Here is a 57,671-nt window from a genome sequence, read left to right as displayed (position 1 = left end):
ATGCTGTCGCGCGGCGTGGAAGCCGTGTCGCTGGTCGGCGAAGCGTATCCGCCGGAGGTGTTCGAACTGCTCGACCTGCACCGGGTGCCGTATGTCGTTACCTACGCGTATCGAGACGACAGCCCGCACTGCTGCATCGGCTTCGACAATTGCGCGGCATTCGCGCGCCTGACCACTCACCTGATCGACCTCGGACATCGCGATTTCGCGATCATCATGCAGCCGTCGGCGGACAACGACCGCGTGCAGGCGCGCCTGCGCGGCATTCACGACACGCTTGCCGCGCACGGACTCGCGGTGCGCCCGGTGCATCTGCACGAAGGCGCGGCCACGATCGCGTTCGGACGGGAAAGCCTGCGGGCGATCGCGCACGGCGCGGCGGCGCGGCCAACGGCGGTGATCTGCGGCAACGATGCGCTCGCGCTCGGCGCGCTGCTCGAAGCACAGGCGCTGGGCCTCGACGTGCCGTCGCAATTGTCGATCACCGGGTTCGATGATGTCGCGCTGGCTCGCGAGATCCGGCCGTCGCTGACGACCATGTGGGTCGACACGGATGCGATCGGACGCAAAGCCGCGCACGCATTGCTCGATGCGCTCGAGAACGGCGAGCCGGGGCCCGGCTGCGCGGTGCAGCCCGAGTTGCGCGTGCGGGAGTCGGCCGCGCCGCCGGCGCTGACCAGCAGCGCCCGCGAGTAAGCGGCGGCCCAATGAAAACGGGGCGCCGCAAGCGCCCCGTTTCGCATCGGATCGGTCGAGGCGGCAAGCGCCGGCGCCGTTTTATCAGGTCGCGCTGCCCGCGATCTTCGGCGTCGGCGTCTCGACGTCGCCGCACTGCGCACGATGACGCAGCGCATGATCGATCAGCACCAGCGCGAGCATCGATTCGGCGATCGGCGTTGCGCGAATGCCCACGCACGGATCGTGGCGGCCGAAGGTTTCCACCGTCGCCTCGTCGCCGGATTTCGTAATCGAGCGGCGCGGCGTGCGGATGCTCGACGTCGGTTTGATCGCGATCGACACGGTGATGTCCTGCCCGGTCGAAATGCCGCCGAGCACGCCGCCCGCATGGTTGCCGACGAAGCCGCCCGGCGTCAGTTCGTCGCCGTGCACCGAGCCGCGTTGCGCGACGCTGTCGAAGCCCGCGCCAATCTCGACGCCCTTCACCGCGTTGATGCTCATCATCGCCTTCGCGATGTCCGCGTCGAGCCGGTCGAACACCGGCTCGCCCCAGCCGACCGGCACACCCGATGCGACGACGTCGATGCGCGCGCCGATCGAATCGCCGTCCTTGCGCAGCGCGTCCATGTACGCCTCGAGTTCCGGGACGATCGCCGCGTTCGGCGAGAAGAACGGGTTCTCGTACACGTGCGACCAGTCGACGAACGGCACGTCGATATCGCCGAGGCCGCTCATGTAGCCGCGCACCTCGACGCCGAAGCGCTCGCGCAGCCATTTCTTCGCGACCGCACCCGCGCCGACGATCGGCGCGGTCAGGCGCGCGGACGAGCGGCCGCCGCCGCGGTAGTCGCGGATGCCGTACTTCTGCCAGTACGTGTAGTCGGCGTGGCCGGGGCGGAACGTCTCGACGATGTTGCCGTAATCCTTGCTGCGCTGGTCGGTGTTGCGAATCAGCAGCGCGATCGGCGTGCCGGTCGTCACGCCTTCGAACACGCCGGACAGGATCTCGACCTCGTCGGCCTCCTGGCGCTGCGTCACGTGCCGCGACGTGCCGGGCTTGCGGCGATCGAGCTCGAGCTGGATGTCGGCTTCGGTCAGCCCCATTCCCGGCGGGCAGCCGTCGATCACGCAGCCGATCGCGGGACCGTGCGATTCGCCGAAGGTCGTGACAGTGAAAAGCGTGCCGAGGGTATTGCCGGACATGATGGAACCGCCCAAAGAGAAATGGGCAAACCGATGCGCTGCTCGGGCTGCGGGCAGTCGATCGTTTGCCGGTCGAAAAAAGAAGTGAGCCGCTATTATGCCAGCCGTCCCGGCCCCGCGGGCCGTGTGAACCGTTCAGGCCACATGCGCCGCCGGGGCGGACGCGCCGTTGCGGCCGCCGGCGGACGGCGTCGAGCGCCGGCGGCGCCCGGCTCGCGGCCGTCATCCGGACCCGGCGCAATACCGCCGCGCCCGGCCGCCCCGCTCACTTGCGCGCGCCGCGCAGCTCGGTCACCGCGGCCTGCAGCACTTCGGGCGTCGCGACCGATGCGGGAATCGGCTCGCCGACCGCGAGCGTCAGCCGGCTCATCACGCCGCGCTTGATGGGTCGCGGCATGCGCGCGTCGGCATGACGGGAGAAATAGCTGCCCCAGAGCCCGCGCAGCGCCATCGGGATTACGGGCGCCGGCGTGCGGGTCAGGATCTCGGTAATGCCGTGATGAAAGGTGTTGATGTCGCCCGTCTTGGTCAGCTTGCCCTCGGGGAAAATGCACACGAGTTCGCCGTCCTTCAGGGCGGCCTCGCACGCGTCGTACGCACGGGCGAGCATCTCGGGATCCTCATGGCGCGGCGCGATCGGAATCGCCTTCGCATGGCGGAACACCCAGCTGGCAAAGCGCGTCTTGAAGATCCGGTGATCCATCACGAAACGGATCGGCCGCGGGCTCGCGGCGGCCAGCACGAGCGCATCGACATAGCTCACGTGATTGCACACGAGCACGGCCGCGCCCTCCGCCGGGATCCGCTCCCCATGCACGAGACGAATCCGGTAGAACGTGTGCACGAGCACCCACGCGACGAAGCGCAGCAGAAACTCGGGAACGAGCAGGTAGATATACGTCGCGACCACGACGTTCAGCAGCGCGGTGACGAGGAACAGGCCCGGGATGTCGACGCCGGCCTTGGTCAGCCCCATCGCCATCAACGCGGACAGGATCATGAACAGCGCGTTCAGTATGTTGTTCGCGGCGATGATTCGCGCACGGTGGGTCGGCGCGCTGCGGCTCTGGATCAGCGCATACAGCGGCACGCTGTAGAAGCCGCCGAACATCGCGAGCAGGAACAGGTCGGCCAGGATGCGCCAGTGGCGCGTACCGGCCAGGAATTCACCGACCGACAGGAGATGGCCCGGCGACGGCAGCGCGTGACTCGCGAAATACAGCTCGATCGCGAACACGCTGATGCCGATCGAGCCGAGCGGCACGAGGCCGATCTCGACGCGCCGCTGCGACAGCCGCTCGCACAGCAGCGAGCCGAGGCCGATCCCGACCGAGAACGTCGCGAGCAGGATCGTGACGACGTCGGGGCTCGCGGACAGCACGTCCTTCGCGAAATTGAAGAACGACGTGAGGAACGTCGCGCCGACGAACCACAGCCACGAAATGCCGAGCAGGCTCAGGAACACGGTGCGGTTCTGCCGCGCGAGGCCGAGATTACGCCAGGTCTCGCTGAACGGGTTCCAGTTGATCGCGAGATCGGGCTGCGGCGCGGGCGTCGTCGGCACGCGCTGCGCGACGAGCCGCCCCGCGAGCGCGATCACGACGACACTGACCGCCAGCACGCGCTCGCCGCTGCCTTCGATGCCCGCGGCCGCGCCGCCGATGATCGTACCGATCAGGATCGCGATGAACGTGCCCATCTCGACGAGGCCGTTGCCGCCGACCAGTTCATGGTCGCCGAGATGCTGCGGCAGGTACGAGTACTTGACAGGGCCGAACAGCGTCGAGTGCATCCCCATCATGAACGTGCACAGATACAGCAAGGTCGCGCTGTGCGTGACGAAGCCCGCTGCGCCGACCAGCATCAGCGCGATCTCGAACGTCTTCACGAAGCGCGTGAGCATCGCCTTGTCGTATTTGTCGGCGATCTGCCCGGACGTGGCAGAGAACAGCACGAACGGCAGGATGAAGATCGCGGAAATCAGGAATGCGGCCGTCTTCGCGTCGACGCCGGAGAACCGCGCGGTGTGATACGTGACGAGCGACGTGAAGCCGATCTTGAATACGTTGTCGTTCAGCGCGCCGAGGAACTGGGTCGTAAAGAACGGCGCGAAACGACGCTGGCGCAGCAGGTCGAACTGTGACGCGTGCTCGCGGCGTTCGCCGCGCGAGCCGGAGGAGACTTGCGTGTGATCGCTCATTCGGAATACGCGCGCATCGTCTGGGCGAGGCTGCGCGGGCCTTGTGTTGTCGTTGAAAAAACGGCGGCGCAGGCTGAACCTGCGCCGCCGTGCGCCGGATGGCAGCGCCCGCGCGTCATGGCAACGGGCGCGACGGGTTTCACGGCTTGTGCGCTTCGGTTTCCGATTCGGATTCCGGCCAGTCGCGGATGTACGCCTTCAGCATCCGGTTCTCGAAGCTTTGCGCTTCGACGACCGTCTTCGCGACGTCGTAGAACGAAATGACGCCCATCAGCACCTTCTTGTCGAGCACCGGCATGTAGCGGGCGTGGCGCTCGAGCATCATCCGGCGTACTTCGTTGACGTCGGTTTCCGGCGTGCAGGTGAGCGGCTCGTCCATCACCTTGCGCACCTGGACGTCGCCGATCGCGCCGCCGTTCACGTGCAGGCGCAGGATGATCTCGCGGAATGTCAGCATCCCGACTAGATCGCCGTACTCCATCACGACGAGCGAACCGATGTCGTGCTCGGCCATCGTGTCGACCGCTTCGCGCAGCGGCTTATCGGGCGTCACTGTAAACAGCGTGTTGCCCTTCACTTTCAGAATATCGCTGACGCGCATCGTAGTCCCCTCATGCTTGAATGCAAATCCGCTTTCGATCCTATCGGAAAGCCTGTCAAAAGGAAAGCGCAGGCCGGCGGCCCACGGCCGCCGCGCTTGCGGACGCGGGCCGCCGGCCGCACAATGAACGCATGGACGGCGGCCCGAGGAGACGGCCATGGCGCATACGCATTCGGAACATTTCGCCAGCTTCGCTGATTTCTACCCGTACTACCTGAACGAACATCAGAACCTGACGTCGCGGCGGCTGCACTTCATCGGCTCGCTCGGCGTGATCGGCTGCATCGCGATGGCGATCGCCACAGGCTATTGGCTGTGGCTGCCGGCGGCCGTCGTGTGCGGTTACGGCTTCGCGTGGGTCGGACACTTCTTCTTCGAGAAGAACCGCCCCGCCACGTTCCGGCATCCGGTCTACAGCCTGATGGGTGACTGGGTGATGTTCAAGGACATCTGCACCGGCAAGATTCCGCTGTAATACCCGCCCCGGGCACCGCGTCACGCCGTTTTCGGCGGCCGCGCGTGCGGGTCGGGCGCGCCGTCGGCCGCCTGCCCCGGCGCGGACGCCTCCGGCGGCACCCCTGCCAGCCGGTGCGCGGCGATCAGCGACGCAAGCGACACGTCGAACCGGTCGTTCGACAGCACCTCGAGCAACGCCGCGCCGTCGACGTGGCTGCGGCGCCGCTGCAGTTGATAGGTCAGCTCGCCACGGTCGATCACAAGCACGTCGAACAACTGCGCCAGGGTCAGGTGCTCCGGGTCCGCCAGCAGGATATAGCGCGGCGCGAGCTCGCCGCCATCCAGCCGCGCGATCCATTCCCGCTCCTCCATCGTCAGCAACAGCCGCTGCGCGGTTTCCATGTCGCAGCGCAGCATGGTCGCGAGCCGCATCGCCGTATAGCCGGCCTTGCCGACCGCGCGCGCCTCGGCCAGCCGCGCGAGCAATTCGAGCGCATCGAGCAGGTCGCTGCCCGGATAGTGGATGCGATGAAACTGGCCGACCCGGATCGCGGGCAGCGCGGATGCGACCATCGCGCCGAGCAGCGCGATGAACCAGCTCAGGTACACCCACAGCAGAAACACCGGCAGCGCCGCAAACGCGCCATAGACGGCCGTATAGGTCGGAATGCGCCGCACGTAATAACCGAAACCGCGCTTCGCGAGTTCGAACGCGATGGCCGCGAACAGCCCGCCGATCACTGCGTCGCGCCATGCGACCGTGCAGTTCGGCAGGTACACGTAGAGCAGCGTGAACGCGAGCACGGTCAGCGGCAGCGATGCGAGCGTGAGCAGCCATTCGATGAGCGTCGTCGACGGTGCTGCGCCCGTGAACGCCAGCGACTGCGTAAACAGGTACGACGAGATCGACAGGCTCACGCCGAACAACAGCGGGCCGAGCGTGATCAACGCCCAGTACGCGAGCACGCGCTGCGCGAACGGCCGCGGCTTGCGCACGCGCCAGATCAGGTTGAACGCGGATTCGATCGTCATCATCGTCATTACCGACGTGACGACGAGCACGATCAGGCCGGCCGTCGTCAGCCCCTTGGCCTTCGACGCGAACTGGTTCAGGTACTTGAAGATCTGGACGTTGAACTGCGCGGGCATCAGGTGGTCCGCGAGGAACCCCTGCAGCGAGATCTGGAACGACGCGAACATCGGGAACGCGGTGAACAACGCAAACGCAACCGTCACGAGCGGCACGAGGGCCAGCATCGTCGTGAACGTGAGGCTGCCCGCTACCTGCGGGATTCGATCCTCGGCGCTGCGCCGGGCCGCGAACTGCGCGAGGCGCTTGATGGTGTCGAGATCGACGCTCAACTTCGGCAAACGGCTTCTCCTTCTTGATGCAGCGCGCCCGACGGCGCGCGGCCGCCGCGCTGCGCGACGACTTCAGCCCCTATAATAGCCGCTCGATCCAGCAGGGGCCGACTGCACCGGGCATGCGCGCGGCCGCACGCGGCCCCGTCGCCCATGAAAGACATCCTCGTCCTCTATTACAGCCGTCACGGCGCCACGCGCGACCTCGCGCTCGCGATCGCGAACGGCATCGACAGCGTGCCGGGCATGCAGGCGCGCATCCGCACCGTGCCACCCGTGTCGGCGGTCTGCGAAGCCACCGCCCCCGACATCCCGGCCGACGGTCCGCCGTATGCGGAGTTGCGCGATCTGGAAGAATGCGCGGGCCTCGCGCTCGGCTCGCCGACCCGCTTCGGCAACATGGCCGCATCGCTCAAGTATTTCCTCGACGGCACGACGCCGCAATGGCTGTCCGGCGCGCTGACCGGCAAGCCGGCCTGCGTGTTCACGTCGACCGGCAGCCTGCACGGCGGCCAGGAATCGACGCTGCTGTCGATGATGCTGCCGCTGCTGCATCACGGGATGATGATCGTCGGAATCCCGTACACGGAATCGGCGCTCAGCACGACGCGCACCGGCGGCACGCCTTACGGCGCGTCGCACGTGTCGCAGCACGCTCGCAGCGCGCCCGAAGGGCTGTCGGCGGACGAAAAGGCGCTCGCGGTCGCGCTCGGCGTGCGGCTCGCGCGCGCAGCGGCCGCCCTCGCCGCCGAAGCCGCATGAACGCGCCCGCCCGCCCCGTCGCCGCCCGGCCGCACTACGCGCTGGCCGCCGCCGCGTGCCTGCTCGCGCTGATCGCGCTGTCGCTCGCGTGGGAGCTGTGGCTCGCGCCGCTGCGCCCGGGCGGCTCGGCGCTGATGCTCAAGGCCGTGCCGCTCGCGCTCGCGCTGCCCGGCGTCTGGCGGCGTAACATCTATACGATGCAGTGGGCGAGCATGCTGATCCTCGCCTATTTCGCCGAAGGCGTCGTGCGCGGCATGTCCGACCGCGGGCTGTCCGCGACGCTCGGCTGGTGCGAGACCGCGCTCGCCGTCGGCTTCTTCGTGGCGGCGCTTGCCTACGTCGCGCCGTTCAAGCGCGCGGCGAAGAAGCAGCGCGCTGCGTCCTGACCCTTACGCGACCGACCGTGATGAATTCTCCTGAAGCCTTCGTTTCCGCCTGCCGCGACGCGATCGGCGCCGCATACGTGCTGACCGATCCGCATGACACCGAACCGTTCCTGACCGACTGGCGCCGCCGCTACAAGGGCGCCGCGTGCGCCGTGCTGAAACCGGCCGATACGGCCGAAGTGGCCGCGCTCGTGACACTCGCGAACACGCATGGCGTCGCGCTCGTGCCGCAGGGCGGCAACACGGGCCTCGCCGGCGGCGCGACGCCCGACGCGAGCGGCAGCCAGGCCGTGCTGAACCTGTCCCGGCTGAACCGCGTGCGCGCGCTCGATCCGCACAACAACACGATCACCGTCGAGGCCGGCGTGATCCTCGCCGACGCACAGGTGCGCGCCCGCGAAAGCGGCCGGCTGTTCGCACTGAGCCTCGCAGCCGAAGGCAGCTGCACGATCGGCGGCAACCTGTCGACCAACGCGGGCGGCACCGCAGTGCTGCGCTACGGCAATGCGCGCGAGCTGTGCCTCGGGCTCGAGGTCGTGACGCCGCAGGGCGAAATCTGGGACGGGCTGCGCGGTCTGCGCAAGGACAACACGGGCTACGACCTGCGCGACCTGTTCATTGGCGCGGAAGGCACGCTCGGGATCATCACGGCCGCCGTGATGAAGCTGCATCCGCTGCCGGCCGCGCAGGTCACGGCGCTGGCCGCGCTCGAGTCGCCGCACGCGGCGCTCGATTTCCTCTCGCTCGCGCAGCGCGCGGCCGGGCCGCTGCTGACGGGCTTCGAGCTGATGTCGGATTTCTGCATGCAGCTCGTCGGCAAGCACTATCCGCAACTGCGCTACCCGTTCGACCGCACGCATGCGCAGACGGTGCTGCTCGAACTGTCGGACAACGAAAGCGAAACGCATGCGCGCGCGCTGTTCGAGAAACTGATGGAAGAAGCGTTCGAGGCGGGGCTCGTGGTCGACGCGGTGGTCGCGGAAAACCTCGCGCAGTCGCGCGCGTTCTGGGACCTGCGCGAGCACATCCCGCTCGCGCAGGCCGACGAAGGGCTCAACATCAAGCACGACATCGCGGTGCCGATCTCGTCGATTGCGCGCTTCATCGACGAAACCGACGCAGCGATCCAGCAGGCCGCGCCGGGCGCGCGAATGGTCACGTTCGGCCACCTCGGCGACGGCAACCTGCACTACAACGTGCAGACGCCCGAGGGCGGCGACCCGAAGGCGTTCCTCGCCGAGTTCCAGGTGCCGATCAACCGTGTCGTGTACGACAACGTGCACCGTCACCACGGCACGATCAGCGCGGAGCACGGGATCGGCCAGTTGAAGATCGACGATGCGCAGCGCTACAAGTCGCCGGTCGAAACGACACTCATGCGCACGCTGAAGACCGCGCTCGATCCGCGCGGCCTGATGAATCCCGGCAAGGTCCTGCGCTGAAGCCACTCACCCCGGAGCGATGCCCGTGAAAGTCCGCGTCCTGTCCGACCTGCATCTCGAAAACAACCAGCCCGACACGATCGCGCATGCCGACGCGGATCTCGTCGTGCTGGCCGGCGACATCCACAATCACGCGGAAGGCCTGCGCTGGGCCGCCGAGACGTTCGACCCCGGCGTGCCGGTGGTGTACGTGCCGGGCAACCACGAGTACTACGACGGGGAATTCGGCGCGCTCGAAACGGCGATGCGCGACGCCGCGCACACGATCGACCACGTGCATTACCTGAACAACGGCGTGTACGTCGATCCGCAGGAGCGTTTTCGCGTGCTCGGCACGACGCTGTGGACCGATTTTTCGCTGTTCGGCGCCGATGCCGCGAGCGTCGCGCGATCGATCGAGGCCGGCGAGCGCGTCATGCTCGATTTCAAGGGATTGATTCAGGTGACCTGGCCGCACGACGCGGCGCTGCATGCGGAGGACGAACCCGAGCGGGATTTCACGCCGGCCGACGCGATCGCGCTGCACCGGCAAAGCCGCGCGTGGCTGGAAGCGCGGCTCGCGACGCCGTTCGCGGGCAGGACGATCGTCGTCACCCATCACGCGCCGCATCTGCGCTCGCTGGCGGAACGCTATGCGGAAGACCTGGCGTCGGCGGGATTCGTCACGGACATGGCAGAACTCGTGCGGCCGCCCGTGGCCCTGTGGATCCACGGCCACACGCATACTTCATTCGATTACGTGACCGACAGCGGCACGCACGTGGTGTGCAACCCGCGCGGCTACATCCACCGGCGCACCGGCGAACTGGAAAACCCCGCGTTCGCGTGGGACAAAGTGGTCGAACTCGGCTGAGGGCCGGCCCGCGCGGCTGCGCGATACGGCCCCTCTCCACCCGAGCCGGATCAGCGATCGGCGCGACGCGATGCGTCCGACGACGCGCGCACCGGGACCGGCTTCATCCGTGCCTTCATCGCGCGCAGCAAATCGCGCGTCGCCGCGGCGGCAGCAGCCGCACCAAGCAAAACGCCAAGGCCGATCATCAGTTGCGTATCCATTACGACTCCGGGGGTAGGACAGATCTCGATAATTGAAACAGTATCAAACTGTCAGCGACCCGTTGGTAAAAAAGTGTTGCGTGAACGACAAATCCCGTCAGATTGCGCGCGAGCGCGCTGTCATGTCGCAGCCGTGAACTGTGCGAGCGCGGCTTCGTCGGCTTCCAGCGTCGCCGGCAGTTCGTCGCGCAGGAAATCGACCCAGGTGCGAATTTTCGCGTCGAGGTACTGGCGCGACGGATACAGCGCATAGATGTTCATCACGTGCGACCGGTATTCCGGCATCACGCGCACGATCTGCCCGCTGCGCAGCCCGCCGATCGCGGAATAAAGCGGCAGCCCGCCGATCCCCATCCCTTCGCGCACGGCCACCGCGAGCGCCTCGGCAACGTTGACGCGGAACGGCGGCGCCGTGATCGGAATCACCTCGTCGCCGCGCGGTCCGGACAGCGACCACTCGTCGAAGTGAAAGCCCGGCGCGACCATCCCGAGACACACGTGCTGTTCGAGATCGGCCGGCGTGTGCGGCGCGCCGTGGGCGTCGACATAGCCGGGCGACGCGCACACGACGCTGTAGCTCTCGCCGAGCCGCTGCGACACGAGCCCGGAATCGGGCAGGTCGCGGCCGACGACGATCGCGACGTCGTAACCCTCGTCGAGGAGATCCGGCATCCGCTGCGCGAGCGTCAGTTCGACGTGCACCTCGGGATAGCGCTGCCGGTAGCGCGCGATGGCCGGCACCAGATAGTGCTGCCCCAGGCTCGTGAAGCAATGGACCTTCAGCTTGCCCGACGGGCGCGCGTGCGCGTCGCCCGCTTCGGCTTCGGCCTGGTCGACATAAGCAAGGATCTGCTCGCAGCGCTGCAGATAGCGCTCTCCCGCTTCGGTCAGCGCGATCCGGCGTGTCGTCCGGTTGAGCAGGCGCGTGCGCAGGTGCGCTTCGAGGTCCGACACGGCGCGCGACGCGTAGGCGGTGGTCGAATTCATCTGCTGGGCCGCCGCGGTAAAGCTTCCCGCGTCGACCACGCGGACGAATACCCGCATGTTTTGTAACGTATCCATCCGATTACCCATTTGAATCCGGAGGGATTGTTGCACACGGGCCAAGCAATATTATCTCAGGATTCGTAAAAATGACTTGCACCGTTGTCCATTTATTCAGGAATCGCTGAAAAATATAATCGCATCCGACTCATCTATATCCGAAAGGGAGAAAATCGTGCAGTTTCCGGCAACAAAAGGGACGCTGGCACTGGCGGTTCTTGCAGTCTCATTAATAATGGCCGGATGCGCGAGCATGGGCGACAACAAACCGCAATCCACGCGTATCGAAGCGAACACGCTCGACGCCGGCGCTGCGATCCGTGCCGCCAACCGCGATGCAGGCTGGCCCGCGTCGGACTGGTGGCGCGCGTACAACGATCCGCAGCTCGACACGTGGATCGCCGCCGCGCAGGCCGGCAACCCGACGCTCGCGGCCGCCGAGGCCCGCGTGCGCGAGGCGCAGGCGATGGCACGCGTGGCACGTTCGGCCGAACTGCCGCAAATCAACGGCAACCTGTCGCTGATGCGCCAGCATTGGCCCGACAACATCTACTACGGTCCCGGCTCGCTCGCCGACACCGATACCTGGAACAACACCGGCTCGCTCGGCCTGTCGTACCACCTCGACCTGTGGGGCAAGGACAAGAACGCGACCGAGCGCGCGCTCGACACCGCGCACGCGAGCGCCGCCGACGCACGGGCCGCGAAGCTCGAGCTCGAGGTCAACGTCGTGCGCGCGTATGTCGGCATGTCGATGAACTACGCGCTGCTCGACCTCGCCCACGAAACGTACGAACGCCAGCACGCGCTGGCCGATCTGGCGCGCAAGCCTGCAACGGGCCGGACTCGGCACGCAGCTCGAAGTCAGCCAGGCGGAATCGACGCTGCCCGACTACGAGCGCCAGATCGACAGTTATGAAGAAGCGATCCAGCTCGCGCGCCACCAGCTCGCCGCTCTCGCGGGCAAGGGCCCGGGCGCCGGCGACGCGATCAAGCGGCCGAGCCTGTCGCTCGACGCGCCGGCCGGCCTGCCGTCCTCGATGCCGGCCGACCTGCTCGGCCGCCGCCCCGACGTGGTCGCGGCCCGCTGGACGGTCGACGCGCAGGCACGCGGCATCGACGTTGCGAAAGCCGCGTTCTACCCGAACATCGACCTGCTCGCGACGGTCGGCGGCTTCGGCGTGACCGCGCCGTTCACCGACTTCCTGCGCGCGATGAACGGCGGCTGGACGGCCGGCCCGGCGCTGTCGCTGCCGATCTTCGACGGCGGCCGCCTGCGCGCGCAACTCGGCGCGGCCGACGCCGGCTACGACCAGGCGGTCGAGCGCTACAACCAGACGGTCGTCGGCGCGCTCAAGGACATCGCCGACCAGGTCGTGCGGATCCGCTCGCTCGATACGCAGAAGAAGGACGCCGCGCGCTCGGTGGCCGCCAACGACCGCAGCTACCAGTTGTCGCGCGAAGGCTTCCGCCGTGGCCTGACCGATTACGTGAACGTGCTGATCGCGCAACAGCAACTGCTGCGCGCGCAGGAGACGGCCGCCCGCATCGATGCGGAACGCCTCGCCGCGCACGCTCAGTTGATGGCTGCGCTCGGCGGCGGTGTCGAAACGGGCACCGACATGCCGCACGACGCATCCGCAGCGGCGCCGGCTGCCGCGTCGGGAGCCAAACCCGTCGCGGCCATCGCCCGGCCCGCACAGGTCGCGACGGCCGGTGCGGCCGGCACGCCGGCCGCACGGTAACGCGGAGCGACCGCCATATGTCTGCCTCCTCCCCCGCTTCCACGCACGCCGGCGGCCTCGCAGCCTGGTACGCCGCGTTCGACGACTGGGCCCGCACCGACGGCGCCGCATGGCTCTATCTGTTCAAGGCGCTGCTCGCCGCGTTCATCTCGATCGGCGTGTCGATGCGGCTCGACCTGCCGGCGCCCAAGACGGCGATGACCACGGTATTCATCGTGATGCAGCCGCAAAGCGGCGCCGTGCTCGCGAAGAGCTTCTACCGGGTCGCCGGCACGATCTTCGGGCTCATCGCGACCCTGACGTTCGTCGGCCTGTTTCCGCAACAGCCGCAGCTGTTCCTGCTCGCGGTCGCGCTGTGGGTCGCACTCTGCACGGCCGGCGCCGCGCGCAACCGCAACTTCCGCAGCTACGGCTTCCTGCTCGCGGGCTACACGACCGCGCTGATCGGCCTGCCGGCGTCTCAGCATCCGGATGGCGCATTCATGAGCGCGATGACGCGGGTCGCCGAAATCATGGTCGGGATCGTGTCAGCGGGCGTGGTCAGCGCGCTGGTGTTTCCGCAGTACACCGGCGAGCAGATGCGCACGACGGTGCGCAAGCGCTTCGTCAGCTTCGTCGACTACGTCGCGGCGGCACTGTCGGGCAAGCTCGACCGCGCGCACATCGAAACCATCCACACGCGCTTCGTCGCGGACGTGGTCGGCTTCGAAGCGGCGCGCAGCATGGCCGTGTTCGAGGATCCGGACACGCGCATGCGCGGTGGCCGTCTCGCGCGGCTGAACAGCGAGTTCATGAGCGTATCGAGCCGCTTCCATGCGCTGCACCAGTTGATGAACCGGTTGCGCGCGGCCGGCGCCCAGGCCGCGATCGACGCGATCGAACCGTATTTCCGCGAGATTGCGCCACTGCTCACGCGCCACGGCGAACCCGTGCGTACGTCGGCCGACGCGGCGCTCGCGGCCGAGCAACTGCTCGCCTGGCGCGACGAACTGCCGCGCCGCATCCGTGCGACGCGCGCAACGCTCGAAACGCAGCCGGATTTCCCGCTGCTCGATTTCGACACGGCGTCGGAGCTGCTGTACCGCTTCATCACCGACCTGCACGAATACGCGGCGACCTACGCATCGCTGTCGACCGCGACGCATGAGCGCGAACGCTGGATCGAGCGCTACGAGCCGCGCACCAACGTGACGGCGATGGTGATCGCGGCGATTCGCACCGCGACCGTGATCCTCGTGCTCGGCTGGTTCTGGATCGAGACCGCGTGGCCGAGCGGCGTGACGCTGACGCTGACAGCGGCGGCCACCTGCGCGCTCGCGTCGTCGACGCCGCGCCCGACCGCGATGTCCGCGCAGATGGGCATGGGTACGGCACTGGCGGTCTGCACGGGCTTCTTGCTGACGTTCGGCATCTACCCGCACATCGACGGCTTCCCGCTGCTGTGCGTGGCCCTGGCACCGCTGCTCGCGATCGGCATCTTCATGACGCTGAAGCCGAAGCTCGCGGGCTACGGAATGGGCTACCTGATCTTCTTCTGTTTCCTCGCAGGCCCGGACAGCATCACGCACTACGATCCAACGAGCTTCATGAACGATGCGCTCGCGCTGGTGCTGTCGATGCTGGTGTCGGCGATCGCGTTCGCGGTGCTGTTCCCGCCGACCGCGCCGTGGCTGAAGAAGCGCCTGTTCGCCGACCTGCGTCACCAGGTGGTCGCGGCCTGCCACGTGCGGCTGGCCGGTTTGCGTACGCGCTTCGAGAGCGGCGCGCGCGACCTGATGTATCAGGCGCACACGCTGTCAGCCGACCAGCCCGACGTACAGCGCGACGCGCTGCGCTGGATGTTCGCGGTGCTCGAAACGGGCAACGCGGCACTCGACCTGCGTCACGAACTGGCGACGCTGCCGTCCGACCCGCGCTATGCGCCGGCGACGCCGTGGCGACGCGCGATCGAGACGCTGCGCACCGCGCTGTCCGCGCTGTTCAGCAAGCCGAACGCCGAGCGTTTCGACGCAACGCTCGCCGCGGTCAATGCCGCGATCGATGCAACCCGGCAGACGCTCGACGCGTTCAAGCCGGCGCGCGAGGAGCGCCACCGGCTGCAGCGCATCCTGAGCAATCTGCATTTCGTGCGCACGGCGCTGCTCGATCCGGAATCGCCGCTCGAGCCGCTCAACCGCAACCGCCCCGTGCGTCCCCAACAAGGAGCCTCGTCATGATGCCGCGTGAAATCGCCATTCTCGATGCCTACATGCCCACGGTGGTACTGATGTTCGTCCTGGGCGCGCTCGCGACCTGGGCCGTCGACCGCCTGCTCGCCTATACGGGCCTCTATCGTCTCGTCTGGCACCCGTCGCTGTTTCGCGCGTGCCTTCTCGTCTGCATTTGCGGCGGACTGAGTCTTGCCGTTTACCGTTGATTCCGAACCACCATGATTCTCAGAAAACTCTTCGGCTTCGTCGCGACCGCCGTCATCCTTCTCGTCGCGATCCTGATCGGGCGCTCGCTGTGGGTGCACTACATGGACGATCCGTGGACGCGCGACGGGCGCGTCCGTGCCGAGATCGTCAACGTCGCGCCGGACGTGTCAGGCGCGATAGTCGATCTGCCCGTGCATGACAACCAGCTTGTTAAAAAGGGCGACCTGATCATGCAGATCGACCCGTCGCACTATCAGATCGCGGTCGAGCAGGCGCAGGCGGCGGTTGCCGCCCGCCGTGCGGAACTGCAGATGCGCCGCGACGACGCCGCCCGTCGCGCGGACCTCGATGCGCTCGTCGTGTCGAAGGAAAACCGCGAGAACGCGGCGCACAGCGCATCGAGCGCGGATGCGCAGTACCAGCAGGCCATCGCCGCGCTCGACGCCGCGAAGCTCAATCTCGAACGCACGCGCGTGGTCGCGCCGGTCGACGGCTACATCACGAACCTGCAGACGTTCAAGGGCAACTACGCGGTGGCCGGCCAGGCGAAACTCGCGATCGTCGACAGCCATTCGTTCTGGGTCTACGGCTACTTCGAGGAAACCAAGCTGCCGCGCGTGAAGGTCGGCGCACCGGCCGAAATGCGGCTGATGAGCGGCGGCGTGATGAAGGGCCACGTCGAAAGCATCTCGCGCGGCATCTACGATCGCGACAACCCGCAAAGCCGCGATCTCGTCGCCGACGTGAACCCGACCTTCAACTGGGTGCGCCTCGCGCAGCGGGTGCCGGTGCGCATCAAGATCGACGAAGTGCCGGCCGACGTGGTGCTGTCGGCGGGCACGACCTGCACGGTCATCATCGATCCGGACAAGCAGAAGAAATTGTAATGACGTTTCGCGCCGGGCGGCGCCCCGCCCGGCTGCATCATTCCCAGAAGAACCGGTAAGGCAGGAACGGCGACGGGCCGAGCCCGTATTCGCCGAGCATGTTGCGCAGTCGCATCGCGAAGCCGATTGCGCCGATCACGACCAGCGAGACGATCACGTGGCCGCGCCGCACGCCCGGCGCGCGCTGCAGCGGCACGAACTGGCAGCCCATCGCGAACAGCACGAGCCACTGGAAACGCAGCCCCGCGTAGCTCATGCGCGCGAGCGCGAAGCTCGCGATCTCGCAGACGAACAGGAACACCAGGGTGCGCGGCATGCGCGCGAGCAGCATCCAGCCGGTCGCGAGCGTCAGCAACGCCAGCACGAACGGTGCACTGCCCGACATCTGCGCGGGCGGCGTGAACGCCGCGTAGAGACCGACCTTCGCGAGCAGCGCGTCGTGATGCATCGCGAACAACACACCGCCGATCGCAACGGCCAGCCCCGCATAGCGCAGCAGGCGCAGTCGTCCGATCTGCAGCAGCACGACCAGCAGCGCCGCCGACACATGCATGCCGGCCGCCGCCACCGCGAACGCGATCGATTGGCCGCGCCACCGGCGCGACCACGCGTCCGACGCGAGCTTCGCCGCGCAGAACGCGAACCCGTAGCGCAGGCCGCTCATCGCCATGTCGTAGAAGAACAGCGGAAAGATCAGCGTGGCGAATACGCACGCGTCCTCGGTGCTGCGGCCGAACGCGGCGACGCACGCGATTACGATCAGCAGCGACAGGATCGCCGTCGCGACGCGCGGATCGTGACCGAGCCATTCGAGTGCGCGTACGAGCCAGACGAAGCCCGGTTCGAGCGTGCGCGGCACGACCTTCAGGTTGCCGCTCCAGATGCCGGCGATGATGTCCTGGTAGATCGCGGTGTCGGTCCCGGTGCGGCCGCGCAGCACGGCAAACGTGGCAGCCGGTGCAATGCCGGCCGCGAGCCATCGCCAGGCGGCGACGCGCGCGCGCATGCCGATCGCGGCGCACGCGAGCATGCCGAGATACCCGATGAAGTAAATCGTCGTTGTCATTGTTATGACCCGCTCGACGTGCCGGTGCGCGCGCACGGCGGGTTCTGGCCCCCTACTCGTATGGAGGCGAATTGTAAGGGATAGCGCGTGGAGCGGCAGCCGGGTTTGTCACCAATCGACAACAACCCGACAGCCTGCGCGGGTCGCAGCCGGCCCGGCCGCGACGGGGTGAAACTCAGGCCGCGACGTGAAAACGCCCGACCAGCGACTTGAGCGCCTGCGCCTGCTCGTCGAGCGCGTTCGCGGCGGCAGCAGCCTGTTCGACGAGTGCCGCGTTCTGCTGCGTGCCGGCGTCCATCTGCGTGACCGCGCGGCCGATCTCTTCGATCCCGGCGCTCTGCTCGTCCGACGCCGCGGAAATCTCGCCGATGATGTCGGTCACGCGCTTCACGGCGCGCACCACGTCGCCCATCGTGCGGCCCGCATCGTGCGCGAGCGTCGCACCGTTTGCGACGCGCTCGACCGACGCGCCGATCAGCGAGCGAATCTCCTTCGCCGCGGTCGCCGCTCGCTGCGCGAGCAGCCGCACCTCGCCCGCGACCACCGAGAACCCGCGCCCCTGTTCGCCCGCCCGCGCCGCCTCGACCGCCGCGTTCAACGCGAGAATGTTGGTCTGGAACGCAATGCCTTCGATCGTGCCGATGATGTCGCGAATGTTCTTCGCGCTGTCGTCGATCTCGCTCATCGTCGCGACCACGCGCCCGACGACCGCGCCGCCCGCCTCCGCGACGGCCGACGCATTGGCCGCGAGCGCACTCGCCTGCCGCGCGTTCTCGGCATTCTGACGCACGGTGGACGTGAGTTCCTCCATGCTGGCCGCGGTGCGCTCAAGCGCGACGGCCTGCTGCTCGGTGCGTCGCGACAGGTCGAGGTTGCCGGTCGAAATCTCGCCGGACGCAGCCGCGATCGCCTCGGCGCTGACGGCGATCTCGCGCACGGTCGCGGCCAGCCCGGTCTGCATGTCGGCCAGCGCGCGCACCATGCTGTCGCGGTCGTGCCGGTCGAGCGCGATCGACCGCGTGAGGTCGCCGCGCGCGATGTCGGCGGCAATCGCCTTCGCGTACGCGGGCTCGCCGCCGAGCTGCGACGCGAGGCGGCGCACGACCCGTTCGGCGATCGCGATCGCGAGCACGATCAGCGCGGCCGTCATTGCCGCGATCATCGCGAACGACGACGAGAAGATCGTCGCGGACGCATCGAGCGTCGCCTTCGACTTGGCGCCGCGCGTCTTCACGAGCTCGGCGACGAGCTTTTCGAGCTTGCCGGTCTCGACCAGCAGCGACACGTCCTGCGTGCCGACCTGCCAGTTCATCTGCGACAGGTCGAGCGGCTGCGCCTGCACGAGCGCGACGAAGTCGCGCAGATGACCGCTCCACGTGCCGACCGCCGTCGAGAATGCGCGCAAGCGCGTGGAATCGCCCGCGTCGGCCGGATCGGCATAACGCTGCAGCGTGCCGAGCGCCTTGCCGATCGACGTCAGTCCCGCGCCGACCTCGGCGCCCAGTTCGTCGCGCTCCCGCGCGGTCGTCGCGGTCAGCAGCATCTTCTGCGCACGACTCGCGCGCAGCACCTCGGCACGCACCTCCTCCGCCGCGCGGCTCGCGACATGCCCCTGCTCGTAGACCGACGCGATCGATGCGTTCAGCCGGCTGATCTGCCACAGCGAAAACACGCCGATCGCGAGCGTGCCGGCCAGCAGGATCGCGAACGCGGCGCGCAACGTCGCCTTGACGGTCCACGGCCGGCGTTCGCGCCGCGCCGCGCGCGCACGCCGTGCGGCGGGCTTCGCGGTTGCGTCGGCGGCAACGCCGGCCGCACCTGGCTGTGGATGCAATGATGCTGCTTTCATCGATATGTCCCCGTATTGATCACGCCGCCGGAAAGGTCGGTTCCGGCGGCCGGCGGTCCGGCTCGTGGCCGATCCCGGCGCGGCGCGCCCGTGTTGCCGTTGTCCCGTTCTACGGCCGCCGTCGGTGTTCCTTGAGTCCGGGCAAACACCCATCCGCCCGTGGTGGCGCCCTGCTGCCGGCAGGACGCGCCCCAGCGTTATATCCGGACAAAAAAGGGAACGATGGCCGATCGGCATGCTTCTGCCCGCAGGCGATGTCCGAATTGCGATAAAAGTTGGCCTGAAATTCTCGATGCGCCACATTACACTTCTTTGACGCAACAACGATTCAAACGCGCCGATCCCCATCAGAGCGCGTCCCGCCACCTCAACTCGCTCAGCTCACATGGAAACCAGCCTCGATACGGGCACCGTCGGCGCTCCCGCCGCGGCCCAGCCGTCTGCTCCACCCGCCCCGCGCACCGTTTATCCGGTGCTCGGCGCGATCAGCTTCTCGCACATGCTCAACGACATGATCCAGTCGTTGATCCTCGCGATCTATCCGATGCTCAAGAGCCAGTTCGCGCTGTCGTTCGCGCAGATCGGCCTGATCACGCTGACCTACCAGATCACCGCGTCGCTGCTGCAGCCGCTCATCGGCCTCTATACCGACAAGCGCCCGAAGCCGTATTCGCTGCCGGTCGGGATGGGCTTCACGCTCGCGGGGCTGCTGCTGATGTCGGCCGCGCAGAACTTCCCGACGCTGCTGGTGGCGGCGGCGCTCGTCGGCTGCGGCTCGTCGGTGTTCCACCCGGAATCGTCACGGGTCGCGCGGATGGCGTCGGGCGGCCAGCACGGGCTCGCGCAGTCGCTGTTCCAGGTCGGCGGCAACGCCGGCTCCGCGCTCGGGCCGCTGCTCGCCGCGCTGGTGATCATTCCGCACGGCCAGCACAGCATCGCGTGGTTCTCGGCGGCCGCGCTGGTCGCGATGGTCGTGCTCACGCAGATCGGCCACTGGTACAAGAAGCATCCGTCGATGAAGAAGAAGGCCGCGCCGGCCGGCCACCCGACGCTGTCGCAGGGCCGCGTGCTCGCCGCGATCGGCGTGCTGGTGCTGCTGGTGTTCTCGAAGTACTTCTACCTCGCGACCATCCCGACCTTGCCGGGCATCAGCTCCGTCGCATAGACGAGGATCGCGGCGAACGCCAAATCCACCTGTTCGTGTTCCTCGCGGCCGTGGCGGCAGGCACGCTGATCGGCGGCCCGGTCGGCGACCGGATCGCCGCAAGTACGTGATCTGGGTGTCGATCCTCGGTGTCGCGCCGTTCACGATGCTGCTGCCGTACGCGAACCTGTTCTGGACGAGCGTGCTCTCCGTGATCATCGGCGTCGTGCTGGCGTCGGCGTTCGCCGCGATCCTCGTCTATGCGACGGAGCTGATGCCCGGCAAGGTCGGGATGGTCGCGGGCCTGTTCTTCGGCTTCGCGTTCGGGCTGGGCGGCGTTGGTGCGGCCGTGCTCGGCCAGCTCGCGGACGCGACGAGCATCACGTTCGTCTACAAGGTGTGCTCGTTCCTGCCGCTGATCGGCGTGCTGACGGTGTTCCTGCCGAACCTCGAAAGCAGCCGGCGCAAGAAGGCATGACGAAGCGGCCGCGGCGTGCGCGCCGCGGCCGGTCGATCGGCTCGAAGAGAAAGTACGACGGCGGCTTCAGGCCGCCGTCGTCGCATGCAGCGTCAGGAACCGCTTGAGGATGCCGGACGAATAGCTGCTCGCGATCGCCGACAGGAAGTGCGAGAACGACTGCGTCGCATGATCGTCGGCCGTATCGGAAATCGTGCGCACCAGCGCGAACGGCACGTCGTGCTCGGCGCACACCTGTGCGATTGCCGCGCCTTCCATCTCGACCGCGAGCGCATCCGGCAGCGCCTCGCGCAGCGTGACGACTTCGTGCTCGCTCGACACGAAGCGGTCGCCGCTGATGATCAGCCCGCCATGCAGCGTCGCGCCGGCCAGACCGAAACGCTCGGCGAACTGCTCGCCCTCTTCCGCGACGAACAGCGTGCACGCGGCCTTCAGGCGAGCCGTGAGTGCCGCGTCGGTCGCGAACCGCGTGATGCCGAGCAGCGGCACTTCGTAGCGCGGAAACAGCGGCGACGCGTCGAGATCGTGCTGCAGCAGCATATCGGCCACGACGACGTCGCCGACCCGCACCGTGCGCGACACGCCGCCGGCAACGCCGGTGAACACGACGCCCGACACGCCGAATACGTGGATCAGCGCGCTGACCGTCGCGGCGGCCGCGACCTTGCCGACCCGTGCGAGCGTGACGACGCAGGCCGCGCCGTGCACGGTGCCGACGTGGTAATCGCGGCGACCGAGCGTGACGGTCTGCATCGCGCCCTCGGCGCGCATCGCGGCGATCAGGTCGCCGAGTTCCTCGGGCAGCGCGGCCAGGATACCGAGCGGGTGCGTCGAAACCGTTTCAACCATGTCGAGGCCCGTCATTCCACCGCCTGCAGTTTCGCGACTGCGAGCGCGAGCCACTTCTCGCCGTGCCGCTTGAACTTCACCTGCGCCTTCGCATCGGCGCCGTTGCCTTCGAGCGCGGTGACGGTGCCTTCGCCGAACTTGGTATGGAACACCTGCTGGCCGACCCGGAAACCGGTGTCGGCCGCACGCTGCTTGTTCGCGAACGCCGGCAGCGGCGCGGACACCGCCGCGTCGACGATCTGCTCGCGATTGCCGCCGCCCGGCCGCGAGAACCAGTCGCGCCCCCAGCCGGCGTTGTCCGAGCGGCCGCCCCAGCGCGAGCCGGCCTCGACCTTCGGCGTCAGCCACTTCAGCACGTGCTCCGGCAACTCGTCGAAAAAGCGCGAGCGCACGTTGTAGCGCGTCTGGCCGTGCAGCATCCGGCTCTGTGCGAACGACAGGTAGAGCCGCTCCTTCGCGCGCGTGATCGCGACGTACATCAGCCGGCGCTCTTCCTCCAGGCCGTCCGATTCGAGCACGCTGTTCTCGTGCGGGAACAATCCCTCTTCGAGGCCGGTGATGAACACGGCGGAGAATTCGAGACCCTTCGCCGCGTGCACCGTCATCAACTGCACGGCGTCCTGGCCGGCCTGCGCCTGGTTGTCGCCGGCTTCCAGCGACGCGTGCGACAGGAAGCCCGCGAGCGGCGTCATCGTGTCGGGGTTCTGGGCGGGATCGCCGAGCGGTGCCGGGTCGAGCACGTCGACCGACGGATCGCTCGCGTCCGTGCCGAGCTCCGGCGCCGCGATCGCGCCCGCGCGCAGCGGAATCGAGCGGGCCGGCACGTCGAGCCCGTAACCTTGCTCGCTGACGAACGCGGTGGCCGCATTCACGAGTTCCTGCAAGTTCTCGAGGCGGTCCTGGCCTTCGCGCTCGCCCTGGTAGAAATCGGCGAGGCCGCTTGCGCGCACCACGTATTCGACGGTCTCCGGCAGGCTCATCTGCTGCGTCTCGGCGCGCATCTTCGCGATCAGCGTCGCGAACGCGCCGAGGCTCGAGCCGGCCTTGCCCGTCACGTACGGAATCGCGGCGGCCATCGCGCAGTCGTACAGGCGCGCGGCGTCCGCGAGCTGCTCGATCGAGCGCGCACCGATCCCGCGCGTCGGGAAGTTCACGACGCGCACGAACGCGGTGTCGTCGTTCGGGTTGTCGATCAGGCGCAGGTACGCGAGCGCATGCTTGACTTCCTGGCGCTCGAAGAAGCGCAGGCCGCCGTACACGCGGTACGGAATGCCCGACGTCATCAGCGTGTGCTCGATCGCGCGCGACTGCGCGTTGCTGCGATACAGAACGGCGACTTCGCTGCGCGACATTCCGGTGTTGATCAGCGAGCGGATCTCCTCGACGATCCAGCCCGCTTCCTGCGAATCGGTGCTCGCCTCGTACACGCGCACGGGCTCGCCGTGGCCCGCGTCGGTGCGCAGGTTCTTGCCGAGGCGGTGCGAGTTGTTCGAGATCAACTGGTTCGCCGCGTCGAGGATGTTGCCGTGCGACCGGTAGTTCTGCTCGAGCTTGATCAGGTTGCGCACGCGGAATTCGTCTTCGAAGTCGCGCATGTTGCCGACGTTCGCACCACGGAACGCGTAGATCGACTGGTCGTCGTCGCCGACCGCGAAGATCGCGTTCTGGCCGCCCGCGAGCATCTTGAGCCACGCGTACTGCAGCTTGTTGGTGTCCTGAAACTCGTCGACGAGGATGTGCTTGAAGCGCGCCTGGTAGTGCGCGCGCAGCGGCGCGTTGTACGCGAGCAGCTCGTAGCAGCGCAGCAGCAGCTCGGGAAAGTCGACGACGCCCTCGCGCTGGCACTGCTGATCGTACGCCTGGTACAGCTCGACGAACTTGCGGTTGAAGTTGTCGGAAGCGTCGACCTTGTCGGGACGCAGCCCCTGCTCCTTCGCGTTGTTGATGAAGTACTGGACGTTCTTCGGCGGATACTTCTCGTCGTCGACGTTCGCCGCCTTCATCAGCCGCTTGATCGCGGACAACTGATCGGCCGTGTCGAGGATCTGGAAGGTTTGCGGCAGGCCGGCGTCGCGGTAGTGCGCGCGCAGCATCCGGTTGCACAGCCCGTGGAACGTGCCGATCCACATCCCGCGCGTGTCGATCGGCATCATCGCCGACAGGCGCGCCATCATCTCGCGCGCGGCCTTGTTCGTGAAGGTGACGGCGAGCACGGTGGGCGGCGACGCATAGCCCTGCTGGATCAGCCACGCGATGCGCGTGATCAGCACGCGGGTCTTGCCGCTGCCCGCCCCCGCAAGGATCAGCGCCGGTTCGTTCGGCAACGTGACGGCAGCGTATTGTTCAGGGTTCAGATTGGCGAGCAGATCGGGCATGGAGCGGCAGCGGACGTGCGAGAAAAAATGCGGACCCGCCATTATAAGTCGGCCGCGCGCCGCCGTTTCCGATCCGTTCGGCCGGCGCCGCAGCCGTGCGGCCGTCGCGGTCGAACCGCATCGCGACGGGCCCGCTCGGGCCGGGCGATGGCTGGCCGATGTGCATCCATTTATAATCGTCGGATTCGGCATCCAATTCACGCATTTTTCGGCAGATTTCCAACCATGAGCGACAGCACGCTTGCGAAGAGTTTCGAACCCCACACCATCGAGTCCCAATGGGGGCCGGAGTGGGAAAAACGCGGCTACACCGCCCCGGCATTCGACCCGGCGCGCCCCGATTTCGCGATCCAGCTGCCGCCGCCGAACGTCACCGGCACGCTGCACATGGGCCACGCGTTCAACCAGACGATCATGGACGGCCTCGCCCGCTACCACCGGATGCTCGGCGAGAACACGCTGTGGGTGCCCGGCACCGACCACGCGGGGATCGCGACGCAGATCGTCGTCGAGCGCCAGCTCGATGCGCAGGGCGTGTCGCGCCACGACCTCGGCCGCGAGAAGTTCGTCGAGCGCGTCTGGGAGTGGAAGCAGAAGTCCGGCTCGACGATCACCGGCCAGGTGCGCCGTCTCGGCGCGTCGACCGACTGGTCGCGCGAATATTTCACGATGGACGACAAGATGTCGGCCGCCGTGCGCGACGTGTTCGTCACGCTCCATGAACAGGGCCTGATCTACCGCGGCAAGCGCCTCGTGAACTGGGATCCGGTGCTGCTCACCGCGGTGTCGGACCTCGAAGTGGTGAGCGAAGAGGAAAACGGCCACCTGTGGCACATCCGCTATCCGCTCGTCGACGGTTCGGGCTCGCTGACGGTTGCGACGACGCGTCCGGAGACGATGCTCGGCGACGTCGCGCTGATGGTCCACCCGGAGGACGAACGCTACGCGCACCTGATCGGCAAGCTGGTCACACTGCCGCTGACGGGCCGCGAGATCCCGGTGATCGCCGACGACTACGTCGACCGCGAATTCGGCACGGGCGTCGTGAAGGTCACGCCCGCGCACGACTTCAACGACTACCAGGTCGGCCTGCGCCACAAGCTCGTGCCGATCGAGATCCTGACGCTCGACGCGAAGATCAACGACAACGGCCCCGAGCAGTACCGCGGCCTCGACCGCTTCGACGCGCGCAAGGCGATCGTCGCCGACCTCGATGCGCAGGGCTTCCTCGACTCCGTGAAGCCGCACAAGCTGATGGTGCCGCGCGGCGACCGCACGGGCGTCGTGATCGAGCCGCTGCTGACCGACCAGTGGTTCGTCGCGATGACGAAGCCGGCACCGGAAGGCACGTTCCATCCGGGCAAGTCGATCACCGAGGTATCGCTCGACGTCGTGCGCGACGGCCAGATCAGGTTCGTGCCGGAAAACTGGACGACCACCTACTACCAGTGGCTCGAGAACATCCAGGACTGGTGCATCTCGCGCCAGCTGTGGTGGGGCCACCAGATTCCCGCGTGGTACGGCGAGAACGGCGAGGTGTTCGTCGCGCGCAGCGAAGAAGACGCCCGTGCGAAGGCCGACGCGCAAGGCTACGCGGGCGCGCTCAAGCGTGACGAAGACGTGCTCGACACGTGGTTCTCGTCGGCGCTCGTGCCGTTTTCGTCGCTCGGCTGGCCGAACGAGACGCCCGAACTGAAGCACTTCCTGCCGTCGTCGGTGCTCGTCACCGGCTTCGACATCATCTTCTTCTGGGTCGCCCGGATGGTGATGATGACGACGCACTTCACGGGCAAGGTGCCGTTCCACACCGTGTACATGCACGGCCTCGTGCGCGACGCCGAAGGCCAGAAGATGTCGAAGAGCAAGGGCAACACGCTCGATCCGATCGACATCGTTGACGGTGTCGACCTCGAGACGCTGGTCGCGAAGCGCACCACCGGCCTGATGAACCCGAAGCAGGCGGCGACGATCGAGAAGAAGACGCGCAAGGAATTCCCGGACGGCATTCCCGCGTTCGGCGCCGATGCGCTGCGCTTCACGATGGCGTCGATGGCGACGCTCGGCCGCAACGTGAACTTCGACCTCGCGCGCTGCGAAGGCTATCGCAACTTCTGCAACAAGCTGTGGAACGCGACGCGCTTCGTGCTGATGAACTGCGAAGGCCACGACTGCGGCAGCGACAAGCCGGAGGTGTGCGGCGCGGGCGACTGCGGCCCGGGCGGCTACCTCGACTTCTCGGCGGCCGATCGCTGGATCGTGTCGCTGCTGCAGCGCACGGAAGCCGACATCGCGAAGGGCTTCGCCGATTACCGCTTCGACAACATCGCGACCAGCATCTACAAGTTCGTGTGGGACGAGTACTGCGACTGGTACCTCGAACTCGCGAAGGTGCAGATCCAGAACGGCACGCCGGAACAGCAGCGCGCCACGCGCCGCACGCTGCTGCGCGTGCTGGAAACGGTGCTGCGCCTCGCGCACCCGATCATCCCGTTCATCACCGAAGCGCTCTGGCAGAAGGTCGCGCCGCTCGCCGGCCGTTATCCGCAAGGCAAGGCGGAAGGCGAAGCGTCGCTGATGACGCAGGCGTACCCGGTCGCGAACCTGCAGAAGATCGACGAGGCGTCCGAGCAGTGGGCGGCCGACCTGAAGGCGATCGTCGACGCATGCCGCAACCTGCGCGGCGAGATGAACCTGTCGCCGGCAACCAAGGTGCCGCTGCTCGCGGCCGGCGATGCCGAGCGCCTGCGCTCGTTCGCGCCGTACGTTCAGGCCCTCGCCCGCCTGTCGGAAGTGCAGATCCTCGCGGACGAAGCGACGCTCGACAAGGAAGCGCACGGCGCACCGATCGCGATCGTCGGCCCGAACAAGCTGGTGCTGAAGGTCGAGATCGACGTCGCGGCCGAACGCGAGCGCCTGTCGAAGGAAATCGCGCGCCTCACCGGCGAGATCGCGAAGTGCAATGCGAAGCTCGGCAACGAGGCTTTCGTCGCGAAAGCGCCGCCGGCCGTGGTCGAACAGGAGCAAAAGCGCGTCGCCGACTTCCAGAGCACGCTCGACAAGCTGCGCGCGCAACTCGATCGGTTGCCTGCGTAACAAACGGTAAGGTCGTTTGCGTTCACTATAATGCGGACGTGAACATGGACTGTCTGACAAGCCGATTACAGGAATAAAGGTTCGATCATGTTGAAAGTCACCAAGGCGGTATTCCCCGTTGCCGGCCTCGGCACGCGGTTCCTGCCGGCAACGAAGGCGAGCCCGAAGGAAATGCTGCCGGTCGTCGATAAACCGCTGATCCAGTATGCGGTCGAGGAAGCGATCGCCGCGGGCATCACCGAGATGATCTTCGTGACCGGGCGCAGCAAGCGCGCGATCGAGGATCACTTCGACAAGTCGTACGAGGTCGAGGCCGAACTCGAGGCGCGCGGCAAGGAGAAGCTGCTCGAGCTCGTGCGCAGCATCAAGCCGAGCCACGTCGACTGCTTCTACGTGCGTCAGCCCGAAGCGCTGGGCCTCGGCCATGCGGTGCTGTGCGCGGAAAAGCTCGTGGCCGACAACCCGTTCGCGGTGATCCTCGCCGACGACCTGCTCGACGGCAATCCGCCCGTGATGAAGCAGATGGTCGACGTGTTCGACCACTATCACAGCTCGGTGATCGGCGTGGAAGAGATTCCGCCGTCGGAAACGAAGTCGTACGGGATCGTCGACGGCAAGGAGTGGGAAGAGTCGATCGTCAAGATGTCGGCGATCGTCGAGAAACCCGCGCCGGAAGTCGCGCCGTCGAACCTCGGCGTGGTCGGCCGTTACGTGCTCAAGCCGCGGATCTTCGAACACCTGCGCGCGCTGAAGCCGGGTGCGGGCGGCGAGCTGCAGCTCACCGACGCGATCCAGGCGCTGCTCGCCGACGAACAGGTGCTGGCCTACAAGTATCAAGGCACGCGCTACGACTGCGGCAGCAAGCTCGGCTATCTGAAGGCGACGGTCGAATTCGCGCTGCGCCATCCGGAAGTCGGCACCGAGTTCGACACGTACCTGCGCACGCGCGGCAACGGGCATCCGGCCGCCTGAACGCGGTACGGGCCGGCCTCGCCCGCGCGGCGAGCGTGCCCTTCCTTCCTGCTACGGTCGCCGCGTCAGTGCGCGACGGCAGGCTTCACCGAGACGACGCCCGGCATTGCGCCCGCGTCGTCTTTTTTCGTCTTGACCAGCCAGCCGTTGCCCGGCTCGAACGGCACCTTCGCGAGCGCGCTCTTCACGAGCGTTGGCGCGGCCTCCTGCGTGCCCGGGTCGCGGTCGCGCAGCGACGCCGACACGCGGTAGACGTCAGCGCCCGACTTCGCATCGACGAAGCGCAGCGTCAGCACGTGGCGATACACCCTGCCCGCGAACGGCAATGCGAACGGCGCCGGCCCGTCGACGGTCACGCACGCACTGCTCGCGGCACCGCAGCGCTCGGCGGTGGCCGCGACCGACGCCGGTTGCGTGGCATAGGCGATCGACAGCCGGTAGCGCGCGTTCTTCGTCGACTGCGCGTCGAAGCCGCGGCGCGCGAGTTCATCGCGCACGAGCGTCTCGATCCGCCCGTATTCGGGATCGCCGGCCTGAGCAGCCGTGCGGACGAAATCGTAACCGTGCGCACCGGATGCGAACGCATTCGGCTGCCCGAGCGCGCTCACGCCGGTCGTGACGCCAGCGCAACCCGTCAACAGCGACGCCGCCAGCGCGGTCGCTGCCCATTCCTTTCTCATGACTTTCCCCAAATGCTGCCGTCGTGCCCGGCCCTGTCAGGCGGACGGCTCGTCGATCGCGGGCAGCGACACCGTCACCGCGGTGCCCACCCCCACTTCGCTGTCGACCGTCACGCTGCCGCCGTGGCGCGTAACGACCGTCTTCACGAACGCCATGCCGAGGCCGGAACCCGAAATCTCGGGCCGCTCGCCGGCATGGAATCGCTTGAAACGCTCGAACAGATGCCGCTGATCTTCCGGCGCGATGCCGTACCCCTGATCGCGAATCGTACAGAACATCCGCTTCGATGCGTGCTCAACCGTCAGCGTACACGTGATCACGGTGTCGGACGGGCTGTATTTGACCGCATTGTTCAACACGTTGACGAACGCGCGCGTGATCAGCGAGCGGTCGGCGCGCATCCAGCACATGTCGGCGCCGACATCGGTATCGATACGGATGCGCTTGGCCTGCGCCTGCGGCCAGACCTCGTCGCTCGCATCGATCAGCACGTCCACGAGGCTCGTCGCTTCGAGCTGGTACGCCTGCGACTCCGCACGCGCCAGCTGCACGAACTCGTCGGCGAGCGACAGCGCGCGATGCGCATAACGCTCGATCCGCGCGAGCAGCCCGCGCATCTCGTCCGATTCGACGCGATCGCGCTCGATCTCGACCAGCGCAAGGATCGACGACTGCGGCGAGCGCATGTCGTGCGACAGCAGGTTCAGCGCCTCCTCGCGCTGGCGCTCGGCCGCGTGCAGCTCCGTCACGTCGACGAGGCCGGCAATCCAGCCCGTCACGCGGCCCTGCGCGTTCGTACATGCGGCGTAGCGTAACAGATGGTCGAGCCCGTCGCGATCGCGCACCTCGATGCCGCGCGCCATCGCATCGTGTTCCGCCTCGAGAGTCGGGTCGAGCGCGGCCGGCCAGTGCTCGCGGATCGCGGCGTCGTGCTCGGGATTGCCGTCGACGGTCTTCATGAAGGTCAGCTCGCCGAGCGCCGCACGCAGCGGCCGGCCTTCCGGCAACGGCAGCGCGAGCCGCGACCCGTAGCGCTTGGCCGCATGGTTCGCGATCAGGACCGTACCGGCCAGATCGGTGACGAAGATCGGCTCGGGCATGCTGTCGAGGCTGTCCCATACGAAGCGCTTCATGTCCTGCACGCGCTGCGCGGCCTGCGCCATCAGCGCCATCTGGCGTTCCAGCACGTCGCCGCCGACGCTGCGCGTGCGCGGCGCCTCGGGCAACAGATGCGGCTCGTCGGCGAGTCGCTGCAGTTCGCGGCGCAGGTACGACATCGTCATCTCGAGGCGACGCCAGTTCCAGATCGGATACACGGCGATCAGCCCGAAGATCGCGGGCGCGGGCGACAGCCACACACGCGCCTCGAACAGCAACGCCATGCTCGCGACCACGGCCAGCACGGCCAGGCTGAGCGTGAGCAGCAGCGCGCGCCATGGCGACAGCATCAGGAAACCGCCGAGCAGCACGGCGAGCGGCAGCAGCGACGCGGCAAAGATCCCCGCGCGCGACGCGGGCGAGATCGCGCTGCCGGTCGTCAGCATGTCGAGCACGTTTGCATGGATGTACACGCCGGCGAGCGGGCCGAAATCGCCGGACACAGGCGTCGCGAAGCGATCGTAAAGCCCGGACGCCGTCACGCCGACGACGACGATCTTGCCGCGCAGCGCATCGGGCTTCACGCGCCCTTCCAGCACGTCGTCGAACGACAGCGTCGGATACGCCGGCGTATTGCGGCTGAACGGAATCAGGTAACGGCCTTCGCCCGTCGCATCGCGCGACAGGTCGTGCGCGTTCGGACCCGGTGCACCGCCGACGGGATGCAGCCTGCCGGCCCCGATCGCACGGTATACCGGCACCATCAGCTGCGGCCAGCGCACGCGGCCGTCGCTTTCGAACAGCGCGACGCTGCGCACGATGCCGTCGGGATCGACCTCGAGATTGATGTGACCGAGCCCCGTCGCGCGCGCCGCGAGCTCCGCCACCGGCGGATCGACGGTGCGCGTGCCGTCCGCCTGTTCGGGACTCAGCAGCACGGGCAGGAAGGTCGGCACGCGGGACATCGCCTCCGCGAACGTGCGATCTTCGGCAGACGGCTCGGTAAACAGCACGTCATAGACGACGGCCGCAGGCTGCGCGCGCGCCAGCGTGTCGAGCAGCCGCGCGTGAATGCTGCGCGGCCACGGCCAGCGGCCGAGCGCCGACACGCTCTGGTTGTCGATATCGACCACGACGACGTCGGGCGACAGCGGCAGGCTGCGCAGCATCAGCAGCCGATCGTAGATCAGCCCGTCGACGCTCGACGACATCCGGCCAAGCGCGCAGCCGAGAATCACCGCGACTCCCAGACAGCCGATCGCGATCCATTCGATCAGAAAGCGGCGGCCGAGGCGCCGCCGCGGAGAAACGGAGTCGGGTTTCATGCGTCGCCGATCAGCGCGACAACGTGAACGCGCCGACCGGACTCGTCTTCTGATAGAACTTGCCGCCTTCGAACTCCTCCACCGTCACCGCCCAGTAGTAGTCGCCGGGCGGCAGGTGCGCGATCGTGATCTTGCGCGCCTGCAGGCCGACCTGGTCGACGACCGGCGCGCTCAGATCTTTCGAGCGCGACAGCACGAACCGGTAGCGCGCATCCTTGCCCGAACCGTTCGGCGACCAGCGGAATTCGTAGCCGGCGGCGCCGGGCGATGCACTCGCGTCGAGCCCCATCTGGCGCCGCTCGAACGCGTAGGTGCGCGGCATGCCTTCGAGGCCGTTGGCGTCGATCGCGGCGACCCGCACGAAATACGTGCCGTTCGGCACGTCGCGGAACACCGCGCGCGGCGAATCGGTGCGGGTTTCGCGGAACAGGTCGAGCATCCCCGCGTCGTGCGCGAGTTGCAGCCGATACGCGTGCGCATCGGCCAGCGGCGCGACCTCGAACGATACGTCGGGCTCGTCCTGCACCTTGTCGGGATGCGCGAGCGCCGGCGCCGGCAGCAGCTGGACCGGCGCGCCGACCGCACCGGACGACGTCGCGACGCTGCCGAAGTTCGCATGCACGAGCGTCAGGTCCGGCTGCCGCTTGCCCGCGACGCCGACGGTGCCGTCGAGCACTTCGACGCGCGTCGACTCGTTGCCGGACGCGTCGTAGTTCACGCGGAACCGCGTGCCGCGCACGCCGGCCACGACCGACGGCGACCGAATCTGGAAGCGGTCGTCGCGTTTCTTCAAATGCGTGACTTCGCTGTCGACCGAGCCGCGCGTGAGCTCGAACTCGCGGTCGAGCGTGCCGGTCAGCACGGTGCGGCGCAATGTCTTCAGGTCGAGCTGGCTGTCGGGCGGCAGGCTCATGTGCGTGCCGTCGGCCAGTTCGAGCGTCAGGAACCCGTTCGGGCCCGTGCGCACGCGGTCGCCTTCGGCGAGCGTCGCATCGTCGGCGAGCGGCGCGTAGGTGTCGCCGGACGCGCGTTCGGCCGTGCCCTGCACCGCGACGACGCGCGCGGTCAGCTTTTCCTTGCGCAGCCGGGCGGCGGGCAGCTTCAGCTCGACGCCCGGCTGCAGGTGCTTCGGCGCGGGCACGCCATTGATCTGCTGCAGCAGCTGCCAGTCGCCCGGACCTTGCAGGTAGCGCGCGGCGACGTCGTACAGCGTGTCGCCGGCATGCGTGCGGTAGACGACCATCTTGCCCGCGGCAGCGGGCGGCTGCGCGCCGGCATGCGGTGCCGCGAACGCAAACGCAACCGCGCAAGCCGCGCGCACGGCCGCCGTGCGCACGGCGGCCGTGCGCTGCGTGATTCGCGTGGTCACTCCGGTTCCCCCTGGCCGACCCGTTCGAGCCGGTAGCCGTAGCCGTAGATCGGCGCGAGGCGATAGCCGTTCTCCGGGCGCAGGCCGAGCTTCGTGCGCAGCATCGAAATGTGGGTATCCATCGTGCGCGACGGAATGTCGGTCGCCTGCTTCCATACGAGGTCGAGGATGTGTGCGCGCGACAGCGGCCGGTCGAGGTGCTGGAACAGCAGCAGCGCGAGCTCGAATTCCTTTTGCGTGAGACTCACAGCCTTGTCGCCGACGTAGGCCTGCTTCAGGTTCACGTCGAAGCGGAACTGGTCGAATTCGCGCACCGTCGCCTCGGCGTTGACCGGATACGCACGGCGCAGCAGCGAGCCGATGCGGGCGCGCAGGATCGGGCCCGATACGGGCTTGACCACGTAATCGTCGGCGCCGGCGTTCAGGATCTGCGTGATCCCCGCCTCGTCGTCACGGCTCGTCATGAAGATGATCGGCAGGCTGTGCTCGGTCTGGTTGGCGCGCACCCACTTGAGCACTTCCTCGCCGGACATGTCCGGCACGTTCCAGTCGAGCACCAGCAGATCGAACGTCTCGCGTTGCAGACGCTTCTTCAGGGCCTTGCCTTCCTTGAACGCATAGCATGTGTGGCCGGCGGCCGTCAGCGTTTGACTGACGAAATCCGTCTGGGCCGGATCGTCATCCAGTACAGCAATTCTCATAGCACCCCGCAAATCGAAATCGATTCGTCCTGTAACAGCCCCGCACACTCCACGCGCCGCGCGACATGCGCGCAGCTTCCGACATCGGCCGGGAGCCGTCGTTTGCCGCCGCGCAACGGGCGCGATACGGCGTCCCCGGCAAAATATCTCAAAAACGGGGCACGGACGAACCGGCGATTTCATCATAGTAGTATGAAATTCGCCAAGAAATTGCGCGTACTACGGCACTTCCTTCGAATAATCCTTCCGTTGCGCGATCGCTCGCCTAGTCCGCACCGGCCATGCCGGCCACCGGCTCGGCCAGATCGCCGGTCGCTGCGCGCCGCAACGCGGGCTGGCGCGGTGCCGGCTGCGTCAGCATGCGCGCCAACTGGGCACGCACGCGCTCCCATGCCGCCGCCGTATAGTCGGGCTGGCTTGCCGCCCATGCCTGCGCGAGATCGAGCACACGCTCGACTGTCGCATTGCAATAAGTGAAGCCCGAGCCGTCATGCTGCGCGGCGTCGCGCAACCGCTCGTCGAGCGATTCGGCCAGCCACGGCATCTCGGCCGCCGCCGAATCGGCATACGCCTCCAGCGCGGCACGCGCGTGGCGATCCCGTTGCGGGTCGAGCTCGATCCGGCTCAACCCCGCCGCGCCTGCGGGCGCAATACATTCCGCTGCGGACGGACTTCGAATGGTCCCTGGTCTGAAGGACATGTCCTCTCCCCGTTTGTACGACGGCAGCGTCAGGCATGGCCCCCGAGCCCGCCCCATATGACGCACCGTGGCCGGCGCATCCGTCAAGTACGGACGACCGGCCGGGTCAGTATACGCAGCAGGTTGCACAACGAGGTTTAAGAATTGTCAGAGGCGGCCGGGGCTTCCGAAGCACGGCCGGCATCGAGGCCGGCCGGGTGCCGCACGAGACGCGTGATGCGGGCCGTCAGCGGCGGCGCATCAGGAACACGAAGGTTTTGTCCTGGGTCGTCACTTCGACGATCTCGTTGCCCGTCTGCTTCGCGAACGCGGCGAAATCGCGCTGCGAGCCGGGATCGGTCGCGAGCACCTTGAGGATCTGCCCGCTCTCCATATCGGCGAGCGCTTTCTTGGCGCGCAGGATCGGCAACGGGCAATTGAGCCCGCGCGCGTCCACTTCCTTGTGAATCTGCATCGGCTGTCGACCTTCGAATGACGCGCCACACAGGGCGCGGGAGGAAGCGGCAATTTTACCGCAGCACGGGCCCGCCCGCGCGGGCCGGGCCGCGAGGAAGGCTTCCTCACCGGCGGCACGCTGTTCGATCCCGTACCGCCCGACATGCGCATCGGCAAGAAAGCGTCCTTCGGACCTGCGCTCGGCCGCGCGCGCGAAGGACGTCGGCGAAGCGCTCGACCCGATCGACGCGCACGAGTTCGGCAACGGCGTCGCCTGCTCGCGAGCAACCGCGGTATCGCGTGTGCATGCACGTGCCGCATCCAGGTCGGCATCAACGTGCAGATTCAGTTGGTCTTGGTGCCGTGCGCGCCGTCGGCCGTCGGCAGGTACGACAGCTCGAGCCGGTACGCGAGCGCGACGAACAGGCTCTGCGCGAGGCCCATCGTCGCGGTCAGCGCGCGGAATCCGAACGTCGCGCTTTCCTGCACCATGAGCGTCACCTCGGCCTCGCGCGCGAGCGGGCTCATCCGGCTGTCCGTGATCGCGATCAGGCGCGCGCCGCGCTGCACGGCCTGCTGCGCGACCTGCACGGTCTCTTCCGCATACGGCATGAACGAAATCACGATCATCACGTCGCCTTCACGCACCGAGCGGATCTGCCCGAGATGCATGCTGCCGAGCGCACTGAACAGCCCGATGCGCTTGTCGGTGTGCTGCAGCGCGTAGTCGAGATAGACGGCGATCGGAAACGCGCGGCGCGAGCCCGCGATCCAGATCGCCTGCGTGTCGGCGAGCAGGTCGACGGCCTGCGCGAGCGCCTGCGAGTCGAGCGTCTGCCGCAACTGCTGCATCCCGGCAATGCTGCCCTTGATGAATTCGTCGGCGATCTGCTCGGGCTGCAGGCTCGACGAACCCGATTCGATCACGTCGCGCAGCCGCAGGTTGTACGCGCGGCCCGGCGCGATCTGCTGCGCGAGCCCTTCGCGGAACAGCCGCTGCATTTCGGAGAAGCCGGAGAAGCCGAAGTGCTTCGCGAAACGCACAACGGCCGACGGCTGGACGCCGCACGCCTCCGCGAGCGACTGGATGCCTTCCAGCCCAAGCTGGTCCCGATGGGTTTCCACGTGACGCGCAATCACCTTCAGGCGATTGCTGAGGCCGTCGTACTCCTGCGTCAGATGCTGCAGGAATTGCTCGACGGTGGCGGGTGGTTTCTCGGATGAACTCATCGGATGGCGCGAAGTTGACGGCCCCGATGCGCGCGCGGTGCTGACCGACGCGGCCCGGGACTCACCTGGAAACATGCATGAAGGGCGAATTTAATCACGTTTGCGGCACGGCCCGTGCCGCACGCTCGCTCCCACGCGCTCGATCATCACCTGCACACGCTCCACAGCAGTGCTGAAACGATTGTCCAACGGCCTTGCAACGCCGTAAAGATCAGGGCGTTTACCGAGGCCGGCGCCGGGCAATCGACGCGCCGCGCCAGCCTGCGATGCTCAACGATAGTCGATCCATACGCCGCCGGCGTCGGCCGAACGCACGCAGTTCTCGACCCAGCGCACGCCCTCGACGCCCGCATGGACGTCCGGAAAGCGGATGTGCTTCAGCGCTTCGGCGTCGCCGCGATCGGCCGCATCCATCGCGAGCGCGAAGCGTGCATAGAGATTCGACCACGCCTCGAACAGCCCTTCCGGATGCCCGGCGCCGATGCGATCCTCGCGCAACGCATCCGGATGCAGATAACCCATCCCGCGATCGAGCACCTGCGCGGGCTGCCCCTGGATCTCGTAACGCAACTGGTTCGGATGCTCGTCCCACCATTCGACGCTCGCCTTCGAGCCGATCACGCGCACCTTCTGCCCGTGCATCGAGCCCGCGTTCACCGCGCTCGACCATACGTAGCCGATCGCGCCGGTGTCGTATTCCATGATCGTGAACGCGTTGTCCTCGAGCGGTGCGCGGCTCTTCACGAAGCTCTGCCGCGAACACATCAGCCGGCGGATCCTCAGTGCCGGCGCCATCACTTCCGAGATGTACAGCGGATGCGTGCCGATGTCGCCGAGCACGTAGCTCGGCCCCGCGAACTTCGGATCGACGCGCCAGCGCGCGGCCGCGCTCGCGGCCTCGACGCCTTCGCTGTGAAAACCGTGCGCGAACTGCATCTGCACGATGCGGATCTCGCCGAGATCGCCGCGCGCGATCATCTCGCGCGCCTGCTCGATCATCTGGTGGCCGGAATAGCCGTATGCGACGCCGACGATCCGGTTCTTCTCGACCGACAGACGCTGCAACGTTTCGGCCTCCTCGGTCGTGAAGCACAGCGGCTTCTCGCAGACCACGTGCAGCCCGGCGTTCAGCGCGGCGCGGCAGATCTCGAAGTGCGTGTTGTTCGGCGTCGCGATCGATACCGCGCGGATGCCGTCCGCGCGGCTCGCCTCGGCCTCGAACATCGTCCGGTAGTCGGCATAGCAGCGTGCGGCGTCGACGCCGAGCTTCACGCCGAACTGGCGGCCACGTTCGGCATCGATGTCGAACGCGCCGGCAACCAGCCGGAAGCTGCCGTCGCGCAGCGCAGCCGATCGGTGGCTGTAGCCGATCTGGCTGCCGAGGCCGCCGCCGACCATGCCCCAGGGAATCGAATGTCCCAGCAGAATCTGTCCGTCGATCATGATTGTTCGTGTTCCCGGTTCGTATTCAGGTGTTCAGGTGTTCAGGTGTTCAGAGATCCAAACGGTCGGTCGCTCAAGCGAAACCGGCCGACGCGAGAAACGCGCGGCTCGCCGCGACGTCGCGCAGGCTCGTGCCGGCGTTGCGCGGATCGCGTTCCTGTTCGATCGTGATGTAGCCGGCATAGCCGATGTCGTCGAGCGCGCGGCGGATCGCCGGGTAGTCGAGCACGCCGGTGCCGATCGGGCACATCACGCCCCGCGCGCACGCCGCGAAGAACGCGATGTGCTCGCCCATCACCGCGTCGTACACGGCCGCGTCGATGTCCTTGAAATGCACGTAGTCGAGCCGTGCCGCATGGCGATGCAACCACGTTTCCGGGTCCGTGCCCGAGTAGTACAGGTGGCCGGTGTCGAGACACAGGCCTGCCGTGTCGGCCCCGATATCGGCAACGATCCGGTCGATCTCGTCCGCGAACTCGATGTAGCCGCCCGCATGCGGATGGATCACCGCGCGCACACCGAACTCGTCGCGCGCGATGGTGGCGATCTGCCGGATGTGATCGACCATCCGCTCCCAGCGTCCGGCGGACAGCCGCGGCGCGCGCTCGGGATGACCGGCCGCGTAGTCGCGCTCCTCGTGCCCCCAGTCCATCACGACCAGATACGGCGCCGCGTAGCGCTGGCCGTCCTGCGTCGGCAGCTTCGGCAGTCGCGTGATCAGCGCGCAGATATCGCGCGTCTGGCGCAGCAGGTTCGGCAGGTTCTCCGGCGACACGAGATCGTCGAAAATCGTGCCGGCGGTCATGCTCAGCCGTTGCCGTTCGAGTTCGGCGCTCACCACGTCGAGCTCGAGCGGGATATAGCCGTAGGGCCCGAGCTCGATGCCGGAGTAGCCGGCCTGAGCGGCTTCGGCGAGCACGTGCCGCCACGGCGGCAGGTGCGGGTTGTTCACGTCGTCGACGCCCCAGCAGCAGGGCGCGCAGCCAATCTTCATCGTCATGTCGGGCAGTCCGGCAGGAAAGCGGCGCACGGCCGCGGGCGTGGCGACGCGGCCACGGTTCAGCCGCGATAGAACGTGGGGCGTTCGGCCATCGCGACCGGCTCGACCGCCCCGCTCTGCTGTGCGCGCACGCAGGCATCGGCCGCAACCGCCGCCGCGTAGCCGTCCCATGCGGACGGACCGGTGAGTGCGCCCTGCCGCACGCCGTCGATGAACGCCTGCAGCTCGACGTCGTACGATGCGATGAAGCGCTCCTTCCAGTCGGTCATGATCTCGACCGATCGCCGCGCCGCATGCTTGAGACCGACGGCCGGCGGATCGGGCAGCTTCGCGATGCCGTTCTCGCCGACCACCTCGCACTGGATGTCGTAGCCGTACTGGCAGTTGACGAAGATCTCCACGTCGATGCGCACGCCGCTCGCGGTTTCGAGCAGCACGATCTGCGGATCGGCGAGATGCGCGCTCGCGTGACGCGTCTTCTTCGGATAGACGACCTGCGCGCTCGCATAGTCCTCGCCGAGCAGCCAGCGCAGCACGTCGAGTTCGTGGATCAGCGTATCGGTGATCGCCATGTCGGTGGTGTAGCGCTCGCCGACCGACTGGTTGCGGTGCGCGCAATGCAGCATCAACGGCGCGCCGATCTCGCCGCTGTCGATCACGTGCTTGAGCGCGCGATAGCCTTCGTCGTACGGGCGCATGAAGCCGACCTGCACCAGCCGCTTGCCGTGCGCGCGCTCGGCCTCGACGATCCGCATGCAGCCGTCGGCCGTCACCGCGAGCGGTTTCTCGCAGAACACCGGCTTGCCATGCGCGATCGCGTCGAGCACGAACGCTTCGTGCGTCGGCCCCCACGACGTGACGAGCACGGCCTGCACATCGGCGGCCGCGATCACTTCATGGCCGTCGCCATGGATTTCCGCGTCGAGCCCGTATTTCGCTACCGTGTCGCGCGCCTGCCGCGCATCGATGTCGGTGACGGCCACCACGCGTGCGCCGGACAGCGTGCGCGTCAGCCTGCGAATATGGTCCTGGCCGATCGCGCCGCAGCCGATCACGCCGATTTGCAAGGTCATCCGGATATCTCCAGTCTTTCGTTCATCAGCGGCGCGGCCCGTGCCGCGCCGGTCAGCAATGCGGGGGCGACGGGTCAGCGCGCCGCGCGATCGAAATGGCGATCGACGTAGCGCTGGATCGTGTCGCGCATATAGCGCGACGACGCTTCCGCGCGGTCTTCCCACGCGAACACGCACGACGACATCACGCCATCGAAGCCGGCGGCGCCGAGCGCGCGGAAAAACATGTCCCAGTCGATCTCGCCCTGCCCGATGTCGAGATGCTGGTGCACGCGAATCTGGTTCGAGCCGGGCGGGTTCACGATATAGCGCAGCTGGCTGCTCTTGCGATGATCGAAGGTGTCGGCCACGCGCACGTGCGCGAGGACCGGCGCGGCCTGCGCGATCATCGCGGCCATGTCGTCGCCGTAGTAGAACGTGTGCGGCGCGATGTACGACAGTTTCAGCGACGGCGAACCGAGGTTCGTCACGATGTCGATGGCCGGCTGAAGCTGCTCGATCCAGTCCTCCGGATGCGGTTCGACCGACAGCACGATGCGCTCGCGCTCGAGGATCGGCAGCAACTCGTCCATCGAGCGGAACCACGCGGCCTCGCACAGCTCCTTCGGGTTCGCGCCCGGCCGCTCGCCGACCGAGCGTTCCGGCGACGCGCCGCGCCCGAACTCCGACACCATCAGCGTGCACTCCATCTCGAGCGCGACCTCGATCGCCTTCTTCCAGCAGCGCACCGCCCATTGCCGTTCGTCGTCGAACGGGCTGGCCCAGCGGTACATCGGCTGCAGCGATGCGAGGCCCACGCCGCTCGCGCGCAGCGCTTGCCGGAACGCGGCCATGCGCTCGCGCGTCGCGCGCGGCATCACCCACCAGTCGAGAAAGTCGCTGCGCGGCGACAGCTCGATCTGGTCGTAGCCGAGCTCGGCGACCGCATGCGGCAGCCGGTCGAGCGGCAGGTGGCGAATCATGTAGGGATCCAGAGCGATCTTCATCTTCTTCCCAGACGGTTTTGCGGGGTTCGGCATGGCGGCGGCGGCTCAGCGGCGCGACTTCTTGTTGCGGTACTGGTCGGCGATCACGGCCGCGACGATGATCGCGCCCTTGACCATCTCCTGGTAGTACGCGTCGATCCGGATGAAGGTGAAGCCCGACGTCATCACGCCGAGGATCAGCACGCCGATCACGGTGCCCGTCACGCGCCCGAGGCCGCCCGACAGCGACGTGCCGCCGATCACGACCGCCGCGATCGCATCGAGCTCGTACATCACGCCCATGCCCGACTGGCCGGAGATCGCACGTGCGGCCGTCACGGTGCCCGCGATCCCGCTCAGGAGGCCGGCGATCGCATAGACGAACACCAGGTGACGCGTGACATTGATGCCCGACACGACGGCCGCATGGCGGTTCGCGCCGATCGCATACGTGTACTTGCCGAAGCGCGTGTAGCGCAGCACGACGTGGAAGATCGCCGCCACCACCAGGAAGATGATCACCGGATTCGCGCCCGCGCCGATCGCCGCGAACTGGTCGGTCAGCATCGACACCGGCATCCCGTTGGTGAACCACTTCGCGAAGCCGCGCGCGGCGACCATCGTGCCGAGCGTCGCGATGAACGGCGGGATGCCGGTCAGCGCGATCAGCGACCCGTTCAGCAGGCCTACCAGCAGCCCGACGCACACGCCGGCCAGCACCGGCCAGATGATCGGCAGGTCGGTCAGGTGCGGGAACACCGCGCGCGGAAAATCCGACACCTGCGCGAGGCTGGCCGACACGACGGCCGCCGCGGCGACGACCGACCCCGACGACAGGTCGATCCCGCTCGTGATGATCACGAGGTTCACGCCGACCGCGATGATGCCGATCACGGCCATCTGCAGCACGATGATCTCGAGCCGCTCCGCGTTGAACAGGAAGCTCTGGCCGACGACGACCCAGCCGATCACCTCGAAGAACAGGCTGATGCCCACCAGCACGAGAAAGATGCTCAGTTCGGGCGGCCATTTGGTGTGCCGTGTCTTGATCGTCATGGACTGCGCGTCCGCGGCCGGATTCAGATTGCTCATTTCATTTGTCTCCATGCTTGTTTCGGCTCAACGCGACGCAAGGTCCATGATGCGGACCTGGTCGGCGTCCTTGCGCTCGACGATGCCGGTCATGCGGCCTTCGTGCATCACCATCACGCGGTCGCTCATGCCGAGCACCTCCGGCATCTCCGACGAGATCATCAGTACTGCGACACCTTTTCCGGCGAGCGCGCTGACGAGCCGATGAATCTCGGCCTTCGCGCCGACGTCGATGCCGCGCGTCGGTTCGTCGAGGATCAGGATGCGCGGCTGCGTCAACAGCCAGCGGCCGATCAGCACCTTCTGCTGGTTGCCGCCCGACAGGTTCTGGATTTCCTCGTGCAGCCCCGGCGTCTTCACGCGCAGCATCCGGCTCATTTCCTCGCAGTCGCGCCTGAGCTGCGCCTGCTGCACGAAGTTGAACTTCACGTAGCGGTTGCTGAGCACCGCCGCTTCCATGTTCGCGAGCAGGTCGAGATTCAGGAAGCAGCCGGTGTCCTTGCGGTCCTCGGTGAGGAACGCCATCCCGTGCTTCATCGCTTGCGCGGGCGTCGCAATCCGAACCGGCTTGCCGTCGATCAGGATCTCGCCGGACGTGGCCGGCACGACGCCGAACAGCGCTTCGGCAACGTTCGAGCGCCCCGAGCCGACGAGGCCCGCGACGCCGAGGATCTCGCCCGCGCGCAGCTCGAAGCTCACGTCGCGAAACACGCCGTCGACGCCGAGGTTCTTCACCGCCAGCACGACCTCGCCGATCGGCACGTCTTCCTTCGGGAACATCTGCGTGATCTCGCGGCCGACCATCATCCGGATGATGTCGTCGCGCGTGACGTCGGTCGACGCGTGCGTTCCGATGTACTTGCCGTCGCGGAACACCGAAAACTCGTCGGCGATCTCGAACAGTTCGTTCATCTTGTGCGTGATGTAGACGATGCCCTTGCCCTGCTCGCGCAACTGGCGAATGATCCGGAACAGGTGCGTGACCTCCTTGTCGGTCAGCGCGGAGGTAGGCTCGTCCATGATCAGCACGTCCGAGTCGAACGACACGGCCTTCGCGATCTCGACCATCTGGCGGCTCGCGACCGTCAGCGTGCGCACGTCGGCTTCCGGATCGATGTCGATCGACAACCGCTCGAACAGCGCGGCGGTGCGGCGGCGCAGTTCGGCGTGATCGATCAGGCCGAAGCGGTTCTTCGGTTCGCGGCGAATCCAGATGTTCTCCGCGACCGTCATGTACGGCATCAGGTTGAGTTCCTGGTGGATCATCGCGATGCCGCGGTCCAGCGCGTCGAGCGGGCCGTTCAGCGTGACGGGCGCGCCCTTGATCAGGATCTCGCCCTGGTCGGGCGTATAGACGCCCGCGATGATCTTCATCAGCGTCGACTTGCCCGCGCCGTTCTCGCCCATCAGCGCATGAACGGTGCCGCGACGCACGCGAAACTGCACGCCGTCGAGCGCGACGACGCCTGGAAACGACTTGCCGACGCCGCGCACTTCGAGCAGGCAATCGGAAACGGACGCACCGGACGAACCGGGCGCGGCGAACGATGCGGCCGGCGCGTCGTCGCTGGCCATCGAGCGCGCCATCCTGACTGTAAACATGGACGTTCCTCGAAAGTCACACGCGAACCCGGACGCACCGGGCCGCGCAGTTCAGCGGAAAAGCCGGTCAGTGCCTGGCGTACTGGTTCATGTTCTCGGGCGTGACGAGCTCGAACGGCACGTTCACGTAGCGGTCGACGGGCTGCTTCTTCGCGAGCTTGAGCGCGGCCGCGACGGCCTGCTCACCCTGCCCGGCCGCGTTCTGGTACACGGACACCTTCAGGTCGCCGCTCTTCATCGACGCGAGCCCGTCCGGCGTCGCGTCGATGCCGGCGACGACCGTCTTCGGCGTCCACTTGCGCGCCGCCTTCAGCGCGTTGATCGCGCCGATCGCCATCTCGTCGTTGTTCGATACGATCGCGTCGAACTTCATCCCGGAGCTCAGCCAGTTCATCGTGATGTCCTGGCCCTGCGTGCGGCTCCACTTGCCTTCGCGCTTGTCGACGATCTTCATGCCGGAGCAGTCCTTCGTCGCGATCACGTCCTCGATGTCCTTGGTGCGCGCACGCGCCGACTCGTTGGAGAGCTCGCCCATCAGCACGAGGATGTCGCCCTTGCCGCCGAGCAGCTTGCACACCTGGCGCGCCTGCAGCGTGCCCGACTGCTTTTCGTCGGACGCGACCACCGCGACGCCGGCCGGCAGCTTGTTGAAATCGACCGGCTTGCGGTTCACATAGACGAGCGGGATCTTCGCGGCGGTCACCATCTTCGTGATCTTCGGCGTCGCGTCGGTGTCGACCGCGTTCACGATGATCGCGTCGACCTTCTGCGCGATCATGTTCTGGACCTGGCTCAACTGCTTGCCGACGTCGTTGCCGCCATCCTCGATCTGCACGGTCGCGCCGTCCTTCTTCGCGGCATCGCTGATGCTGTTGCGCAGGATCGTCAGGAACGTGTCGTCGAACGATGCCATCGTCACGCCGATCTTCTCGGCATGCGCAAGCGGCATCGCCAGGATCGTCGCGGCCGCGGCGGCCATCAGCTTGGTCTTCATGATCACTCTGTCTCCTCATCTCCGGGGGGCGGAAAGCGGCACGTTGCGCGCCGCCGGGCCGAGTCCGATACGGACTGAAGCATCCGGATGAAACTGTAGATCACTTCCTCGAGAATTTGGAAATTTATTTCTACGTGATTTCACCTAGGGAACTGGATTTCCAAAAAGTCTAGACTTCGTTCCGTAGCCCGACTCCTTGCGGCAGGCGATCCCGCGTCGCGCCGCACAGGTGACGCAGCACCGTCACCGGATCGGTCCCCTAATCTGCCGGCAGGGTCGAAATGCCGGCCGCGAGCGTGATACGTGATATGAGCCCGTTGAACTTTCCGCCTGACCGCCCCATCGATCTCGCCTGCCTCGGCCGAGTCGCCGTGGATCTTTACGCGCAGCAGTACGGCAGCCGCCTGGAGGACGCGCGCAGCTTCCAGATGTATCTCGGCGGCTCGTCGGGCAACGTCGCGTTCGGCGTCGCCCGGCTCGGGTTGAAGACCGCGATGATTTCGCGCGTCGGCGACGAGCAGATGGGCCGCTTCGTGCGCGAGACGCTCGAGCGCGAAGGCTGCGACACGAGCCAGTTGCAGACCGATCCGGAACGCCTCACCGCGCTGGTGCTGCTCGGACTGAAGGACCGCGATACGTTCCCGCTGCTGTTCGTGCGCGAGAACTGCGCGGACATGGCTGTGCGCGCCGACGAGATCCGCGAGGACTTCATCGCCGGCTGCCGCGCGCTCGCGATCACCGGCACCCATCTGTCGACGCCGGCCACGCGCGAAGCGTCGCTGACGACATTGGCGTATGCGCGCCGCCACGGCGTCGTGCGGATTCTCGATATCGACTACCGGCCCGTGCTGTGGGGGCTGACCGCGCGCGGCGCCGGCGAGAACCGCTATGTGCCGGATGCGCAGGTCACGCGGCAGTTGCAGCAGGTTCTCGGCGAATTCGACCTGCTGGTCGGCACCGAAGAGGAATTCCTGATCGCGGGAGGCGTGCCGCACGATCTGATCGCATCGCTGCAGGCCGTGCGCCGCGCGAGCAGCGCGGTGCTGGTGGTCAAGCGCGGCGCGCTCGGCTGCTGCGTGATCGAGGGCGACATCCCGGCGCGCATCGACAATGCACCGACTTTCCACGGCGAACGCGTCGAAGTGCTGAACGTGCTCGGCGCCGGCGATGCGTTCCTGTCGGGCTTGTTGTCCGGGTTGCTGCGCGGGCGCGACTGGGCAGAATCGACACGCATCGCGAATGCATGCGGCGCGATCGTCGTGTCGCGTCACGCGTGCTCGGCCGCGATGCCGACACCGGACGAACTCGCACACTGGTTCGGCGGCAGCCGCAATCCGCAGGTGGACGCCGATCGCACGCTCGCGCACCTGCATCGCGTCACGGTGCCGCGCCGCGAATGGGACGACCTGTGCGTGATGGCGTTCGACCATCGCAGCCAGTTCTACGAGCTCGCGGTACAGGCCGGCGCGGACGAAGCGCGGATCAAGACGCTCAAGCGGCTGCTCGTGCGTGCGGCCGAACAGGTCGAGCGCGATCGCCATATCGAAGGCCACGTCGGCGTGCTGATCGACGGCGGCGCCTACGGCAGCGACGCGCTCGCGTCGGCGACCGGGCGCGGCTGGTGGGTCGGCCGCCCGGTCGAGCTGCCCGGCTCGCGGCCGCTGTGTTTCGACGATACGCGCTCGGTCGGCTCGGCGCTCACGCACTGGCCGACCGAGCAGGTCGTGAAGTGTCTCCTCCACTACCACCCCGACGACGACGTCGACCTGCGCGTCGCGCAGGAGCAGCGGGTGCTGGAGCTGTGGGAAGCGACGCGCGCGAGCGGCAACGAGCTGCTGCTGGAAATCATTCCGCCGCGCGCGGTCACGCCGGCCGGCACCGAGGACGACGCGGTGCTGCGCACGGTCGCGCGCTTCTACAACCTCGGCGTGAAGCCCGAATGGTGGAAGCTCGCGCCGATGAGCGCCGACGGCTGGGCGCGGCTCGCCGCGCTGGTGGCCGAGCGCGACCCGCACTGCCGCGGCGCGGTGATCCTCGGGCTGAACCAGCCGCTGCAGTATCTCGTCGACAGCTTCCGTTCGGCCACCGATCCGATCGTCAAGGGCTTCATGGTCGGGCGCACGCTGTGGGCCGATGCGTCGCTGCAATGGCTCGCCGGCCGGATCGACGACCAGGCGCTGATCGACGAAGTCGCCGGCAATTTCGCGCAACTCGTCGATGCGTGGCTCGGCCGCCGCGCCGCCGCGCGCGCCGCCGCGGCAGCCTGACGCCGGTGCCCGCGATGACCAACCGACTCTTCCTGATCGACAGACGATGACCACCACCGTAAGACTGACCGTCAGCCAGGCCCTCGTGCGCTACCTGGCCGCCCTGCGCGCCGAAGTCGTCCAGCCCGACGGCCGCACCGAGATCCTGCCGTACTGCGGCGGCGTGTTCGCGATCTTCGGCCACGGCAACGTGGCCGGGCTCGGCGAAGCGCTGCAGGCCGAAAAGGACCGGCTGCCGACGTTCCGCGCGCACAACGAGCAAGGAATGGCGAACGCGGCCGTCGCGTTCGCGAAGGCCAACTTCCGCCAGCGGATGATGGCCGCGACGTCGAGCATCGGCCCCGGCGCGACCAACATGCTGACTTCCGCCGCGCTCGCGCACGTCGGCCGACTGCCGCTGTTGCTGCTGCCCGGGGACGTGTTCGTGTCGCGGCTGCCCGACCCGGTGCTGCAGCAGGTCGAGGATTTCGAACAGGGCGACGTCAGCGCAAACGACTGCTTCCGGCCCGTCACGCGCTACTTCGACCGGATCACGTCGCCCGAGCAGTTGCTCGTCGCGCTGCCGCGCGCGATCCAGGTGATGACCGATCCCGCGCAGTGCGGCCCGGTGTGCCTCGCGCTGCCGCAGGACGTGCAGACCTTCGCATACGACTGGCCCGAGGACTTTTTCGCGCCGCCGGTGATCCGGATGCGCCGGCCGCCGGCCGACGCGCTCGAACTCGCCGATGCCGTCGACGTGCTGAAGGCCGCGAGGAAGCCGCTGATCGTCGCCGGCGGCGGCGTGCTGTACAGCCAGGCGTGGGACGCGCTGCGCGCGTTCGCCGACACGCACGGCGTGCCGGTTGCCGAATCGCAGGCCGGCAAGGGCAGCCTCGCGTGGGACCACCCGTTGAACCTCGGGTCGATCGGCGTGACGGGCTCGCCCGCCGCGAACCGCGCGGCCGCGCAGGCCGACGTGGTGTTCGCGGTCGGCACGCGCCTGCAGGACTTCACGACCGGCTCGCATGCGCTGTTCGGCCAAGCGGCGCTGCTGAGCCTGAACGTGCAGCCGTTCGATGCGGGCAAGAAACGCGGCCGGCAATTGATCGCCGATGCGCGCACGGGCCTCGGCCAGTTGTCGGCCGCCCTCGCCGGCTGGCATGCGGAACCGGCGTGGACGGCCGCGAACCGCGACCAGGCCGCCGCATGGAACGCACGCGTGGCCGACCTGACGACGCGCATTCCGAAGGACACGCTGCCGTACGACGCGGAAGTGATCGGCGCGGTGCGCGACTCGGCCGTCGACGCCGGACGCGACAGCGCGCGCGACGATCTCGTCGTCTGCGCGGCCGGCACGCTGCCGGCCGAACTGCACAAGCTGTGGCGCAGCGGCGTGCCGGGCAACTATCACATGGACTACGCGTATTCGTGCATGGGCTACGAAGTCGCGGGCGGCCTCGGCGCGAAACTCGCGCGGCCCGAGCGCGAGGTGATCGTAATCGTCGGCGACGGCTCGTACATGATGCTCAACGCCGAACTCGCGACCTCCGTGATGCTCGGCCGCAAGATCATCGTCGTGATCCTCGACAACCGCGGCTACGGCTGCATCGAGCGGCTGCAGCTGAATTGCGGCGGCGCGAGCTTCAACAACATGCTCGACGACTGCGTGCCCGAAGGCGGCGAGCGCTCGACGATCGACTTCGCGATGCATGCGCGCGCGATGGGTGCGGAAGCCGTGCACGTGCGCGACGTCGCCGAACTGCGCAGCGAGATGAAGCGCGCACGCGCGGCGAAGACGAGCCAGGTGCTCGTGATCGACACGACGCACGGGCGCACGACCGAGGACGGCGGCGCGTGGTGGGAAGTCGCGGTGCCGCAGGTGTCCGCGCGCGCCGGTGTCGAACGCGCGCACCAGACGTATCTCGACGAGAAAACCCGGCAGCGGCGCTGACCCGTATCGCGCCGCCCTGCCCGCCTCGCAACAACACCATTCGACCCAAGGAAGCGTGTCATGAGCTGGAACGTTCGCATCGGTATCAATCCCCTGTCGTGGATGAACGACGACCTGCCGTCGCTCGGCGGCGAGACGCCGCTCGAGACGGCGCTGAAGGAAGGCGCCGAAATCGGCTATGCGGGCTTCGAGCTCGGCAACAAGTTTCCGAAGACCGGCCCCGAGTTGAAGGCGAAGCTCGCGGAATTCGGGCTCGTGTGCGTGTCGGGCTGGTATTCCGGATTCCTGGCGGAAGTCGAGCCGGGGATGAGCGACGATGATGCGCTCGCCGCCGAGATCGAACGCTGCCGCGCGCACATGACGAAGCTGCAGTACAACGACGTGAAGGTGGTCGTGTACGGCGAATGCGCGGGCACGATCCAGGGCAGCATCGATACGCCGGTCGCGAAGCGGCCGCGCTTCGTCGACGACGACACATGGCGGCGCTACGCGGCACGCCTGAACGGGTTCGGCGCGCATCTGCTCGATACGTACGGCATCAAGCTCGCCTACCATCACCACATGGGCGCGTACGTCGAATCGCCGGACGACGTCGACCGGCTGATGGCGCTGACCGATCCTGCGAAGGTGTTCCTGCTGTTCGACACGGGCCACGCGTATTTCGGCGGCGCGGCCGATCCGGTCGCGCTGCTGAAGAAGCACGTGTCGCGCGTCGCGCACGTGCACTGCAAGGACGTGCGTCCGCAGGTCGTCACGCAGGCGCGCAACGGCGGCTGGAGCTTCCTGAACGGCGTGATCAACGGCACCTTCACGGTGCCGGGCGACGGCGCGCTCGACTACGAAGCGACGCTGCGCACGCTGAAGGACGCCGGCTACGAAGGCTGGCTCGTCGTCGAGGCCGAGCAGGATCCGGCTGTCGCGCCGAGCTATCAATATGCGAAGAAGGGTTACGACACGCTGCGCGCGATCGTCGACCGGTTGAGCGCTTGAGTGCTTGAGCGCCGTCATCTCATCGAGGAGCCTCATTCCATGACGATTTCTCCCCTGCTGGTCAAGGCGTCGCCCGAGCGCGAAATCTGCAACGTCACGCCGGAATCGGCCGGCTGGAAGCATGTCGGCTTTCGCGCGCTGCGCCTGAAGGCCGGCGATACCGAAGCGGTCGATACCGGCACGCGCGAGCTGTGCATCGTCGTGCTCACCGGCACGGTGCGCGCCGAAGTCGACGGTGAGATCTACGATGCGCTCGGCAAGCGCGACAGCGTATTCGAAGAAGTGTCGCCCGACGCGCTGTACGTGCCGGGCGACAAGACCGTCACGCTCGTCGCGACGCGCGATGCGGAGGTCGCGCTGTGCACCGCGCCTTACGTGAGCGGCGACAAGCGCGTGCAACGCCTCGACGGCGAACGCATGCGCCGCGCGGTGCGCGGGCAACGCACCAACACGCGCTACGTATGCGACATCCTGATGGGCGACAACCCGGCGGCCGACCGGCTGCTCGTCGTCGAAGTGGTGACGCCCGCGAGCCATTCGAGCAGCTATCCGCCGCACAAGCACGATCGCGACGCGGCGCCCGACGAAACGTCGCTCGAGGAAACCTATTACCACCGGATCGATCCGCCGCAGGGCTTCGCGTTCCAGCGCGTGTACACGGACGATCGCAGCCTCGACGAAGCGTGCGCGGTCGAGAACCACGACGTCGTGATGGTGCCGCGCGGCTATCACCCGGTGGTCGCGCCGCACGGCTACAACCTGTACTACCTGAACGTGATGGCAGGGCCGAGCCGCGCGTGGGCATTCAAGAACGATCCCGCGCACGAATGGATGCTCGATGCGGCACCCGGGCGCTGAAGCCGCGACGTGCCGAAACGCCGAACGATCGACGGCCGGCGCGCGATGCAGGACACGCGCGCAAGCCACTGTTGCGACGACCCGGAGCTGACATGGCGACTCCCTTCCCGTACTTCGCGCACCGGACTTCCGGCGACGATCCGGCGGCCCCGATGCTGCCGCGCTTCGATGCCGACGTCGCGCGCCGGCTCGGCGACATCGCGATCAACCTCGCGTCGCGCCGCGGGCTGCCGATCGCGGTCGGCATCGTCGGCGCGGCGTCACCGCTCTTCTACTGCGCGCTCGACGGCAGCCGCGCGGTCGACAGCGACGCGATCCGCCGCCGGCAGAACACGGTGTTCCGTTTCGGTCTCAGTTCGCTCGAAGTCGGCGTGCGGTTTCGCCGCGCCGGCTGGTCGCTGCAGTCGCAGGGATTGTCGGACGACGACTATGCGCTCGACGGTGGCGGCGTGCCGCTGCGGATCACCGGAGGCGGAATCGTCGGCGCGATGACGATCGCGGGGCTCGACGACGCACGCGACCACGCGCTCGTCGTCGAAAGCCTGCGATGGCACGTCGGCGCGAACGCGCTCGCGCTGATCGCGTAGGCGCACACGCCGGCTCGCCGGATCAGCGCAGGCCTTGCTGCTCGCGTAGTTGACGACGACCGATGCGCCTTCGGCGGCCAGCGCCTGGCGATCGCGGCGCCGATGCCCTTCGATACGCTCGTGACGATCGCTACCTTGTTTGCCAGCTTGCTCTTGACGTCCTCCTTCGCCTAAAGGCGGAGGATTCCCACACCTGGCGATGCACGTCCGCACCGGAAATTGACTGGCGTGATCTGCCGAACAGTCGGCGGGATGGGCTCTGCCCCCGCTCAACCGGCGCTCAGCCATGCACCGACGACGTCGCTGCCGAGCCCGTCGAGCGCGCCGTCGTAGACGATCCGGCCGCGCCCCATCACGGCGACGCGCCGCGCAAGCCGCGGCGCAAGCTGCAGCCGCTGCTCGATCAGCAGGATCGCGACACCATCGGCCTGCAGCGCGGCGAGGCACGCGCCGACCTCGTCGACCGCGAGCGGTGCGAGCCCTTCGGCCGGTTCGTCGACGATCAGCACGCGCGGGCTGCCCGCGAGCGCGCGCACCAGCGCGAGCACCTGCTGCTCGCCACCCGACAGGCGGCCGGCCTTCACGTCCGCACGCTCGGCCAGCAGCGGAAACCGCGCGAGCAGCCGTTCGAGCGCGGCGCGCCCGGCCACACCGCGCGCGCCGCGCAGGCCGAGCCGCAGGTTGTCGCGCACACTCAGCAGCGGAAAGACGTCGCGGCTTTCGGCCACATAAGCGACGCCGCGCCGCGCGATCTCGAAGGTGCGCGCGCCCACGCATTCGACTCCCGCGATATGCACCGAGCCCGCCGTCCGCACAAGCCCCATCACGGCCTTCGCGAGCGTCGAGCGCCCGGAGCCGTTGCGGCCGAGCAGCGCGAGCGTTTCGCCGGGCGCGAGCGCGAGATCGACACCGTCGAGCACGGGCTGCATCCCGTACCACGCATGCAAGCCACGAATATCGAGCAGCGCGCTCATGCGTGCTCTCCGAGATACGCACGACGCACGGCCGGATCGGCGCGGATCGCGTCGGGCGCGCCGGTCGCGACCACCGTGCCACGCACGAGCACCGTGATGCGCTCGGCGAAGCCGAACACCGCGTCCATGTCGTGTTCGATCATGAGCACCGTGCGGCCCTGCGTCGTCGCGCGGATCAGCGCGATCATCCGCGCCGCCTGTTCGCGGTTCATGCCGGCCGTCGGTTCGTCGAGCAGCAGCGTGCGCGCGCCGCTCGCGAGCGCGATGCCCAGATCGAGCGCACGTTGCTCCGCATAGCCGAGCTCGCCGGCAAGCGTGTCGCGCCGCGCATCGAGGCCGATGTCATGCAGCACGCGCGCGGCCGCGAGATCGACCGACGCCGATTCGCGCAGCCGGTTCCACCAGCGCCGCCGCTCGGCCGGTGCATGCAGCGCGGCGCAGCGCAGGTTGTCGAACACGCTCAGCCGCGCGAACGCACTCGTCTGCTGGAAACTGCGGCCGATGCCGAGGCGGCTCGCCGCGACCGGCCCGCGCCCGCGCAACTCGACGCCATGCAGCACGACGCGCCCGCGGGTCGGCCGCGTCGCGCCGGCGATCACGCCGAACAGCGTCGACTTGCCCGCGCCGTTCGGTCCGATCAGCGCATGACGCTCGCCGGCGGAGACGCTCAGTTCGACACCGTCGAGCACCGTCTGCATGCCGAAGCGCTGCACGATGCCGTGGAGCACGATCGCGTTGCCGTTCATCGCCGGTCCTCCCGCCTGCCGCCCCGCGCGCCGGCTCCACCGCTCGCGAGCCGAGCGCGCCAGCCCCACAGCACCATGCCGATGCCCGCCGCCGAGCACGCGACGGCCCAGCCGGCCGGTGCGTCGGCATCGATGCCCCACGCGCCGAACGCGACGCCGGCGGCACCATCGTCCTGCGCGAAGCGCCACGCATAACCGAGCTCGGCCGCGCAGACGATCGCGACGCCCCAGAACACGCACGCGCCGACACCGCACAACATGCGCCAGCGCTCGAGCGCCGGCGCGTCGCGGCGCAACGCGTGCGCGACATCCTGCGCGAGGCCCGCGATCCCGCGCGGCGCGGCGACGACGACCGCGACGAACAGCACGCCGAGATACAGCGCCCACGCACGCGATACGCCCGCGACGACGACGCTCAGCGCGGTCAGCATGGCTGCCCCGGCCGCCGGCCCGAAGAACCCGCCGGTGCCGCCGATCACCGCGGCGATCAGCACGGTTGCCGAACGCGCCATCGACACGCTGTCCTGCGTCGCGATTTCGACGTCGATCAGCGTCAGCGTGCCGGCGATGCCCGCGAAGAACGACGCGCAGGCGACCATCGCGAGCCGCACGCGGCGCGGCTCGGTGCCGAGCGCCGCGACGCGCGCGGGGTTGTCGCGTACCGCGTTCGCGAGCCGCGCGAGCGGCGTGCGCGTCAGCGCATGCATCGCGATTGCCGACGCGACGCACCACGCGCCGATCACCGTATAGGCCTGCAGCGGCGCACCGAAATTCCAGCTGCCCCACGGCGTGCCGCTCGCGCGGTCGATCGGTACGCCGCCGAGACCGCCGAACCACGCTGGCACGCTCCACGCGGCAGCCGCGACGCATTCGCCGAGACCGAGCGTGATCATCGCGAACACAGTGCCCGCGCGACGGGTCGCGAGCAGCCCCGCGACGAACCCGAAGCCCGCGCCGGCCACGCCGCCGACGAGCGGCAGCAGCGGCAACGGGCCGCCGAAACGATTGAACCAGTGCGCGGCCGCGAACGCGCCGAGGCCGGCGAACGCCGCATGGCCGAACGACAGCAGCCCGGTCGTGCCGAGCTGCAGGTTGTACGACAGCGCGAGCACGACGAGTGCGGCCGTCTGCGCGAGATAGCCGAGCATCGCGCCATGCGGCCACAGCCACGCGGGCAGCATGACGCACGCGGCGAACGTCACCCAGCGCAGCGCGCCGGCGAGTGCGCGGCTATCCATCGACACGCTCGCCGAACAATCCGCGCGGACGCGCGACCAGCACCGCGACGAGCAGCAGATACGGCACCAGCGGCGCGAGCTGTGCGATCGACACGGCGGCTACGCTGTCGGGCAGCGCGACGCCCGCCCATTGCGCGAGCTCGCGCAGCGACGTGTCGCTGGACGCCGCGAAGGTCTGCGCGAAGCCGACCGCGAGCGACGCGACGAACGCGCCACCGAGCGAACCGAGCCCGCCGATCACGACGACCGCGAACACCACCGAGCCGACCGTCTCGGCGAGCGCCGGCTCGATCACCGCGAGCGGCGCGCCGATCACGCCGGCCAGCGCCGCGAGCGCGGTGCCGGCGCCGAACAGTCCCGTCATCACGCGCGGCACGTCGTAGCCGAGCGCCTCGACGGCGTCGCGATGCGTGAGCGCGGCGCGCACGACGAGCCCGATGCGCGACGCGCGCAGCAACGCACCGAGCGCGATCAGCATCGCCGTGGACATTCCCATCATGAACAACCGGTAGCGCGGCAGCGCGAGACCGAACACGGTCACGGGCGCGCCGTCGAAGCGCGGCGGCACCGGCGCCGGCAGCGGCGCGAGGCCCCACAGCAGCTTCGCGCCTTCGCCGATCAGGTACGCGAGCCCGAAGGTCAGCAGCAACTCGCCCGTGTGCCCGCGGGCCTGGACACGGCGCAGCAGCGTGCGCTCGCAGCCGGCGCCCAGCAGCCCGACCGCGAGCGGCGCGAGCACGAGCGCCGGCCAGAAGCCCGCGCGCGCCGCGACGCTGTAGCCGACGTACGCGCCGAGCATGTAGAAGCTCGCATGCGCGAAGTTGAGCACGCCCTGCACGCTGAAGATCAGCGTGAGGCCGGCCGACAGCATGAACAGCAGCAATCCGTAACTGAGGCCGTTGAAGGCCTGGAGCGCGAACGCGTGCACCGCCGCGCGCCTGTCAGCGGGCGAGCGGTTCGAGCGCCGCGCGCAGCGCGTCCGGCAGCGGCACCGGGCGGCGCGTGCCGCGATCGACGTACACGTGCACGAAATGCCCCTGCGCGGCCGGCGACGTCTGCCCGGCCGCGAACAGCCCGATCTCGTAGCGCACGCTCGACGTGCCGAGCTTCGCGACGCGCAGCCCCGCGTCGACCGACTGCGGAAACACGAGCGGCGCGAAGTAGTTGCACTGGGTCTCGACCACCAGCCCGATCGTCTGCCCGTGCTCGACGTCGAGCACGCCCGCGTGGATCAGGTACGCGTTCACGACGGTGTCGAAGTAGCTGTAGTAGACGACGTTGTTCACGTGCCCGTAGACGTCGTTGTCCATCCAGCGGGTCGTGATCGGCAGGAAGTGGGGATAGGCGTCGCGCGAACGCGGCTGCGGCTTGTCGGACATGGCGATGGCGGTCAGGACGGGGATGGCGACGCGCGCCGGCGAACGGCAGGCTGCAGCGGCGCCGCGGATGGAATGGCGGAAGCCGGGCGAGCGGTCACTGCCCCGCTCGATCGACGAATTCGAAATCGAGGCCGCGCGCGCGCATCCAGTCGGCGAGCGCGTAGCCGGTGCCGGCGCGCCACGGGCGCAGCAGCGGCGGATCGACGAGCCGGTATTCGAGCAGCTCCGGCGACAGCGCGACGGTGCCCGATGCGCGCACGTGGTACGCGACGATCAGTTCGTTCTTGCGGATGAATTCATAGACGCCGACCAGCGTGACCTGCTCGGCCTTCAGCGCGGTTTCCTCGAACACTTCGCGCGCGATGCCGTCCTCGGGCGTCTCGCCGTTCTCGAGGAAGCCGGTGATCAGCGCGAACATCCCTTCGGGCCACGCCGCGTTGCGCGCTAGCAGGATCTTGCCGTCGAGCTCGACGATCGCGGCGACCACCGGCAGCGGATTGTTCCAGTTCACGTAGCCGCATACTTCGTCCGGGCACGCCTGGCGGACGCGGCCGCCCTCGTGGTCGGGATCGGCGCGCTCGGTCAGCGGGCGCGCGCAGCGCGGGCAAAAACGGAAGTCGGCAATGGTCATCGACGGGGATCTGGCGAGCGTCCGGCGGCCGCGTGCAGGCCGCCCGGTGCGCCCGCTCGGCGCTGGAAAGGCTTCATTCTAGCGAGTTTGCCGCGCCGCGGATGATCCGGCCCCGACGCCGTCAGGGTCGCGCGCGTCCGCTTGCGGCGGTCGCCGCGAAACCGGCCGCGCCGACCAGCAGCGCAACCGCCGCAACCCACAGTGCGGGCGAGAACGACCCGAAGTGCGCGGCGAGCGGCGCCGCGACGAGCGGGCCGAGAATCTGCCCGACCCCGTACGACGCGGTCGCATAGCCCATCAGCCCGGCCGCGCGCTCGCCATGCAGCCGGCGCGCTTCGCGCATCGCGAACAGCGTGATCGCGGTGAACGGCAGCCCGAGCAGCGCGCTGCCGACCGAGAAACCGGCCGCGTTCGGCCACACGATGCCCGCCGCGATGCCGAGCGCCTGCGTCGCACAGCCGGCCGCGAGCAGCAGCCGGTTGTCCCAGTGGCCGGGCAGCCGCGCGGCGGCGATCGCGCCGACGATCAGCGCCGCGCCGAACATCGGCCAGAACAGGTCCGGCCACGGCGAGCCGGCCGGCAGCGCGGCGCGCGCGATCACCGGCAGGAACGTCGCGGTGATGATGTAGCCGAAGCCTGGCATCCCGTACAGCACGACGAGCCACGCGGCATCGGCCCGATGGCGTCGCGCATCGGCCGGCGCGACTGCGGCAGCCGCCTGCCGCGCGGACGCGGCCGGCTGCCCGGCGACGGCCGGCGCATCGCCGAAGATGCGCCAGATCGCGACGGACAGCACCGCCGACAACGCCGCGAAGCCCAGCCAGCCGGGCGCCGCGCGGTGTCCGGCCAGCGCGCTGCCGATCAGCCCCGTGAGCACGATCCCGACGCCCGGCCCCGCGTAGATCACCCCGCTCCACTCGGGCGCGTGCAGCTCCGCCAGCCGCCGCAACCCCCATTGCGACACGAATACGAACGTCCACGCGCTGACGACACCCGCGACGAAGCGCACGACGAGCCAGACGGGCAGCAGATGACCGACGCCCATCGCGGCGGTCAGCAGCACCGTGGCGGCGAGCCCGGCGCGCACCATCCGCGCGGGCGCGATCTTCAGGGCCGCGCAGCTGACCGCGCCGACGAAATAGCCGGCGTAGTTCGCCGACGCGAGCCAGCTGCCGGCCTTCAGGCCGATCGAGCCGTCGGCGAGCATCAGCGGCAGGAGCGGCGTGAACGCGAAGCGGCCGACACCGAGCGCGACCGCCAGCCCGATCATGCAGGCAAGCGCGGCCGTGCGCGCACGGCGGTCGGCATCGTCGGACAGGTGCGCGCCGGGAGCGGCGCTCGGAGCATCGGAACGGGACATGGCGGCATGGGCCGCGCGCAGCGCGCGCCGGCCGGAACGGGAATCGGAATGCCTGTATCGTAGCTTGACCAAATGTTCTTGAAAAATGAATAATCAAGAACCAAATTATCTCCTGGAGAGAATCATGGATCTGGCGGCGCTGGCGATTTTCCGGGCCGTCGTGCGCGAAAACGGCGTGACGCGCGCGGCGGCGAAGCTCAATCGTGTGCAGTCGAACGTGACGACACGCATCAAGCAGCTCGAAGAGGAACTGGGCGCGGCGCTGTTCGTGCGCGACGGCCGCCGGCTCGTGCTCACGCCGGCCGGCCACACGCTGCTGCCGTACGCGGAACGGCTGCTCGCGCTAGCCGACGAGGCGCGCGACGCAGTGCGCGAGGACACGCCGCGCGGGCGGCTGCGGCTCGGCACGATGGAAAGCACGGCCGCGAGCCGCCTGCCGACCGTGCTCGCGCGCTATCACCATGCGTGGCCCGACGTGTCGCTGGAGCTCGTCACCGGCACGACCGGCTGGCTGATCGACAAGGTGCGCGATTTCGAGATCGATGCGGCGCTGTTCGCGCGGCCGCCCGCGCCCGACACGCTGCCCGACACGTTCGAGACCGTGCCGATCTACCGTGAGGACCTGGTGCTGCTGACCCCGCGCGGCCATCCGCCGGTGCGTACGCCGCGCGACGTGATCCTGCCGACACTGATCGCATTCGAGCGCGGCTGCACGTACCGGAAATACGTCGAGCAATGGTATGCGCAATGCGGGATGAAACCCGCGCGGGTGCTCGAACTCGGCTCGTATCACGCGATCGTCGCGTGCGTCGCGGCCGGCGCGGGGATCGCGGTCGCGCCGCGCTCGGTGCTCGACCTGCAGCCCGAGACCGGCAACGTCGCCGCGCACACGATCGCCGAACTCGAGGGGATCGATACGCTGCTCGCGTGGCGGCACG

General features: G+C 68.1%; 48 protein-coding genes and 2 pseudogenes (1 of these 50 running past the window's edge). 19 read left to right on the top strand and 31 right to left on the bottom strand.

Annotated features, from left to right (window positions below):
• A protein-coding gene (locus J7024_RS22665) for a LacI family DNA-binding transcriptional regulator (RefSeq protein ID WP_124825875.1) crosses the window boundary here: on the top strand, positions 1 to 696 show its 3' portion. 384 nt of this gene lie to the left of the window's left edge; the window shows 696 of its 1,080 coding nt (coding positions 385–1,080); its start codon lies off the left edge, out of view; its stop codon occupies positions 694 to 696.
• An 84-nt stretch (positions 697 to 780) separates the two neighbouring features.
• Here J7024_RS22665 and aroC read toward each other — a convergent pair whose 3' ends face one another.
• The 3 genes from aroC to J7024_RS22650 form a co-directional block, all read right to left on the bottom strand.
• Complete coding sequence (aroC, locus tag J7024_RS22660) at positions 781 to 1,881, bottom strand: chorismate synthase (protein ID WP_124825876.1); 1,101 nt, start codon at positions 1,879 to 1,881, stop codon at positions 781 to 783.
• A gap of 265 nt (positions 1,882 to 2,146) precedes the next feature.
• The gene (locus J7024_RS22655; protein ID WP_124825877.1) at positions 2,147 to 4,081 is read right to left on the bottom strand and encodes an MFS transporter; all 1,935 of its coding nucleotides are present in this window, start codon (positions 4,079 to 4,081) and stop codon (positions 2,147 to 2,149) included.
• Positions 4,082 to 4,220: 139 nt separating this feature from the next.
• Positions 4,221 to 4,682 (bottom strand): CBS domain-containing protein, encoded by a 462-nt coding sequence (locus J7024_RS22650; protein ID WP_124825878.1) that lies wholly within the window; start codon positions 4,680 to 4,682, stop codon positions 4,221 to 4,223.
• Between the two features lie 157 nt (positions 4,683 to 4,839).
• Here J7024_RS22650 and J7024_RS22645 point away from each other — a divergent pair, with 157 nt between their 5' ends.
• Positions 4,840 to 5,157, top strand: a complete 318-nt coding sequence (locus J7024_RS22645; RefSeq protein ID WP_124825879.1) for an Mpo1-like protein — start codon at positions 4,840 to 4,842, stop codon at positions 5,155 to 5,157.
• A 20-nt stretch (positions 5,158 to 5,177) separates the two neighbouring features.
• Here J7024_RS22645 and J7024_RS22640 read toward each other — a convergent pair whose 3' ends face one another.
• Positions 5,178 to 6,509, bottom strand: coding sequence for a YihY family inner membrane protein (locus tag J7024_RS22640; protein WP_175751162.1), 1,332 nt, complete (start codon positions 6,507 to 6,509; stop codon positions 5,178 to 5,180).
• A gap of 144 nt (positions 6,510 to 6,653) precedes the next feature.
• On the opposite strand from J7024_RS22640, the gene wrbA reads away from it, so the two are divergent.
• Genes wrbA through J7024_RS22620 form a run of 4 tightly spaced genes read left to right on the top strand, consistent with a single transcriptional unit; the run spans position 6,654 to position 9,943 of the window.
• The gene (wrbA, locus tag J7024_RS22635) at positions 6,654 to 7,262 is read left to right on the top strand and encodes an NAD(P)H:quinone oxidoreductase (RefSeq protein WP_175796480.1); all 609 of its coding nucleotides are present in this window, start codon (positions 6,654 to 6,656) and stop codon (positions 7,260 to 7,262) included.
• Positions 7,259 to 7,648 (top strand): DUF2069 domain-containing protein, encoded by a 390-nt coding sequence (locus J7024_RS22630; RefSeq protein WP_124825882.1) that lies wholly within the window; start codon positions 7,259 to 7,261, stop codon positions 7,646 to 7,648. Before wrbA ends, J7024_RS22630 begins: the two co-directional genes overlap by 4 nt.
• A 20-nt stretch (positions 7,649 to 7,668) precedes the next feature.
• A complete protein-coding gene (locus J7024_RS22625) occupies positions 7,669 to 9,090 on the top strand; it encodes an FAD-binding oxidoreductase (RefSeq protein ID WP_124825987.1) in 1,422 nt (473 codons plus the stop codon).
• Positions 9,091 to 9,115: 25 nt separating this feature from the next.
• Positions 9,116 to 9,943: a metallophosphoesterase gene (locus J7024_RS22620; RefSeq protein WP_234745523.1), complete on the top strand. Its 828-nt coding sequence runs from the start codon at positions 9,116 to 9,118 to the stop codon at positions 9,941 to 9,943.
• 50 nt (positions 9,944 to 9,993) lie between these two features.
• On the opposite strand, the gene J7024_RS22615 is transcribed toward J7024_RS22620, so the two are convergent.
• Complete coding sequence (locus J7024_RS22615) at positions 9,994 to 10,146, bottom strand: hypothetical protein (RefSeq protein ID WP_175751165.1); 153 nt, start codon at positions 10,144 to 10,146, stop codon at positions 9,994 to 9,996.
• Positions 10,147 to 10,266: 120 nt separating this feature from the next.
• Complete coding sequence (locus J7024_RS22610) at positions 10,267 to 11,208, bottom strand: LysR family transcriptional regulator (RefSeq protein WP_174925575.1); 942 nt, start codon at positions 11,206 to 11,208, stop codon at positions 10,267 to 10,269.
• Between the two features lie 157 nt (positions 11,209 to 11,365).
• Here J7024_RS22610 and J7024_RS22605 point away from each other — a divergent pair.
• From J7024_RS22605 to J7024_RS22590, 4 genes and pseudogenes are all read left to right on the top strand, one after another.
• Positions 11,366 to 12,935 (top strand): annotated as a pseudogene (locus tag J7024_RS22605) (efflux transporter outer membrane subunit).
• Positions 12,936 to 12,952: 17 nt separating this feature from the next.
• Positions 12,953 to 15,151 (top strand): FUSC family protein, encoded by a 2,199-nt coding sequence (locus J7024_RS22600; protein ID WP_124825886.1) that lies wholly within the window; start codon positions 12,953 to 12,955, stop codon positions 15,149 to 15,151.
• Positions 15,148 to 15,351, top strand: a complete 204-nt coding sequence (locus tag J7024_RS22595; RefSeq protein ID WP_011351756.1) for a DUF1656 domain-containing protein — start codon at positions 15,148 to 15,150, stop codon at positions 15,349 to 15,351. Before J7024_RS22600 ends, J7024_RS22595 begins: the two co-directional genes overlap by 4 nt.
• Before the next feature lie 12 nt (positions 15,352 to 15,363).
• Positions 15,364 to 16,239 carry an efflux RND transporter periplasmic adaptor subunit gene (locus J7024_RS22590; RefSeq protein WP_124825887.1) on the top strand — a complete coding sequence of 292 codons (876 nt, stop codon included), beginning with the start codon at positions 15,364 to 15,366 and terminating at the stop codon, positions 16,237 to 16,239.
• Positions 16,240 to 16,276: 37 nt separating this feature from the next.
• Here the strand turns inward: J7024_RS22590 and J7024_RS22585 are convergent, their stop codons facing one another.
• Together J7024_RS22585 and J7024_RS22580 are read right to left on the bottom strand one after the other, a co-directional pair.
• Positions 16,277 to 17,305 (bottom strand): EpsG family protein, encoded by a 1,029-nt coding sequence (locus tag J7024_RS22585; protein ID WP_124825888.1) that lies wholly within the window; start codon positions 17,303 to 17,305, stop codon positions 16,277 to 16,279.
• Positions 17,306 to 17,480: 175 nt separating this feature from the next.
• Complete coding sequence (locus tag J7024_RS22580; RefSeq protein WP_124825889.1) at positions 17,481 to 19,154, bottom strand: methyl-accepting chemotaxis protein; 1,674 nt, start codon at positions 19,152 to 19,154, stop codon at positions 17,481 to 17,483.
• A gap of 385 nt (positions 19,155 to 19,539) precedes the next feature.
• On the opposite strand from J7024_RS22580, the pseudogene J7024_RS22575 reads away from it, so the two are divergent.
• Positions 19,540 to 20,776, top strand: a pseudogene (locus J7024_RS22575) (MFS transporter).
• A gap of 66 nt (positions 20,777 to 20,842) precedes the next feature.
• Here the strand turns inward: J7024_RS22575 and J7024_RS22570 are convergent.
• Both J7024_RS22570 and J7024_RS22565 read right to left on the bottom strand, forming a co-directional pair.
• On the bottom strand, positions 20,843 to 21,640 hold the full coding sequence (locus tag J7024_RS22570) for a 5'-methylthioadenosine/adenosylhomocysteine nucleosidase (protein WP_124825891.1): 798 nt from the start codon (positions 21,638 to 21,640) through the stop codon (positions 20,843 to 20,845).
• Positions 21,637 to 24,000, bottom strand: coding sequence for a UvrD-helicase domain-containing protein (locus J7024_RS22565; RefSeq protein WP_124825892.1), 2,364 nt, complete (start codon positions 23,998 to 24,000; stop codon positions 21,637 to 21,639). Before J7024_RS22565 ends, J7024_RS22570 begins: the two co-directional genes overlap by 4 nt.
• A gap of 225 nt (positions 24,001 to 24,225) precedes the next feature.
• Here J7024_RS22565 and J7024_RS22560 point away from each other — a divergent pair, with 225 nt between their 5' ends.
• Both J7024_RS22560 and galU read left to right on the top strand, forming a co-directional pair.
• Positions 24,226 to 27,093 carry a valine--tRNA ligase gene (locus J7024_RS22560; RefSeq protein WP_124825988.1) on the top strand — a complete coding sequence of 956 codons (2,868 nt, stop codon included), beginning with the start codon at positions 24,226 to 24,228 and terminating at the stop codon, positions 27,091 to 27,093.
• A gap of 87 nt (positions 27,094 to 27,180) precedes the next feature.
• A complete protein-coding gene (gene galU, locus J7024_RS22555) occupies positions 27,181 to 28,065 on the top strand; it encodes a UTP--glucose-1-phosphate uridylyltransferase GalU (RefSeq protein ID WP_124825893.1) in 885 nt (294 codons plus the stop codon).
• 65 nt (positions 28,066 to 28,130) lie between these two features.
• Here galU and J7024_RS22550 read toward each other — a convergent pair whose 3' ends face one another.
• From J7024_RS22550 to J7024_RS22485, 14 genes are all read right to left on the bottom strand, one after another.
• Positions 28,131 to 28,745 (bottom strand): DUF4136 domain-containing protein, encoded by a 615-nt coding sequence (locus J7024_RS22550; RefSeq protein ID WP_234745522.1) that lies wholly within the window; start codon positions 28,743 to 28,745, stop codon positions 28,131 to 28,133.
• Positions 28,746 to 28,781: 36 nt separating this feature from the next.
• The gene (locus tag J7024_RS22545; protein WP_124825895.1) at positions 28,782 to 31,169 is read right to left on the bottom strand and encodes a CHASE2 domain-containing protein; all 2,388 of its coding nucleotides are present in this window, start codon (positions 31,167 to 31,169) and stop codon (positions 28,782 to 28,784) included.
• 10 nt (positions 31,170 to 31,179) lie between these two features.
• Entirely contained in the window at positions 31,180 to 32,538 is a 1,359-nt protein-coding gene (locus tag J7024_RS22540; protein WP_234745521.1) for a FecR family protein, read from the bottom strand.
• Entirely contained in the window at positions 32,535 to 33,239 is a 705-nt protein-coding gene (locus tag J7024_RS22535) for a response regulator transcription factor (protein WP_006402120.1), read from the bottom strand. The genes J7024_RS22540 and J7024_RS22535 overlap by 4 nt, the downstream gene beginning before the upstream one ends.
• A 265-nt stretch (positions 33,240 to 33,504) precedes the next feature.
• The gene (locus J7024_RS22530) at positions 33,505 to 33,939 is read right to left on the bottom strand and encodes a peptidase (RefSeq protein WP_175751169.1); all 435 of its coding nucleotides are present in this window, start codon (positions 33,937 to 33,939) and stop codon (positions 33,505 to 33,507) included.
• Between the two features lie 226 nt (positions 33,940 to 34,165).
• Positions 34,166 to 34,393, bottom strand: a complete 228-nt coding sequence (locus tag J7024_RS22525) for a sulfurtransferase TusA family protein (RefSeq protein ID WP_006753156.1) — start codon at positions 34,391 to 34,393, stop codon at positions 34,166 to 34,168.
• A gap of 326 nt (positions 34,394 to 34,719) precedes the next feature.
• Positions 34,720 to 35,604 (bottom strand): MurR/RpiR family transcriptional regulator, encoded by an 885-nt coding sequence (locus J7024_RS22520; RefSeq protein WP_124825898.1) that lies wholly within the window; start codon positions 35,602 to 35,604, stop codon positions 34,720 to 34,722.
• 270 nt (positions 35,605 to 35,874) lie between these two features.
• Positions 35,875 to 37,047 carry a Gfo/Idh/MocA family protein gene (locus tag J7024_RS22515; RefSeq protein WP_124825899.1) on the bottom strand — a complete coding sequence of 391 codons (1,173 nt, stop codon included), beginning with the start codon at positions 37,045 to 37,047 and terminating at the stop codon, positions 35,875 to 35,877.
• A 73-nt stretch (positions 37,048 to 37,120) separates the two neighbouring features.
• Positions 37,121 to 38,047: a TIM barrel protein gene (locus tag J7024_RS22510; protein WP_234745520.1), complete on the bottom strand. Its 927-nt coding sequence runs from the start codon at positions 38,045 to 38,047 to the stop codon at positions 37,121 to 37,123.
• Between the two features lie 59 nt (positions 38,048 to 38,106).
• Complete coding sequence (locus J7024_RS22505; protein WP_124825901.1) at positions 38,107 to 39,120, bottom strand: Gfo/Idh/MocA family protein; 1,014 nt, start codon at positions 39,118 to 39,120, stop codon at positions 38,107 to 38,109.
• Between the two features lie 74 nt (positions 39,121 to 39,194).
• Positions 39,195 to 40,106 (bottom strand): sugar phosphate isomerase/epimerase family protein, encoded by a 912-nt coding sequence (locus tag J7024_RS22500; protein WP_175751170.1) that lies wholly within the window; start codon positions 40,104 to 40,106, stop codon positions 39,195 to 39,197.
• 45 nt (positions 40,107 to 40,151) lie between these two features.
• Complete coding sequence (locus J7024_RS22495; protein WP_234745519.1) at positions 40,152 to 41,177, bottom strand: ABC transporter permease; 1,026 nt, start codon at positions 41,175 to 41,177, stop codon at positions 40,152 to 40,154.
• A gap of 27 nt (positions 41,178 to 41,204) precedes the next feature.
• Positions 41,205 to 42,779, bottom strand: coding sequence for a sugar ABC transporter ATP-binding protein (locus J7024_RS22490; RefSeq protein WP_124825904.1), 1,575 nt, complete (start codon positions 42,777 to 42,779; stop codon positions 41,205 to 41,207).
• Positions 42,780 to 42,846: 67 nt separating this feature from the next.
• On the bottom strand, positions 42,847 to 43,773 hold the full coding sequence (locus J7024_RS22485) for a sugar ABC transporter substrate-binding protein (RefSeq protein WP_124825905.1): 927 nt from the start codon (positions 43,771 to 43,773) through the stop codon (positions 42,847 to 42,849).
• A gap of 308 nt (positions 43,774 to 44,081) precedes the next feature.
• On the opposite strand from J7024_RS22485, the gene J7024_RS22480 reads away from it, so the two are divergent.
• From J7024_RS22480 to J7024_RS22460, 5 genes are all read left to right on the top strand, one after another.
• Complete coding sequence (locus J7024_RS22480) at positions 44,082 to 46,040, top strand: bifunctional 5-dehydro-2-deoxygluconokinase/5-dehydro-2-deoxyphosphogluconate aldolase (RefSeq protein WP_124825906.1); 1,959 nt, start codon at positions 44,082 to 44,084, stop codon at positions 46,038 to 46,040.
• Between the two features lie 46 nt (positions 46,041 to 46,086).
• Positions 46,087 to 47,970: a 3D-(3,5/4)-trihydroxycyclohexane-1,2-dione acylhydrolase (decyclizing) gene (gene iolD / locus J7024_RS22475; RefSeq protein ID WP_175761579.1), complete on the top strand. Its 1,884-nt coding sequence runs from the start codon at positions 46,087 to 46,089 to the stop codon at positions 47,968 to 47,970.
• 60 nt (positions 47,971 to 48,030) lie between these two features.
• Positions 48,031 to 48,960 (top strand): myo-inosose-2 dehydratase, encoded by a 930-nt coding sequence (iolE, locus tag J7024_RS22470; RefSeq protein WP_124825908.1) that lies wholly within the window; start codon positions 48,031 to 48,033, stop codon positions 48,958 to 48,960.
• Between the two features lie 39 nt (positions 48,961 to 48,999).
• Positions 49,000 to 49,818, top strand: a complete 819-nt coding sequence (gene iolB, locus J7024_RS22465) for a 5-deoxy-glucuronate isomerase (protein WP_234745518.1) — start codon at positions 49,000 to 49,002, stop codon at positions 49,816 to 49,818.
• 92 nt (positions 49,819 to 49,910) lie between these two features.
• The gene (locus tag J7024_RS22460; protein ID WP_124825910.1) at positions 49,911 to 50,405 is read left to right on the top strand and encodes a heme-degrading domain-containing protein; all 495 of its coding nucleotides are present in this window, start codon (positions 49,911 to 49,913) and stop codon (positions 50,403 to 50,405) included.
• A gap of 269 nt (positions 50,406 to 50,674) precedes the next feature.
• Here J7024_RS22460 and J7024_RS22450 read toward each other — a convergent pair whose 3' ends face one another.
• The 7 genes from J7024_RS22450 to J7024_RS22420 form a co-directional block, all read right to left on the bottom strand.
• On the bottom strand, positions 50,675 to 51,379 hold the full coding sequence (locus tag J7024_RS22450) for an ABC transporter ATP-binding protein (RefSeq protein ID WP_124825911.1): 705 nt from the start codon (positions 51,377 to 51,379) through the stop codon (positions 50,675 to 50,677).
• Entirely contained in the window at positions 51,376 to 52,125 is a 750-nt protein-coding gene (locus tag J7024_RS22445) for an ABC transporter ATP-binding protein (RefSeq protein WP_175751172.1), read from the bottom strand. Before J7024_RS22445 ends, J7024_RS22450 begins: the two co-directional genes overlap by 4 nt.
• Positions 52,122 to 53,363, bottom strand: a complete 1,242-nt coding sequence (locus J7024_RS22440; RefSeq protein WP_199568709.1) for a branched-chain amino acid ABC transporter permease — start codon at positions 53,361 to 53,363, stop codon at positions 52,122 to 52,124. The genes J7024_RS22445 and J7024_RS22440 overlap by 4 nt, the downstream gene beginning before the upstream one ends.
• On the bottom strand, positions 53,356 to 54,291 hold the full coding sequence (locus tag J7024_RS22435) for a branched-chain amino acid ABC transporter permease (RefSeq protein WP_124825914.1): 936 nt from the start codon (positions 54,289 to 54,291) through the stop codon (positions 53,356 to 53,358). The genes J7024_RS22440 and J7024_RS22435 overlap by 8 nt, the downstream gene beginning before the upstream one ends.
• A gap of 13 nt (positions 54,292 to 54,304) precedes the next feature.
• A complete protein-coding gene (locus J7024_RS22430; RefSeq protein WP_124825915.1) occupies positions 54,305 to 54,742 on the bottom strand; it encodes an acyl-CoA thioesterase in 438 nt (145 codons plus the stop codon).
• A gap of 94 nt (positions 54,743 to 54,836) precedes the next feature.
• Positions 54,837 to 55,373 (bottom strand): NUDIX domain-containing protein, encoded by a 537-nt coding sequence (locus J7024_RS22425; protein WP_234745517.1) that lies wholly within the window; start codon positions 55,371 to 55,373, stop codon positions 54,837 to 54,839.
• A 121-nt stretch (positions 55,374 to 55,494) separates the two neighbouring features.
• Positions 55,495 to 56,733: a YbfB/YjiJ family MFS transporter gene (locus J7024_RS22420; RefSeq protein ID WP_234745516.1), complete on the bottom strand. Its 1,239-nt coding sequence runs from the start codon at positions 56,731 to 56,733 to the stop codon at positions 55,495 to 55,497.
• Between the two features lie 124 nt (positions 56,734 to 56,857).
• Between J7024_RS22420 and J7024_RS22415 the strand changes: the two genes are divergently transcribed.
• Positions 56,858 to 57,671: LysR family transcriptional regulator (locus tag J7024_RS22415; protein ID WP_234745515.1), on the top strand; the 814-nt coding region annotated here is incomplete at its 3' end.

Origin of the sequence: Burkholderia sp. WTPI3, assembly GCF_021483755.1 — a bacterium.
Classification (GTDB): domain Bacteria; phylum Pseudomonadota; class Gammaproteobacteria; order Burkholderiales; family Burkholderiaceae; genus Burkholderia.
The sequence above is the reverse complement of the archived record's forward strand: the minus strand, read 5'-3'. Positions and strand labels throughout refer to the sequence as shown.

Excerpts from the sequence above, each read along its gene's own strand:
- aroC (WP_124825876.1), bottom strand. The coding sequence starts at position 1,881 with ATGTCCGGCAATACCCTCGGCACGCTTTTCACTGTCACGACCTTCGGC.
- J7024_RS22655 (WP_124825877.1), bottom strand. The coding sequence starts at position 4,081 with ATGAGCGATCACACGCAAGTCTCCTCCGGCTCGCGCGGCGAACGCCGC.
- J7024_RS22650 (WP_124825878.1), bottom strand. The coding sequence starts at position 4,682 with ATGCGCGTCAGCGATATTCTGAAAGTGAAGGGCAACACGCTGTTTACA.
- J7024_RS22645 (WP_124825879.1), top strand. The coding sequence starts at position 4,840 with ATGGCGCATACGCATTCGGAACATTTCGCCAGCTTCGCTGATTTCTAC.
- wrbA (WP_175796480.1), top strand. The coding sequence starts at position 6,654 with ATGAAAGACATCCTCGTCCTCTATTACAGCCGTCACGGCGCCACGCGC.
- J7024_RS22630 (WP_124825882.1), top strand. The coding sequence starts at position 7,259 with ATGAACGCGCCCGCCCGCCCCGTCGCCGCCCGGCCGCACTACGCGCTG.
- J7024_RS22625 (WP_124825987.1), top strand. The coding sequence starts at position 7,669 with ATGAATTCTCCTGAAGCCTTCGTTTCCGCCTGCCGCGACGCGATCGGC.
- J7024_RS22615 (WP_175751165.1), bottom strand. The coding sequence starts at position 10,146 with ATGGATACGCAACTGATGATCGGCCTTGGCGTTTTGCTTGGTGCGGCT.
- J7024_RS22610 (WP_174925575.1), bottom strand. The coding sequence starts at position 11,208 with ATGGATACGTTACAAAACATGCGGGTATTCGTCCGCGTGGTCGACGCG.
- J7024_RS22600 (WP_124825886.1), top strand. The coding sequence starts at position 12,953 with ATGTCTGCCTCCTCCCCCGCTTCCACGCACGCCGGCGGCCTCGCAGCC.
- J7024_RS22595 (WP_011351756.1), top strand. The coding sequence starts at position 15,148 with ATGATGCCGCGTGAAATCGCCATTCTCGATGCCTACATGCCCACGGTG.
- J7024_RS22590 (WP_124825887.1), top strand. The coding sequence starts at position 15,364 with ATGATTCTCAGAAAACTCTTCGGCTTCGTCGCGACCGCCGTCATCCTT.
- J7024_RS22585 (WP_124825888.1), bottom strand. The coding sequence starts at position 17,305 with ATGACAACGACGATTTACTTCATCGGGTATCTCGGCATGCTCGCGTGC.
- J7024_RS22580 (WP_124825889.1), bottom strand. The coding sequence starts at position 19,154 with ATGAAAGCAGCATCATTGCATCCACAGCCAGGTGCGGCCGGCGTTGCC.
- J7024_RS22570 (WP_124825891.1), bottom strand. The coding sequence starts at position 21,640 with ATGACGGGCCTCGACATGGTTGAAACGGTTTCGACGCACCCGCTCGGT.
- J7024_RS22565 (WP_124825892.1), bottom strand. The coding sequence starts at position 24,000 with ATGCCCGATCTGCTCGCCAATCTGAACCCTGAACAATACGCTGCCGTC.
- J7024_RS22560 (WP_124825988.1), top strand. The coding sequence starts at position 24,226 with ATGAGCGACAGCACGCTTGCGAAGAGTTTCGAACCCCACACCATCGAG.
- galU (WP_124825893.1), top strand. The coding sequence starts at position 27,181 with ATGTTGAAAGTCACCAAGGCGGTATTCCCCGTTGCCGGCCTCGGCACG.
- J7024_RS22550 (WP_234745522.1), bottom strand. The coding sequence starts at position 28,745 with ATGAGAAAGGAATGGGCAGCGACCGCGCTGGCGGCGTCGCTGTTGACG.
- J7024_RS22545 (WP_124825895.1), bottom strand. The coding sequence starts at position 31,169 with ATGAAACCCGACTCCGTTTCTCCGCGGCGGCGCCTCGGCCGCCGCTTT.
- J7024_RS22535 (WP_006402120.1), bottom strand. The coding sequence starts at position 33,239 with ATGAGAATTGCTGTACTGGATGACGATCCGGCCCAGACGGATTTCGTC.
- J7024_RS22530 (WP_175751169.1), bottom strand. The coding sequence starts at position 33,939 with ATGTCCTTCAGACCAGGGACCATTCGAAGTCCGTCCGCAGCGGAATGT.
- J7024_RS22525 (WP_006753156.1), bottom strand. The coding sequence starts at position 34,393 with ATGCAGATTCACAAGGAAGTGGACGCGCGCGGGCTCAATTGCCCGTTG.
- J7024_RS22520 (WP_124825898.1), bottom strand. The coding sequence starts at position 35,604 with ATGAGTTCATCCGAGAAACCACCCGCCACCGTCGAGCAATTCCTGCAG.
- J7024_RS22515 (WP_124825899.1), bottom strand. The coding sequence starts at position 37,047 with ATGATCGACGGACAGATTCTGCTGGGACATTCGATTCCCTGGGGCATG.
- J7024_RS22510 (WP_234745520.1), bottom strand. The coding sequence starts at position 38,047 with ATGACGATGAAGATTGGCTGCGCGCCCTGCTGCTGGGGCGTCGACGAC.
- J7024_RS22505 (WP_124825901.1), bottom strand. The coding sequence starts at position 39,120 with ATGACCTTGCAAATCGGCGTGATCGGCTGCGGCGCGATCGGCCAGGAC.
- J7024_RS22500 (WP_175751170.1), bottom strand. The coding sequence starts at position 40,106 with ATGAAGATCGCTCTGGATCCCTACATGATTCGCCACCTGCCGCTCGAC.
- J7024_RS22495 (WP_234745519.1), bottom strand. The coding sequence starts at position 41,177 with ATGAGCAATCTGAATCCGGCCGCGGACGCGCAGTCCATGACGATCAAG.
- J7024_RS22490 (WP_124825904.1), bottom strand. The coding sequence starts at position 42,779 with ATGTTTACAGTCAGGATGGCGCGCTCGATGGCCAGCGACGACGCGCCG.
- J7024_RS22485 (WP_124825905.1), bottom strand. The coding sequence starts at position 43,773 with ATGAAGACCAAGCTGATGGCCGCCGCGGCCGCGACGATCCTGGCGATG.
- J7024_RS22480 (WP_124825906.1), top strand. The coding sequence starts at position 44,082 with ATGAGCCCGTTGAACTTTCCGCCTGACCGCCCCATCGATCTCGCCTGC.
- iolD (WP_175761579.1), top strand. The coding sequence starts at position 46,087 with ATGACCACCACCGTAAGACTGACCGTCAGCCAGGCCCTCGTGCGCTAC.
- iolE (WP_124825908.1), top strand. The coding sequence starts at position 48,031 with ATGAGCTGGAACGTTCGCATCGGTATCAATCCCCTGTCGTGGATGAAC.
- iolB (WP_234745518.1), top strand. The coding sequence starts at position 49,000 with ATGACGATTTCTCCCCTGCTGGTCAAGGCGTCGCCCGAGCGCGAAATC.
- J7024_RS22460 (WP_124825910.1), top strand. The coding sequence starts at position 49,911 with ATGGCGACTCCCTTCCCGTACTTCGCGCACCGGACTTCCGGCGACGAT.
- J7024_RS22450 (WP_124825911.1), bottom strand. The coding sequence starts at position 51,379 with ATGAGCGCGCTGCTCGATATTCGTGGCTTGCATGCGTGGTACGGGATG.
- J7024_RS22445 (WP_175751172.1), bottom strand. The coding sequence starts at position 52,125 with ATGAACGGCAACGCGATCGTGCTCCACGGCATCGTGCAGCGCTTCGGC.
- J7024_RS22440 (WP_199568709.1), bottom strand. The coding sequence starts at position 53,363 with ATGGATAGCCGCGCACTCGCCGGCGCGCTGCGCTGGGTGACGTTCGCC.
- J7024_RS22430 (WP_124825915.1), bottom strand. The coding sequence starts at position 54,742 with ATGTCCGACAAGCCGCAGCCGCGTTCGCGCGACGCCTATCCCCACTTC.
- J7024_RS22425 (WP_234745517.1), bottom strand. The coding sequence starts at position 55,373 with ATGACCATTGCCGACTTCCGTTTTTGCCCGCGCTGCGCGCGCCCGCTG.
- J7024_RS22420 (WP_234745516.1), bottom strand. The coding sequence starts at position 56,733 with ATGTCCCGTTCCGATGCTCCGAGCGCCGCTCCCGGCGCGCACCTGTCC.